The sequence below is a fragment of the Bacillus sp. JJ1532 genome (genome assembly GCF_036965085.1).
Lineage (GTDB): Bacteria > Bacillota > Bacilli > Bacillales > Cytobacillaceae > Cytobacillus.
In genome coordinates this window covers 1-57,671 of record NZ_JBALOW010000039.1, presented here as the reverse complement: position 1 = coordinate 57,671, position 57,671 = coordinate 1, and the positions used below count along the sequence as shown (strand labels likewise).

Genomic DNA, 57,671 nt, shown 5'->3' with positions numbered 1-57,671 from the left:
CCGGCAAAGCAGCCGATTAAAGAAGCTGTCATACAGCCTGTTCCTGTAATTCGGGTTAGCCAAACATCACCATTTTCTATGCTGACGGTCTTTTCTCCATTGGAAATTACGTCAATCTCGCCGCTAATGACTGTTATTGTATTAAGCTGCTTGGCAGTCTCAATAGCCAGAGCTTCCTTCGAGATAGAAATCTCTCCAGCGTCAACCCCTCTTGTTACGCCCTTACCGCCAATTAGGGCAAAAACCTCTGTTGCGTTTCCTCTTACAATGGATACATGAACTTTTTTCAGAAAATCAATTGCCTTTTTCGTTCTAAATGGAGTAGCGCCAACACCGACTGGGTCAAAAACGACTGGAATTCCTTTTTCATTTGCGGCTTGCCCTGCACGAATCATCGCACTATAGGTCAAATCATCAATCGTACCAAAATTAATGACAAGTGCATTTGCCAAGCTCACCATATCTGCAACCTCTTCGATACTTGTAGCCATAACGGGTGAACCGCCAATGGCAAGTGTTGCATTTGCACAATCGTTTATCGTGACGTTATTTGTAATATGGTGAATAAGTGGATTGCGCTCCTTTATTATCGTAAATAAATTTTTAATCGTATCCTTATTCATGATCATTTGTCCTCCAAGCTAAAATGTTTAGGAGTTTTGCTTGATTAGCAGATTTGCTTTTTCATATAGTTCATAAAAATGGTTCGTAGGACCATGGCCATGTCCAAGTTCAAGACTATGTTTAATGGCAGTTGTGATATAGTTTTTTGAAGATCGTATTGACTCTAATAAAGACTCTCCTTTTGCTAAATTGGCTGCAATAGCAGATGAAAGAGTACAGCCTGTACCGTGTGTATTTTTTGTATGAATTCTTTCTCCCTTTATCCATTGAAAGCTGTTTCCATCAAAGAATAAATCATTAGGCTCTCCGCTAAGATGTCCGCCTTTTAAGAGAACTGAACCCGCCCCTAGTGCTTTTATGACTAAGCAAGCATCCTTTATATCTTCTTCACAGTTAATCTTACTGCCAGTTAATACCTCTGCTTCAGGTATATTAGGCGTTACAATTGTTGATAACGGAATTAATATTTCCTTAAGGGCCGCAATTGCCTCTTTTTGTAATAAGTGATGTCCGCCTTTTGAAACCATGACTGGATCTAATACAATGTATTTTGGTTTATATTTTTGCAAAGAACCGGCAACTACCTCAACTGTTTCAGCAGTAGAAAGCATCCCTATCTTAACAGCATCAACCTGGATATCATCGAATACAGCTTCTATTTGATCCTGGATGATTGAAAGATCAATATTTTGTACTGATCTTACTTCCTGTGTATTTTGTGCGGTAACGGCCGTAATGACTGACATGCCAAATACTCCTTGCGCGGCGAATGCCTTTAAATCTGCTTGAATTCCTGCACCGCCGCCAGAATCAGAGCCTGCGATTGTAAGTGCTGTTTTCATGAAGCATCCCTCCGATCGCCTTATTTTTAATTAATATTTTTAGTAGTGCATATCCCATAATTGCACCAGTAAAGGAACTCATCGTAAAAGCAGGTATTAATCCGAATAAGGTTGCTTCCTTCCCTAATAGAAGTACTGCAATTGGGTAGGTTGCCATTGCACCAAGAATCCCTGTACCAATGACTTCCCCTGTAGCAGCAAACCCAATATTCTTTGTTTTTCGATATAGCATTGCAGCCAGAAATGCTCCTATCATACTGCCAGGATAGGCAAATAAACTCCCGGTTCCAAGCATATTTCTAAGCGAAGATGAGATAAATGCTTGAATCACTGCATACCAAGGTCCAAGTAAAACAGCTGAAAGGACGTTGGCAAAATGCTGAATCGGAAAAATTTTCGCAAAACCAACTGGAATGTAAATGAAACTGCTTGAAACTGTGGTGATCGCTGCGATGATGGCAGTTAAGGTAAGTTTTTTCGTTTTTTGCATGACTGTCACTCCTTTGTTTATTTTTTTGAGACGATATTTTCAAAGGCTTCTTTTGGGTCGACCGGCTCTTTTATAACCTTTGATTTGTAAAGCCAATCAGCAACATTCTGCCAAGATGCTTCTGCTTGATAGCCAAATGGCACATCCTTATCCTCCATTAATGGTAAGAGAACCTGCAAGCTTTCCTTTTCGACTTCTTTATCTAGTGGAAAGCTATCATTTTCATGATCAAGCAAAACTTGGAGACCAGCATCAGGGTCTGCTTTCACGTCTTCATGGCCTTTCGTGATTGCATGCCAAAACTTTTCAATCGACTCTTTCTTTTTGCTTAATGTTTTTTCACCTGTTACGATGATTAGCTCATAATTATCAGGGACACCATAATCCGGCAAATGAAGAACATCGATGTTGTATCCTTCTTTTTTCAATAGAACCTGCTCATGGTTAATATAAGCACCGACTAGCGCATCCACATTATCAGTTGCTAAGGAGGCCATTAAATCCCAGCCAACATCAGTCAATTTCACCTTACTCATATCACCGCCATCAATTTCGACCATTGATGAAACTACGGCCTCACTTACTGAAGCCGATGGGTAGCCAACATTTTTCCCTTCTAAATCCTTTGGAGATTGTATTCCGCTTTCTGTCTTATACATGATTGCATCAAGGGAATGTCTCACAAATGCTGCAATGGAGACGACAGGGATATTTTCCGCTCTTGAAACTAAAAGCTGACTTTGATAGCTGATTGCTAAGTCAACTTTTCCAGTGGCGGCAAGCTTCAAATGGTCGTTCGTATCGGCAGGCATTTCAATTTTTACATTTAGACCTACATCTTCAAAATATCCTTTTTCTTTAGCGACATAAATGGCTGAGTGAACTGCATTCGGATACCAATCAAGCATAATGCTTAAATCCTCTAGCTCTTCCATTTTATCTGCATTACTCGTTTCGTTTTGCCCTGCGTTACAGCCTGCTAACATGATGGCGATAACAATCAATAATAGTTGATATAACAGTGATTTTTTCATCTTCTGAGCAACTCCATATGTGAATTATTCTACATTTTTCCATTTCAATATATAATTCTCTGCTGCTTTAACAATGGCGAACAAAAGGATGCCAAGTAAAGTTAGGATCGTAATGGCTGCAAAAACTCCTTCTGCATTTAAATTTCCTGACATTCTGCGGCTATAGTATCCTAAGCCCTCACTTGCCCCTAGCCATTCTCCAATCGTCGCACCAACTAAAGCATAAACGATAGCAAGCTTTAGCCCAGAGAAAAAAGAAGGAAGTGCCATCGGAGTGTTTAATTTTAGGAAGATCTGCCAGCGGTTTGCTCCCATGGAACGCAATAATTCGCTATATTCCTGATCACTCGATTTAAGTCCGTCATATGTGCCTACAACAATAGGAAAAAATGAGATAAGAATCGTTACCGCGACCTTACTCCAAATCGTATAGCCGAACCAAAGGACGAAAATTGGCGACAAGGCAATGATTGGAATCATTTGCGAAATTAACACTGCAGGATAAAGCATTTTTTCTAGTGTTTTGAAAAAAAACATCCCTGCTGCCAACACAATTCCTCCCATAACAGCTAGGAGAAATCCAATTAGAAATTCAATCATCGTAGCTGGCAAGTGTTCTAATAATAGTGGCTTCCAATTTTCAAAAATTGATAAGATTACTCTTGTTGGTGCCGGAATGATAAAGGCAGGAATGAACTCACTTTGTACTAGCCATTCTAATAAGAGTAAGATTGTCATGAAGAATAGGAGAAATAAACTATAAGTCTGTATCCATAATTTAATTTTTTTCATAGGCAATCTTCTTCTCCAGGCTTTGTCTTAAAGTAATCAGCTCTTTTTCATGCAGCATATCAAGTTTTCTAGGACGTTTCAGATTGACCTGAATTTCTTCTAGCGTTTTATCAGGGTGCAACAAGAGTATTCGGTCACTTAGAAAGCATGCTTCCTCCAAATCATGGGTAATAAACAATACCGTTTTGTTTAATTCCTGCCATATCGACAGCAGCCATGCCTGCATGTCTTTTTTCGTTAAGGAATCAAGCGCTCCGAACGGTTCATCCAGCAATAATAATTCCTTGCCTGTTAATAAGGCCCGAAGAAAAGAAACTCTTTGTCTCATCCCTCCTGATAGCTGTTTTGGAAATGAATTCTCGTACTCTAGTAAACCTATTCGTTGAAGCCACTCTCTTGCTTTGTCTTTTGTAAGCCCATTTTTCTTCTGAATATCGGCTGAAATCATAATATTTTCTAGTATAGTTCGCCAAGGGAGGAGCAAATCACGCTGGGGCATATAGCCAATATCCCCCAGCGTGATTGCTTTTCCATTCAGAAAAACCTCCCCACTATCTTGTTTAAGCAGACCGGTAATTAATTTTAATATAGTAGTTTTACCTGTTCCGCTTCTTCCAATCAAAGAGACAAACTCGCCATTAGTTACTGTTAAGCTTAGATTTGATAGTATTTTGTTTTCTTGATTTCTATCTTTAAAGGCATAAGATACATTCTTTAATTCTAGTGTCATTATTCCACCGTCTTATACGTTAAATTGGCCAGTCCTGTTTGTAATAGTTCATATCCCAGAATAAATACTCGTATTTCGAAGTCATCTGGAAATGCTCCTCTAGAACAGCGAGCTCCCTCTCTGGTTTCCCTTCTGCCAGTTCATCCATTAGTTCAATCAGCCATTTAGCTCCATTGCCAAATGTTTCAGAATCATACGTTTCTACCCATTTAGCATATCGGTTAGTAGATAATTGATCCCCATACTGCTTTCTTAAAAGCTTCCCAATCTCCCAATAATCCCACGCACAAGGTAGCAAACAAGAAACCACTTCCGCTAAACTGCCATTTTGAGCGACATGCAGCATATACCTCGTATACGCCAAATTTACAGGTGTAGGTTTTGTTGCCTCCAATTCTTCTCGAGAAATCCCAAATTCCGCGGCAAACTTCCTATGTAATTCCATTTCAAAATGCAACGTTTCATGCAGAATTTTAGCAAACTTCCCCATTGTTTCTAGATCCTGCGCCTTCATAACACCTACTGCAAAAAGTTTCGAATAATCAATTAAATACACGTAGTCTTGTTTCATATAATGAATAAACTTCTCTTCATCTAATATTCCCTTCCCCAATTCTTGAACAAAAGGATGATTGTGATTCTTTTCCCAAATAGGCTGTACATTTTTAAATAATCTGTCAGTAAATCTTTTCGTTTTAACCGTTTCCATTACATTCTCCTCCTGAAAATTAATATTTATTTTGTGTTGCTATAACACACGAAAAAATAGAAAAACCGCTTCCCAATAGGAAAGCGGTTAAGTCAATACGTTGAAAAATACGTAATCGTTAACTACTTCCCTACGCTAGTATGACCTAGATCAGGTTCGAAGGGTTCATCTCAGCCTCAAAAGGCGCCCCTAGTAGAATGAAAATATTTATAATATTCATACATAGAATAGCATGAATATTATTTAATGCAAGTAAAATAATTCCATAAAAAAAAAGAACTGCATAAGAGCAATTCTTTATACTTCAATAGACCATCCAAACGGATCTTCAAGTGTTCCATTTTGGATTCCTGTTAAAGTATCATATAATTTTTTCGCTATTGGACCTGTTTCGCCATTATTTACAATCAGTTTTTCGTTTTTCCATGAAAATTCGCCTATCGGTGAAATAACAGCAGCTGTTCCAGTGCCAAACGCTTCCTCTAGCTTTCCGTCTAAGCTTGCTTGATAGACCTCATCCATAGAAATTTTTCGTTCAACAATAGGTAAATTCCAATGCTTTATAAGTTGAATAATAGAATCGCGAGTAACACCTTGTAAAATACTGCCATTTAGTTCAGGAGTAATAATTTCGCCATTAATCTTAAAGAAGACATTCATACTGCCAACTTCCTCAATGTACTTCTTTTCTTTTCCATCCAGCCATAATACTTGAGAATAGCCTGCTTTGCCTGACACCTCTTGTGCTTTCAGACTGCCAGCATAATTTCCTGCCGTTTTTGCATCACCAGTGCCGCCTTTTACCGCACGAACAAATTCTGTTTCAACTGCAATTTTTACTGGGTTAATTCCTTCTTTATAGTAAGCTCCTACTGGAGAAAGAATAATAATAAATTGATAGCTTAAAGAGGCTGATACCCCTAAATGGACTTCAGTTGAAATAATGAACGGACGAATATACAAAGAGGTTCCTTCAAGATTAGGGATCCAGTCTCTGTCTACCCTGATTAGCTCCTTCAATGCTTCTAATGCAAGCTCTTCATCCAGTTCAGGCATGCACAAGCGAGCGCTTGATCGATTTAACCGTTCAAAGTTTTTATTAGGCCTAAATAAAAAAACTTTTTCATCCTTCGTTAAATAGGCTTTTAACCCTTCAAATACAGTCTGTCCATAATGAAAAATTGTGGCTGCAGGGTCTAAAGTGATAGGTTGATACGGAACAATCCTCGGATCATGCCAGCCTTTTCCTTCCGTATAGTCCATAATAAACATATGATCAGTGAAGGTTCTTCCGAATTCAAGCTTGTCGAACGCCGGCTTTTCTTTTCTAGTTGTTGCTAAGTTAATTTCAATTTGATGGTCTTTCATTCTTCAATTCCCTGCCTTTTAATATGCTGTGTACTTTAAATGATTTATTCAATCACTAAAAAAGTTCCTTAGGATTAACACTAAAGAGAATTAAATATTATTTTTAAATAATTTCTAATTGTCGTGATTGTTATTTTAATTATCCGACAATTCATGGTCATTTGTCGAGAGGTTTTTACAAATTTTTTAAAAAATTATTTTTATCATTTAAACCAGCCTTTTTCCTTCGACTGAGTTATGGCCTCAATTCTGTTTTTTACCTCAAGCTTATCTAGAATTTGCGAGATATAATTTCGAACAGTCCCTGTTTTAATGCTCAATTCATCAGCAATTTCTTTCGTGTTTTTTCCATCTGCCACAAGCTCAAGAACCGCTTTTTCCCGATCTGTTAAAGGATTTTCTTCGTTATAAACATCATCCATTAATTCTGGGGCATAAATTCTTCTTCCGGCCATCACTGTTCTGATTGAGTCTGCCAGCTCTTCACTTGGACTATCCTTTAATAAATAGCCACGTACACCAGCCTTCAATGCTCTTTGGAAATAACCTGTTCTAGCAAATGTTGTTAGTATGATGACCTTGCAATCGAAGTCCTTTAATTCTTCCGCCGCTTCAAGTCCACTTTTTTCCGGCATTTCGATATCCATCATACAAACGTCTGGCTTATATTTTTTTACGAGTGAAATGGCTTCTTCTCCATTGCTCGCTTTTCCGACTACTTCCATATCATCTTCCAAATTGAGCAGTGAACCTAATGCCCCTAACATCATGCGCTGATCCTCTGCAATGACAATACGAATCATGAATGTTCCTCCTAATCTGCCTGCTTTATAACATTTGGTACTTTCATCGTAATGGCAGTCCCATCTTGTTCAATGATATCAAGCGTGCCATTGACAAATTCCAGCCGTTCTTTAATACCAAGTAATCCGCTGCCTTTTAACTCGTCATAATTGCTTCCGATACCAATCCCGTTATCTTTAATCTTTATACAGACCTCATTTGCTGTTTGCTCAATTGTTATTTTACATTTAGTAGCCTTGCTATGCTTAACAACATTTGTTACTGCTTCCTTCATACACATGCTGAGAATGTTCTCAAGAAAAATGGATACATTCGTAAGCTTTAGTTCATTTCTGCAAATGAATTCAATTTGTGCTGCATCAAGAAGCTGCTTTATGCTAACAAGTTCCTCTTTTATTCGTATACCCCTCATTTGAGAAACCATTTTTCGTACTTCATTTAATGCTGTTCTAGCCGTTTGCTGAACATCCTTCATTTCATTTCGTGCTTGTTCCTGGTCTTTGTACACTAATCTTCTTGCCAAATCACTCTTTAATCCAATGAGAGAGAGCTTTTGCCCTAATGTATCATGCAAATCCCGGGCGATTCTCTGGCGTTCTTCCTGTTTCACCAGGTCCGCAATTCTCTTGTTGGCATATTCAAGCTGTTCTTCAAGCTTCTCTTGTTTTTTCTTATTATACAAATTAAATGGAAGAAGAATGACACTAATCCAAATAATAATTATAAATGGCAATTGACTAAAAAAAAGCTCATCCCTCAGGATAAAGTTATAATTAATTGAAAAAGTTGTGGCTACTAAATGGATGATATATAGCGTTAAAAAAGCTATGCGATTTTTTATATTTCCATTATAGTAGGCAATGTAAAAAGCAAAATAGACAAATTGAAAGTGAATGGTCATGGTTATGGAAATACCGATAAGAATACAAGTCCATAAATAAACTGGCCACTTTTTTGAAATAAACGCAAGCCTGTATGTGACAAAAAAGAGAATGGTCAGGATGATTCCAATAATGATATCGATCGTTGATGAAAATTGAAAAATAAAATAAAAAGGCAGTATACTAAAAACACTCCAAATGTATGGAGCGATTCCTGAGCTTTTTAATGTTGTTAAATACTTTTTTACCATACTTGTACCTCATATAATTAATCATTACTTTCGTATATTGATTCTAACATAAATAAGGCAAGGTTCTCATCTATGGTGAGGCCCTGCCTTTTTATTTTGGATGTAAGAACGAAGATGGTTATTTAATGATATTAAGCTGTTTCTCTCTTTCACTCCGTTTCTTCATGTAATAAGCAGCCTCTTTATAAGTAACAAACTTATTATTTAGCTCATCCCAAAGTCTGAAGCGAAGTGATTGTATGCTTGTTTTTAATGAAACTGTTGGAACGTTTTTTAATGGTTCAGTATTATTATGTGCCTCTTCTAATTTATAGTTAGGCACTCTTGGACTTAAATGGTGGACATGGTGATAACCGATATTCCCTGTTAGCCATTGAAGCAGCTTCGGAAGCTTATAAAAGGAGCTTCCTTCTACAGCAGCTTTTACATATTCCCAATGCTCATCCGCTTCGAAATATGAATCCTCAAATGTATGCTGGACATAAAAAAGCCATATTCCGGCTGAACCGGAGATTAAGAAAATGGGACCCTGTACTAAAAGAAACGATTCCCATCCAATCGCCCAGCACATTAGACTGTACAATAAAACGATCGAAATATTTGTTAAATAAGTATTCAACCGCTCCTTCATCCTTGCTCCTTTTCTGTTAAAGCGATTCACGATTAAAAATTGATAAATCGGGCCGAGGCCGAACATGACAAATGGATTGCGGTATAATCGATAAGCTAAACGCTGCCAAAAAGTTGCAGAGATATATTCATCAACGGTGAGCATCCAAATATCTCCAACTCCGCGCTTATCTAAATTACTGCTTGTTGCATGATGGAAAGAGTGGTCATGCTGCCATTGGCTGAATGGAAAAATGGTGATGATCCCTGTTATCGTCCCAACAATTTTATTAGCCGTTCGATTTTTAAAGAAAGAATAGTGACAGCAATCATGAAAAATAATGAAAATCCGAACTAGGAAACCGGCAGCCACAACAGCAATCGAAAGCGTTAATAAGTAGGATACTGTTAAACTTTTATATGCTAGAAACCATAATAAGAAAAAAGGAATTAATGTATTTATCATTTGCCAAACACTGGCTTTCATATTTGCTTTTTCGTAAGGAGCCATTTGTTTTCTTAAATGAATTTGCTTTTGTTTGGTCATATTAAGTGTATCCTTTCCCTCAGTTTTTTCTTATTATATATAATTGAATAGAGAATTATAAGGCATACGTGTCATGTACAAACCATGATAAATGTCATGTTTGAAAAATAATTGACAGAGGAGATCAAGAAATGAACCGGATACTTAATAAGTTTTTACACAAAGCAAAAACAACTTTACACTCCACAACTGCTCTCGTTAAAGAAAGAATTTATGCGTTGACTGGCACTTCTTCTGCAACAGTCGTGCAGCTGGCTGATTTTATTCGAAAACACCCGGATACAAGAGTGATGAAAAAGGAGCTATTAGGGCAAACATTTTATTTTTACATTTTGGAAAAGGATGGGGTCCGGTATTCACTTGAATGCAGAAATTCGTATATCCTCCAATTGGACGTACATGCTGGAAATGAACCTATTGTAACATACCGTTCTTATAGGGATCACTATCAATTAAATACACCGATAAAGTTTCCTGAACTAACAGCAGAATAAAATAAAAATGGGCCTCCAAAAATAGAGGTCCATTTTTATTTTATGAAAATATACTTTTAATACTGTCGATTAGATTCTTAAAAAAGTCGGAAATAGCCTGCAGAAACCCTTTATCACCTACAGCATCTTCAATGCGCTGCTTAATATCCTTTGAAATATCCTCGAGCTGAGATTGAACATTGTCAAAATTAATATTTAAACTGCGCATTTTTTCGAATAAATCAATAAGCAGCTGACGATCTTGTTCACTCAGTTGGATTTCCAATGTCTTTAATTGATCATTAATGATTTGTTCAATTTCTTCCTTCGTTGCTGGATTTTGGTTGGCAATCTCTTTTTTGATTTCTGTCAAAAGCTCTGTAATCTTATCTTGATCCATGCCTTCCTTTTTTGCTAATTGAGTGGCAAGGTTCAGCTCTTCATTGGCAACCTCGGTGTGCTCTGTATTTAAACCTTCGCCATTTCCTTCATCATAGGCTTTATAAATACCGACTAATGCCGAGTGTCCTGAAACCTTCACTGGAGATGCCACTTCTACTATTGCATCCTGTATCCCCGCAGTTAATAGCGCATTCGCATACATTTCATCTGTTACTTCGGTTATATTTTCGGGGGTAACTTGTTTGATGACAAGCCCTTCACCCGCTTCTTTTCGGGTGATTTTTGCAGAAGAATACATATTGGCACGCTTGTCCCCTTTAATATAGGTGACTAAATCATCTCCAGTCACCGTTATTTCAGTTACTTTACTCGTGTCATTTACGCCCAGTAATTTTCGTACCTCATCCTTTTGGGCAGAGGATAATTTTTCCCCATATACAACGATAGGAAGTCCAAATTTTTCATTGATACTTTCTTCATTGCTACCATTAGCTGCGAGTGCAATTGTTCCGAGATTTGCTGCAAATAAAAAAACGAATCCCATCATCATCCATTTCGTTAAATTCTTTAACATGTATACACTCTCCATTTAATTTTGAATTACTATAGCAATCTATCAGCTATACGATTTAATGACAAATATAGCGATGCAGAAATTTTAACACACATGATGAAAAAATTCTTGTCCTAGATATAAAGATTCATTCATTTTGAATAGGATGACTTTTTAAAGCATGAAAGGAATAGGCAAGTTTCTTTGCAAAGCTCAGTGGTGGTTCAACGGATTGCAAATGTATATAGAGGATATTTGGTTTTGTAAAAATCCAATGATTGTGTAAGGCGCTGACGATAATTCCCTGTGAGACAACCGCATGCATAAAGGCTGGGATTTCCTCTTCTAAAATTGCCATTTCCGCCAGGTTTAAGGCATTTCCATTCTGATCTAATGCCTCAAATGAAAAGCCTGCTGGTACAACTGATGATGTTGGACGCCCTTGAACTGATGCTTTAAAATCGCGCTGCATTTCTACAGAACAAACACCTTTGTTAAACTTCCCTTTTCCGTTAAATATTTTTGCAAATTGATCGCATAACACCTTTATGTCATTCATATGAACCCTCCTCATTTAGAAGATTCATATGAATGAGAATAAAAATTTATGAAATATGTTTATTATTGAATTCTTCCTTATTGATTATGATCTTCAACCGCCTCTAAGAGCTTAAATAGAAAAAGATAAATCAGCTTGCATGCTTCGCCGATTGTCATTTCTTCTGTAAAGCCTTCCACACCATTAAGTGCAAAATTGAAATCCCATAATCCATCGGCTTGAGAAAACAGTAAACTAAATTTTGCCTCCCCTTTTAATTCATTTGTTAAAAAGGTTTTAATGGACTTTTCATGCTTCTTCTGCAGCTTTAAACCTAACATAGCTTCATATGTACTAAAGACATCATCTACTTCTATACATAACGAATCTGTACCCACTTTATTAAAACGGCTTGATTCAATGTAAATAAACTCATTTTTATGGGTATGCAAATAGTTAAGAGGCTGATCAAAAAAATCCAACGACTCTTCAGCAAGCAGTTCTTCTGTTTCCTTATTACTGCGTTCAATATAAGCATCGTTGAATAGTGAAGCATCATTTTTTTCTGTAACAATCATTTCTTCAGTAATCAGTTGCTGTTTCTTGGCATAGTCTATTTCTTCCTTAAATAAGACTATATTTGGCTGTTCTTTTAACATAAGTTCTTTAAATTTTGACTTTAGCATGTTCACGTTCTCCTTTGTTTCATAGTTGGACGTTTCTTTTTGGAAGGCTTCCCTTTGAATGGTTTTGGCTCCATTATTGCTTTTGAATTGTGTTTTTTTGATTTTGTGGACTGTTTTGATTCACGATCATTTTGTTTTTTTCTTGGCTTTCCCCAGTTATTTCTATCCTTATTTCTATCCTGATTAGTTTTCGAACGGTTTTTATCCTCATCCTTTTTATCCGTATTGCCTATATTTTGTTTTTTGATTGTAATGTTAAGCTCTTTTTCAATGAGATCAAGAGTTCCTCTATCTGCTGATGAGTATAGGGTAATAGCCAGGCCATTCATTCCTGCCCTGCCGGTTCTGCCAATCCGATGAACATAGCTCTCATGATCCTGAGGAATATCATAATTATATACATGGGTCACACCATCAACATCAAGACCTCGTGCTGCTACATCCGTTGCAATGAGGAATTGAGTTTCTGCATCCCTAAAGCGTTTCATGGCTTGCTCCCGTTTTGCTTGTGAAATATCGCCATGTAGTTCGTCACAGTTATACCCTTTTGATTTGAGCTCTTCAAATAGTTTGCTGACCCTTCTTTTCGTTCGGCAAAAAATAACGGCTAAGTATGGTCGATGAGTTTCAATTAGTTGAATAAGCGTTCCTTGTTTCGCGCGGTCAGTTGTGTGAATGGCCACTTGTTTTATATTTTTTGCTGGACCTTGTCTTTTCTCTATTTGGATGTATTTTGGATCCCTCATATACTTTTTAGCAAGCTTCCTAATTTCCGCTGGGACGGTCGCAGAGAATAACATTGTTTGACGTTCAGCAGGGGTTTCCTTAATAATGTCTTCAACTTCTTTTAGAAATCCGATATGAAGCATTTGATCAGCTTCATCGAGAACGAGATAAGAAACATTAGATAATTGCACGGTATCCCTTCTAATATGGTCTATTAATCGCCCTGGTGTACCAACAACAATTTGAACATTTTTCTTAAGCTTTTTCAGCTGTTTGTCCACATCTTGCCCGCCGTAAACCGCTAAAACCTCTACTCCATCTATTTTTGAAATTATTTTCTCAATTTCATCTGTAATTTGCAGTGCCAATTCCCTTGTGGGTGTAACAATTAATGCTTGAATAGTTGAGGAGTATGGTTCAATCTTTTCAATGATTGGCAATATAAAGGCAAGCGTTTTCCCCGATCCCGTTTCGGACTGAGCAATGATATCATTTCCTTCTAATGCAAAAGGAATCGCTTGTTCTTGTATAAGTGTTGGATTAGTGATACCGTATTGTTGTAATGTTTCGAATAAACCTTTCGAAATACCTAATGACATAAATTTAGGCAAAGTATTCCCTACTTTCTAAACTGCTCGTGGAATTATTATCTTTTTCATTTTGCTCGTTTTTCTTAGGAATAGCAAACAAAAAAACAGACATTCAAAATTATAGTCTGTTTTTCTTCTGGAATTTGTTATTTTACGCCTGAAAGTTCTTATTTTCAATTACAGTTACCTTGGAATGGGTGCTGCTTCCAATTTGTTTAGTAGTCTCTACTAGCTTATGGATATTTAGACACGATTTCTTTGCTCCAGCGACTAATAAGGGTACACCAATAAAATCGATTTTTAACCCTCTTGAAAAAAAACCTCCCATTGTCATAGCAAAAGGTACTGTTGGTGACGTGTTAGAAAAAATAATTTTTTCATCTATTTGAAACCGTTCCTCGAGTAATTGATATAGATTTTTTAATGCCGGAACAACAAGCTTAGACGATCTTCTTCCTAAAGTATAAACAGAATGTCCATCTTCATCTTTACCATGAAAAATAAACTTTCCAGCATCCGACTTATTAAGCTTATTAAAATACGGAACATTTAAAATTTCTTCCCTAGTTAGCACCCGATTTGTCGGAAGCTTTTGTAAATGGTAGGATGCAGCAAGTGATGTAGTATGTGTGCCGCCGAAATCATTATATACATAGATCATTTTGATCATCCTTCTAATAAGTCCTGCTGTTATTATTTCCATGTAATATGTAAATATTCCAAGTCTGCTCATTAACTAATTAATTATCCCCTTTTGGATGATTTTTACTTTCACATCTGTGTTAAAAGTTAAAGTTGGATACACAGAGTGCCAATCAAGCTTTTTCCATATTTTATGATGCAGAGCGATCATTCTTCTCCCAATACCTAACCCGTCACAATTTGCTTCTTGCAGCTGTTGTGTTACTTTTTGTGCTTGGTCAGTCAGCTTTTTTGAGAGAATGCTATTAAGCTTATGAATTTCCTTTTGTGAATCCAAAACATCTTGTGGATATTCTACTACTTTTGCTTTTAATTCAAGGCTTAAATGAACATGAATAGCAGAAGGGCTCTTCGCTTCAATCGATAAATTTCTATTTACGTCTGAAATATCAATCGTAATAAAATCTTTAATACTTTCCGTATCGTTGACCTTCATAGTTAGTCTCGCTAATTTAGAAAGATTGCCCTTTAACAGTTGAAATAGGATCGAGTCGTCCTTATTTAAATCCATTCCTGAGTAATTTTTGCCGTCAAACAATGCAGCCCCCATTACTTTGGCAGTCTTATGATCAATACGATGAATGACTGGAACAGTTATATCTTGGCCTGGATCTAAGATGATTGTGCCAATCGATTGGATATCATTATTTTTCAACATAGTCGCCTCCTCGGCACTTGTTAATAAATCTGAAAGATATTCACCTACTAATAAATCAGTTTCACTCCCTAATTTTATGACTTCTTTAGCTTTTCCTTTTACTACTGCTACCTTGGCATTTAAAGCACTTTTGGGATCTCGATAGAAAACGTCTAGAGTCGAGTAGAACTCTTTTCTTGCAAGCTTTTCTCCAACTAGAAGAACCTGTAATTTGGATGCATCGATTTTTTTTGACACTTCCAGATCAATTAAGTCACGTGCTCCACGAGGTGTACGATTAATTTCTGTAAATGTTTCGGTTTTGGCCTTCTGCACACCCGTCACTTCGGAGCCTTGTAAAGCTCGAATGGATACAGTAGTTGAAATTTTATCGGTATCTTCCATATCAAATGCAGAACTGTTAATCAAGCTTACATCCTTTAATAAATTTTGATCCCAGCAGCCTGTTAACAAAGGAATTGAAAGGAATAATACACTAATTATCTTTCGCATGCTGCTGCCCCTTTCGGCTAAATAGAACAAACGGTAAAAGGACCATTGGAATGGAAATAATCATATATCCTGCATATGAAGCATACTTACTAAATTGATTCATTGACTGTTCAGTATCTAATGGCAATAGTGCCGCGAAAAAAATGATCGCTAATATAATGAATGTATTTTTAGAAGATTTTTCGCTGTTAAAGATGCCTTTTATACATTCAGCACCCCAGAAGACATAGGAAACAAAAGACGTGAAAACCAAAACAATCCATAAAGATAAAAAGAGAAGATCCGTCCGCTCAATAATTTTAAATGAGAAGGCTTTTATTAAATAAAGTAATGGTTCTGGTATTAATAGGATGTCAGCCGGACTGAAAAACAAGAAGCAAGCGATAGTTGTTAATAAGTAGAATAATGTCACGACTATGTTTGAAGCCGTAATGAATTTAATTTTTAACTCTAAAGTTCCTGAAGTCATAGCAGTTAAAAACATGATAATTTCAAATCCAAGCAGAGCAATAATGACATCTTTCGTGCCAAATAAAATGTCCTTCCAGCCAGAGCTTCCAATTGGCAGTATATAATAAATATTTGCATCCTTAAGCGAATAAATGATTAATGCTATAAAGATAAATAGAAACAGAGATACGATTACATAAAATCTTGCAATAACCCGTATTTCTTCTTTCGCCAAAAAATAACAACTTACAACCATGATTAAGGAAAGGATCCAGTTAGGTGTTTCCGGTAAAACCCATCTATCAAGCATTCTTGTATATAAATTAAGAATCAGGACACTTACAATAATTGAATAAAGCAAAAGTCCAATTTCGAATATTATCTTCATTTTTTTCCCGAATATTAGCTCTACAATTTCTTTTACTTTTTTATTTGGGAATTTTTTCATAATAAAATAATAGAGCATAATAAAAATTTGAACAACGATGCCGCCGAGGAAAAGCGAGATCCAGCCATCAATTTTAGATGCCTTAGCCATCGTATTTGGTAAAGAAAAAATACCCACTCCTATTTGGGTTTGAATAATGATAAAGAAAAGCTGGGCAGGCGATATTTTCTTTGTTTTATTTTTCATCTTTGTCCCAGCCTCTGACCCAATTAATTTTTTTCTGTCTATTTGTCATAGTGTCTTGAGGGCGATTTTTCATTAACCATAAAGGCAACCGAACAAAGGAATCCTTTAGTCCATTAACTCTAAACGGGGCAACTGGATAAAAATATGGTACACCGAATGATTCTTGCTTACATAGTTTTATCAGAATTAATATAAAACCGAACACTAAGCCAATGAATCCAAATGTTGCTGAAATAAGCATAAGTGGAAACCTTAATAACCTCACAGCTGCACTTAGTTCATTCGATGGGACGACAAAAGATGAAATGGCAGTTATCGCAACAACAACGATCATTATGTTAGATACGATTCCTGCTTTTACTACAGCGTCACCGATGACTAATCCACCAACAATGCCAATGGTTTGGCTAATAGGAGTAGGCAGCCTAATTCCTGCCTCACGAATTAATTCAATTGTTAACTCCATAATAAAAGCTTCAATGATGGGTGGATATGGTATATCTTCAACTGCATTTTGCATGGGAATTATTAACTCATTCGGCAATACTTCCAAATGAAAGGAAACCACTCCAATATAAATAGATGGGAAAGTGATGGCAATTACAAAGCTGATCATTCTTAATAATCGAATAAAGGTAGCCGTAGTCCACCTGCTATTATAATCATCAGGTGATTGATAAAAAGAGAAAAAAGTTACGGGAACAATTAATGCAGCGGGACTTCCTTCAGTCATAATGGCAATTCGGCCATCCATGATGTTGTCCCCAACACGATCAGGTCTTTCTGTGTACAATATTTGCGGAAATACAGTGAACGGATCGTCCTCAATAAATTCCTCAATAAAGCCTGGGCTAATGATTACATCTGTCTCGATATTCATATAAGAAAGTCTTCTCTTTACTTCCGTTAATATCTCCTGATTGACAATGTCATTTCGATAAATAATTGCTGTTCTCGTCTTTGTTTTCGTTCCCAGTTCTATTAAATGTACGACTAAATCTCTATTATTTATAAGTGTTCTAATCATATGAAGATTAGTATTTAATCTTTCGACAAATCCTTCATGGGCACCTCGAACAATTAATTCGGACTTTGGCTCTTCTATCGATCTTTGTACAGGTTCCGTCATACTTACAAGGAATATTTCATCCTTCGTTGCAGTTAGGATCCCGATATGGCCTCTTAGAAGCATATCTACAGCTATTTGAAAGTCTTTTGTTTGAATCCTTTTAATATTATGCAGATATTCTTGAAAAAGATAACCCTCAAGTCTTGTCAATAAAGGGATGAATGTTTCTGTTAATTTCTCGTTTGAGACTAAACTTGAAAAAAACAAAATATCAATTGTCGAATCCTTGACATACAGAGTTTTAAATGAAAAATCACTTGATTCGATAAATGTTTCTTTTATCTGATCCATTAGATTGTTTCTGTGTCCACGCATTTATATCCCTGCCAATCAAATTCAAATTTTATTTTCATCAAATTATTCGTTATCATGGCTTGTCCTTTTAAAAAATGAAATCTATTTGTTTTTCCTAAAGGCTATTAATGAAGTTTTTAAGGAAGCGTAGCTTCCAATTGCAGCATATCCATAAAAATACCCCATAAATAGGCCAGCAAGAAGATTATTTTTATGGCTAATAAAAATGGAAATTCCGAAACCAAGTAAAATGGCAATCAAAGGAACAAACTTTTTCGGCGTTTTAAAAAAAATCTTGATTAGCTGCGTGATTATGATAATTGAAGGAATTGCTATGACCGCATCCCAAAAATTCGTGTGAATTGTAGGAAAATCGATTGATACCACCACCTTATCCATAAGTTCTCCTTTTATTTCCTATTTATACAGAAGGTGAAATTCACAGCATCATGATGAATTTATGCTAATACTTTTCATAATAATTAACATTTAGGTAAAGTTTGAATAAAATACTTGGGAGGGTGTGGGCACATTGCAAAATAAATCAAAACTTCAAAAAGATCTTCAACTCATCGCTTCCCTCCAACGGGATCTTAATTTAGTTACTGCTTTTTTATTATTGACTGGTCAAATTACACTTGTTGGTGTTTTCGTTAACCCAGGAGAATTTAGTCTTTCTTTAAGTGGTCCAATATTTGGAAGAGCTCGCTTGGAAAGTAAATTTCGTGATGAGCCATTTGTAAATACGATAATAGACGTTGTTGATGTCATTGTTGCAGTTCTTTTAATTATTGATGAGATTCGGATTGTTGGTGTGTTCATAGGTTCAAGCAGGTTCTCAATTGTCGTAAGTGGTCCGATTTTCGGATCGCCGAAACATGAACCTACACTGCCATGCTTAAAACGGGAATATAAATTTTATAAAAAAATAGTAACGAAGTATTTTTTTGTTGATCCAACAATTTTTAGAAACATTTGAAGGGAATGGTGGGTATGCCGTTAACTGATTTACCTGTAATCAGGCTTTCAGAGGGTGGAAGATTTCTCCTTGTCCTCTCTATCGTTATTTTCATCTTCTTTTTTACACAGCAAAAAGAATCAGACTTACAATAATGAAAGGCATGGCTATGAACATCTCTTCCATAGCCATGCCTTTTAATTTTAATTTCTTTATTCATTTCTATTATTATGTTCTATGACAGACAAAAGAGCTTTTTCAATTTCCTCATAGCTTGTGCACCGGCAAATATTAGAAGAAAGCCATTCCTTAATGGTTTCCTTTGAAGGATTCTGATCTTTTGAAATCAATGCTTGGCAATTCATTATGAAACCAGGAGTACAATACCCGCACTGAAAAGCAAATTGTTCAATAAATGCATGTTGGATGGGGGTATTTTTCAACCCTTCAATCGTTATTATTTTCTTTCCTGCTGCTTCGATAGCTAGGATGATACATGATTTATATGGAAGTCCATCTATCATAACTGTACATGCACCACAATCTCCATTTAGACAGCCTGGTTTTGCACCTGTCAGTCCTAATTGAAGTCGGAGAATACTTAATAAGGTGCTAAATGGTCTTATTTCTACTTGATAGATTTCATCATTTATATTAAGAGCAACATTAAATCGGTTAATTGGTGAGATATCCACTTATTTCTCCTCCAACTCTATTAGAACATCCATCATTGTATTTTTATAAACAAATAAACGATATTCTTTTGACCCTTCGATATCATGTAGTATTGGGCTTGGCAAATACTTAATAGAATTATCGATTCTCTCATTTATCGACACTTCCTGATTATTCAATTCTCTTTCAACTTCTAATGAACGAAATGGAAAAGGGCATAAACCGCTAAATGAAACTCTTACATGATCATCCTTTTTAAGTGCTGCAAAGGTTATTAATGGATATCCTGTCTCCCATTGCTGTCTTTTTTTAATTGAAAGATAAGGCATTTCCAAATAACTTTTCTCTGTTATCAATTGAACGAGAAGCTGGCCTTCCGAAAGATTAAGAGTTTGGTTATAAACCATATGAATAGGGAGACTTTTCACTCCTTCATGACCAGCTATAACACATAGGCTATCCGTTAATAGAAATGGTAAAACGGCTTCTCGATAAAAAATTTGCCCACAAATATTTCCGCCTAAAGTAATTTTATTTCGAGCTGTGTAATCCGCCACACCTTGAGAGGTCTTACTCAATAATGGAAAAAAGTTTTTTTCTTCTAGAAAAGTTAAGGGAAGTGCCGCCCCAGTAATTAAAAAATTTGCATCCAATTCGTGAGTCATGCATTCGGGTATTCCTTTTATATCAATGACTGCTCCCGTATGAATGAGATTTAATCTTCGGAACGTGATAATTTCTGTGCCTCCGGAATAATATATGGGCTGTTTATTTTCATGCTTTAATTGATAAAACAATTCAATGGCTTCCTTCAAGCTCTTTGGTTTATAGTATTCAATATCAGTTTGTACCACCGGCAGCACCCCCTTCTTTCATTCTCCAAAGTAATTCAGGTATTAAAGGTAAATAGTTTATCGGAGTTGAAAGTGCTGCAGATAGACTATTTCCAAGTGCGGCAGGCATTCCAATTAATCCATGCTCGCCAACTCCTCGTGCTCCAAATGGTGCATCAATTTGAGGAGTTTCAACAAAATCTACAATGTATTCAGGATGCTCTCCGAATCGGATGGGACGATACGTTCTGAATTGATGGTTAAGCACTCTCCCAATTGAATCAAAAACAAACGTTTCCCTGCCGCCAAAGGAAAGTCCCATGCTCATCGCACCCTTCACCTGTCCTAAAGCAGTTTCTCGATTTAATACCTTCCCAACATCAATGACAGATACGGCTTTCAAAATTTTGTAAGTATAATTGCTCATATCCATCTCAACTTCAACACCTTGTGCTCCAACGGTCCATTCTGGTCCAGGCTTCCCTGCAGTTGTTTCTTTGTCCAAATAGGAAATATGTCTTAATGTATAAGTGCCGCGTCCAATGATTTGTCCGCCAATCGTATTTCCATTTGGAAATTTGTAGCCGTATGCTATTTCTTTAATTGGAATCCTTATACTAGGATCATCACGCAGATAAACAAATCCGTAACCAACCTCCAAATCCTCCACGGGGGATCGCAACAGAAATACAGCAAGTCTTTTTAATTGGCTGATGACATCATCAGCTGCCTCTACTAGTGCTCTTCCAGCCATAAATGTTCCTCGGCTTGCAACCGTCTTCCAGTGCTCTGGCGTACTTTGGGTGTTGACAGTCATTTGGACATGAATGTCTTTCATTTCCATTTTCATTATTTCTGCCAGCATTTGCGCTAATACGGTTTTTGTCCCTGTTCCGATCTCGACTACCCCAGAAATTAAATTAATTGTTCCATCTTGATTAAAGGTTAAAATTACTCCTGAGCTTGCATCCGTATCTATGGTGGATGTTTTCCATATACAGCTAATTCCTTTTGCTCTTATTTTATTTTTCCCAGTTTCAATGATTTGCCCTTCATCCCAATGAATTAACTCTTTTAGTCTTGATATACATTTTGGAAGATTACCAACATTGCTGGAATTTAAGAGAACTTGTGTTGGGGTTGTATGACCTGGCAAGATCGCATTCCGGCTTCGTAATTCTAGTGGGTCCATATTAAGTTTTTTTGCTAACATATCCATCGTTCTTTCGAAAGCAAAATGGACTTCGGGATGTCCGAATCCTCGGAATGGAGAAGCATACGGATGATTCGTATACATGCATAAGGAATCGCACCAAATATGGTTAATATTGTAGGGGCCAGTACAGTCAACTGCCCCGGCTCTGCTAAGATCGGCAGATTTGTCTGCATATGCCCCGCCATCAAATAAGTAAAGGATCTCAGCCACTTTTAGAGTCCCATCCTCTGTACAGCCCAGTTTTACAGTTGCATCCAGACCGATATGGCAAGGGGATGTAAGAATATCCTGCTCCCTTGTATTTTGAATTTTCACTAGCCTGCCGCCTACTGCCCTTGAGGCAATATAGCATAGAATCTCTAGCTGAATGGAAGCCTTACCTCCGAATGCCCCCCCTACTAATGGCGTATTGACGATGATTTTGCCATTTTCTATTCCGAAGTATTCTCCTATCATTCTTTTAATCATAAAAGGGGCTTGAGATGAGGATGTAATTTCAATATCGCCATTCCCGTGAATTTGAGCGTATGAACATCTCGTTTCCATTGCGACATGATCTGATGGTCGGAAAGAAAATGTACCTTCGACTGATACTGTGCTTTCTGACCAGCCCTGTGAAATATTTCCTTTACGTACTTTTGTGCGGTTAGCGACATTCGTACCTGGTTCAGGATAAGCACTTGGAATCTTTTCGTATTGTCCTAGGTTTTCATGAAGGATGGGTGCATGAGGCTCTAGTGCTTCGGTTGGGGAATTTACGACTGGCATCGGCTCATATTGAACTGTTATGGCTTCTGCTGCATGGATAGCAATAAAGGGGGAATCAGCAACAACTAATGCAACTACTTCTCCATGATATCGAACTCGATCAACAGCAATTGGCGGTCTATCTCGAATTTCTTCACCGGTAAGCGGAAAGCCATCACCTAATATGACTGCTCGGACCCCTGGAATTTTCTTTGCTTCGGAAGTATTAATCGCTTTAATCTTTGCATGGGCGTAAGGACTGATTATCATTTTGGCGTGCAGCATATCATTCCTTTCCATATCATTTGTATATTTTGCTTTACCAGTTACTTTCTCATAGGAATCTTTCCGATAAAAACCTTTTCCGATTATTTCCATAATCTATTCATTCCCTTCACTATCCGAAAATTTACTGAAGAGTTTATTTTCCTAGTCACGGTATTAAATTTATGAAACGAGTGAAGAAAAGATGTTACTCCTCTGTAATAAAGCTTCATTTAATTAAAAAGACAGGCATAATAAAAGACCCCGATACATATCGGAGTCTCTGATAATTATTAACTTGATTTCTTACCAAGGTATGCTTCAACAACACGCGGGTCTGCCAAAAGATCAGAAGCTTTGCCGCTGATGATGATTTTCCCGGTTTCCATGACATACCCATAGTCAGCAATTTTCAATGCTTGCTTGGCATTTTGTTCAACAAGCAGAACAGTAGTTCCCTCGTCTTTAATTTCTTTAATAATTTTAAATATATCCGCTACAATTAATGGAGCAAGTCCCATCGAAGGCTCATCAAGAAGAAGCAGCTTTGGCCGTGAAAGTAAGGCGCGTGCGATCGCCAGCATCTGCTGCTGCCCGCCGGAAAGTGTTCCGCCTAGCTGGTCCTTTCTTTCTCGTAAAATCGGAAAATGATCCATAACATTTTCAATATCCTTTACGATTTCATGATCCTTTCGCTGGTAAGCTCCCATTTCAAGGTTTTCCATTACAGACATGCTGCCAAGAATGGCTCTGCCTTCAGGAACAAGGGATATTCCTTTCATTAAAAGTTGGTCAGGTCTTAAGCCAGTCACATCCTCACCCAGAAACTCAATTTTTCCAGATTGAGGCTTTAATAACCCGGCAATCGTTTTCATTGTCGTTGTTTTCCCTGCTCCGTTTGCTCCGAGCAATGTAACAATTTTCCCCTGCTCTACTTCTAAATTAATTCCCTTTAATGCTTGTATTTTTCCATAAAACGTTTCAATATTAGTAACTTTAAGCACTTTCTTCATCCTCCTCTGATCCGAGGTAGGCTTCGATTACCGCTTCATTATTTTGTATTTCTAACGGTGTCCCCTCTGCAAGCTTTTTCCCGAAATTCAAAACCATGATTCGATCGCAAAGCTTCATAACAAGCGGCATATCATGTTCGATAATTAGAACCGTTATTCCCATTGATTGAACCGTTTTAATTAAATCGAAAAGGCTCGCTGTTTCAGTTTCATTCATTCCAGCAGCTGGTTCGTCCAACAGCAGCAGCTTTGGATTACTGGCTAAGGCACGGGCAATTTCAAGTCTTCTTTGTTGACCATAAGCTAAATTTTCAGCGTCTGTTTCGATCTCATCTGTTAAACCAACCAAATCCAGCAATTCTTTAGCTTTTTCACGCAGTTGTCTTTCCTCGTTTTTCTGGGACTTTGTCCGCAGAACGCTGCTAAAAACTCCCGATTTGATTCGGCAATGCCCGCCGACCATCACATTTTCTAAAGCAGTCATTTGCGGAAAAAGACGGATATTTTGAAACGTTCGACAGATTCCTTTTTCAGTTATTAAATGCGGCTTTATTCCAGTGATCGTTTCCCCCGTAAAGGTTATTTCCCCAGAAGTTGGAGGAAAAAGGTTCGTAATCATATTAAACATAGTTGTTTTTCCAGCTCCGTTTGGACCGATTAAACCAAATATCTCGCCTTCCTTAACAGTGAAGGTAACATCAGTTAATGCTGAAATACCGCCAAAATTTTTAGAGATGTTTTTGATTTCCAGAACCATGTTCAATCCCCCTTTTTGGCCGTTTTAACTTTTGAAACCAATTTAATACGTTATTATCGATAATTCCTTGTGGACGGAACGCCATCATTAAAATTAGTATTAACCCGTAAATCATGTAGCGATATTCACTAATAAATCTCAAAACCTCAGGCATTAAGGTCATAAAGGTGGCTCCGAAAATGGCCCCGACAATTACCTCGCTGCCGCCAAACACGGCAAAAATAAGAATTTCAACCGCACGATGATATGAAAAATCAGCCGGACTAATATACGCCATAACGTGAGCAAATAATGCACCTGCAAAGCCTGATATAACGGCACCTTGGACAAATGCCAATACTTTATAGTAAGTAATATTAATACCCATTGATTCTGCTGCTTTTTCATCCATTTTAATAGAGGCAAATGCACGGCCAACTCTGGAATGATTCTGCCTAATTATAAACCAGACTACGAGAATATTTATAATTAATAGAATGACAAAAACAACTAAGAAAACAAATTGATTACTCTTCAAGCCTAAGATAGCGGGGTCAAATCCAGCATCCTTTAATACTCTAAAAACTTCACGGCCAATTTGAGGAATTCCAGAAATTCCAACGGCACCCTTTGTTACGGATTCCCAGTTAACAAAGAATACACGGATTACTTCCCCAAATCCTAAAGTAGCAATAGCTAAATATACTCCTTGAAGACGAAGTGATGGGATTCCAACTACAAGTCCAAATAATCCGGCAACAAGCGCCCCTGCAATAACACCGATGAAAATCGGAACATCAAAATTAAGTGTCAGCAAAGCAGAAGTATAAGCGCCAATCCCCATAAAGCCTGCATTCCCAAGAGATAACTGTCCTGATGAAAGAGTGACATAAATACTAAGCCCGAGAATAATATTAATTAGAATAAAGGAACCTACTTGTAAATAATATGGATTGATTAATTCTCCTAGCATCATGTCACCTCCCTGCTGCTGTTGTCTTTTGGCCGAACAAGCCTTGAGGCCGTAGTAATAGGATAAAGATGATCGTAATAAATGCGATTGCATCACGATAGCCAGAATCTCCATACGCGACAACTAATGTTTCAGATAGTCCGAGCAATAGCCCGCCAGCCATTGCACCTTTTACATTTCCCATACCACCTAAAATGATGATCGCGAGACCCTTTAAGCCCATTGATAACCCCATTTGCGGATTGACAGAGTTAAAGGCCATCCCAACAAGGATTCCAGCAATTCCACCCATGGCAGAAGCAATAACGACTGTCATAATGATAATTCTTTTCGTATTAACTCCAAGTATGCTGGCAGTCTCAATATTTTCTGCAGTTGCCCGAAGAGCTTTTCCAGCTTTTGTTTTTAATAGCCAATAAGATAGCACCATCATCAAAATAACAGAAATAACAAAAATCAAAATTTGAACTAAATAAATGGTGATGGAACCAATTTGAAAGTTAATTTCAGAAAAGGCATTTTTGAAAGGATGATTTCCAGCACCAAAAAGGTGATGTGATAAATTCTCTAGTAAAATAGATGCTCCGATTGTACTAATTAAAGGAGCAAGGTGAGAAACACCTTGCTTTCCCCTTAATGGACGCAGTGCAAATCGTTCAAGCATATAACCTAGTATAGCTGTTACAATAATTGCCGCTAAAAATGCCACCCATATTGGCAATCCTAATGTACTTGTAACAATTACTCCGATAAAGGCTCCAAACATAAATATTTCGCCATGTGCCATATTAATGATGCCTAAAACACCAAAAACAAGAGTAAAACCTAGGGCGACGATGGCATAGATGCTTCCCAATGTAATTCCGTTAATAAGCTGCTCTAGTAGCAAAACATCTCACCCTTTGCTTCAAAAATTATTCAAAGATTTTGAACTTTTTATCTTCAATGATTAATACAGTCGGTTCCATGACAACGTCACCGTCTTCGTCAAATGAGAACTTTCCTAAAATACCTTCTAAGTCTTTAATTTCAAGAAGGGCATCCTTTAGCTTATCGCGATCTGCTTCTCCAGCATTTTTTAATGCCTCTGCCATTATGTAAAGTGCGTCATATGCTTGTGCAGCAAATTGGTCAGGCTTCTTTTTGTATTCTGCTTCGAACTTTTCGTTAAAGCCTTGTACTTTAGGATCGTCTTTTTCCCCAAACCATGGAGTTGCAACGATAAGCCCGTTAGAAGCATCGCCAGCAATCTCAATAACCTGTGGAGAGTTAAACCCATTTCCGCCAACAAAAGGAACATCAATTCCCATTTTTCTAGCTTGGTCCATGATGACAGCACCTTCATTATAAAGTGCCGATGCCAAGATTAAGTCAGGATTTTGACCTTTAATTTTTGTTAATTGTGCATTGTAATCAGCTTGTCCTTTTTGGAACGTTTCAATGGTCGTAATTTCAAGACCCATGTCTTTTGCTACTTTTTCCATTGTGTCAAAACCGGACTTTGTGAACACATCGTCATTTCCGTAAAGGATTGCAACCTTTTTTGCACCGTATTTATCTACTGCTTTTTGAATTGAGGCAGGGATTGCTAGTGCTTCAGGGATGGAGTTTCTGAATACATATTCTCCAATTTGTGGAATTCCTTCAGCAGTAGTCGAAGTACCCATAATTGGAATACCATTCAAGTCAGCCTCAGGACCTACTACATTCATTTCTGTACTTAAAGTTGGTCCTAATAGTGCAACAATGCTATCATCGCTCATTAGCTTTTGTGCGGCAGATAAAGCTTGTTCCTGCTTGCCTGCAGAATCTTCAATAACTAAATCAATTTTAACTTCGCCTTTTTCGTTAATTTCTTTCTGGGCTAATTTGAATCCGCTTGTTATGGCTTCCCCATAAGCAGCACCAGGTCCTGTCATATAGGAAATAACGCCAATTTTTGCTTCTACTGGGCCTCCGCCTCCATCTTTAGAAGGTTCACTATCACCTGCTGTATCTGTGCTTTTGCCGCTGCATGCTGATAATAAAACTAGCATGAGTACGGCCATTGCTAGAAAAGGCTTTCTAATTGCTTTTCTCATTTTTTTCTTTTCCCCCTATTTTCTGAAAATATTAAAAACATATCTCTATTAAATACTACTTAATAGCCATTGTAAATAGATTTATTGGAATTGTTTGAAAATGAAAGCGTTTTTATTTTGGAATAACATTTTCACAGCAAAAAAGGTGATTCTATCTGTAAGAATCACCTTTTTAAAAAATATTTATTATTAGTGTGTAGTATTATTGTTCGGCATCCCATTCATTTGGGCGGGAGCATAAGCATTTAACAGCTGCTGCATATCTTGTGAAGCAAGCTGTGGAACTTGATAGTAATGATTTTTATTTTGATAAATCGAAAGCTCATAAGCCATTTCAATGCAATTAGGCACAGAGTCAGCTATGACGCGGCGGACAACTGGATTTGTCACTTCACATGCTGCCATTGCTTTTGATCCAGCCATCGCCTTATGAGCACCAAGCATTAGCCCAGAAATACATGCGTCTGTAACTTCTGATGCCGAATTTAACGGTTTTTTTGGCTGAGAAGGCTTCAGCCCATAAACAAAATCGTTCTCTTGTGTCATTTTATAGCTCTGTGTTGGCACTGCTGGATCTTGACCAGATTTAAAGCAGTCAACGGTTGTATTATATTCCTGAGTAATAAACTGATGTTGTCTATCAAGTATGCTTCCTAGTTCTTGATCTTTTACATGGGGACGTAAAAGGGTGTATTGGTCTAAAACACCAACAGTTCCGGATAATACCTCATGGACATCAAAAACCTCATGTCCCCCATGATTCATTTGTTGATTAACCATGCCGGTATGCATATTTTGATGCATTTGACCTTGTTGCTGATTTTGGTTTTGCATTTGCATTCAAATTCCTCCCTCATATTAAATCAAAATTATTTTGCAACCGAAATTTATTTTTATTCCTTTTTTACGAGTTAATTTTGTTTTGCTGGAAAAGAATGTACCGTATATTGGACGAAGCGAGCCATGGATATAGTATTTTTAATAATCATGAGGATGAATGTATTAAAGTAGTCCTTAAGCCTTGAGCTACTCACTACTTAACCCTATACGAGTTGTTTGAAGAGATAGTCATCATTCAGTAATTGATAAAATATGCTTAGCTCTCGGAATATCTTTTGCCGAAAGCTAAGCATTTTAATAATGTAAAGAGTGGCGCCGATATTTTCTTTCATGGCATTGATCACAAATTTGGTACTTATGATCCCATTCTAGTTTCCTGCCGCAGCTTCGGCATTTTTTTGCCATATTTTTCACATCGGTTCGTAATCTGTCATGTACTTTATCACTAATTTGCTCTCGGATCCGCTCCCAATAAATGGCTTCGGTTCTTCGATCTAACCGATATAAAAACAACAAATAGAGACCAATCGCTTTGTATGAAAGCTCTAATTCCTCTAAGTTGCGATTCTTTAAAAGCGGTTCTGGCAACTCAGCCCCATCAATAATGGCTAACATCGTTTGTTCCCACTGCCAGATTAATTGAGGCTCCTTTTTGGAAAAAGGCAAATGAAGAAAACCATATAGATCCATAATGGACAGTTTTGCTTCTATTTCTGAGCCGCGGATCTTTTCATACAACTCTCTTTCTTCTGATAAAGAAGCCTTCTTCGTCCCCTTTGGACTTTCAAATTTATCCCATAATTCAAAAAAGGTTCCGAGATCGCGATAGTAGGTTTGAAACCGTTCAAAAACAGTACTTGTTGGTGCTACAGAAAAAGTTTGAATGGGCTGATCCTCGCAAACGAGCAGATCCCACATCTTCTTAATATTGGTGACAAAAGCTACTTTACCTACATCGTAAATGCCTTTTCTTCCAGCTCTCCCGGCAATCTGCTTAACCTCCTGGGATGTAAGGAGCCGTCTTTTCTGTCCATCAAATTTTTCATTTTCCAAGAAAACGACTCTTTTAATTGGGAGGTTTAATCCCATTCCAATCGCATCAGTTGAAACAATAATTGAAGCTTTTCCATGATTAAACCGCTGAACTTGTTTTTTTCTTGTTTCAGGTGGCATACTTCCATAAATCATACTGACCGAGTGTCCCGAATTTTCCAGTCTTGATGCTGTTTCAAGAACTTTTTTCCTTGAAAAACAAATTAAAGCATCCCCTTTATCAACACGGCTAAATTTAAACTCCCTCTTTTCTACTTCTAATGGGACATCTCGGGTGTATTCGAAGATTTCAATGCTTGAATCACCAAGCAGCTCAAGTAATATTTCTTTTACATTTTTGCTGCCGATAATGTGCACTTCATTTGCGTTTGCCTTTGTTATGGCCTTGTACCACGAAAACCCTCGATCCTTATCAGTAATCATCTGTGCTTCGTCAATCACAATACAGTCGAAAAAATCCTTTTCATGAAACATTTCGACTGTACAAGATATATGGCTGGCACCAGCTACAATCTTTTCTTCTTCTCCTGTTTTTAAAGAGCAAAGTGTACCTTCCTCATTCAGTTTATCGAATACTTCTAAAGCAAGAAGGCGCAGCGGGGCCAAATATAGTCCACTTGAAGCTGCTTTCATTTTTTCTAGTGCATGGTGTGTTTTTCCGGTATTTGTTTCCCCGATATGCAGAACAAAACGAATATTTCTTCTAATAGAAGGCTGATATTCTTGTCCGAATATTTCATTGATGATGCGCTTTTCCTCTTCTTTTTTTCTCTCGATTTCTGCTTTTTCTTCTTCTAATCTTCGCTGTAGGTTCGCTAGATCGTCTTGATATATTTCTTTATGCTTAGTTAAATCAAATGGAATTTTTGCGAGCTTCATAAGATCATTAATATATTCCTGCTGGGCAAACTCGATAAAGTGTAAGGCCAATTCTTCACTAGTTTCAGCAAGTATTTCATCTGCAATGGACTGAATAAATGATTTTGAGAGATTAAACTCTTTATACTGCATTTTACTTATTCCCATATCCATTATTAAATCTTTTAAATAGCTTGCTGTTTTCTGTAAATATCGATCAAAATAAGTTTCGTATTCAAAATACTGGCGACCCCAATGAGAGGTTTTGTGAATATCCCCTGTTAATTCTTCAAAAAAATCGCTGACATAAGTATAATCAGCAGGATCGAAAACACCGATCATTTTAAGTTTTTCTTCGAGTGCAATTGTGTCAATCTTTTTATACTTTACTTCGCTTTGCAGATCTTTTATAAGGTTTAAGGAAATGAAGTGTCTTACATATAAATNNATGCATTCTATTTCCTGAATGAATTTTTCCTGGAAATTCTGAATTGATTCATGCAGTAGCCTTTCTTCTTCTTTTTGTAAAAAGTCTTCCCTAGCTTCTCTATATTTCACTTCCCAATTTATTTCCTCTGCTTCCCATTTCTTGTTTAACCATTCAAGCGCATGAAATGGCTTATATGTACGCATTTGAGTTCGGAAGAGATGGTTTATTAATTTCTTGTCTACATTCTCAGTTTCGTAACCTTTCCCTTTTAAATAATCCTTTTTTGTCTGTCTAGACACGCTCCCGGTAGATTTATTTAACCAGACATTTAACCATAATTGATTAATATAGCTACTTCTTTCTAAAACATAGTCTTCATAAGCTGGCATCTTATCTTTACTGCCCAAATATAATGCTATATCATTTAAAATTTTGGCTTTTGTATTTTCAACAGCATTCCGGTAGGTTAGTTCCAATTGGTTCAATGTTATCCCTCATTCAGTTAGACTTTCCAATTCATTATTGTTATTGTAACACTTCCCATAATAAATCATGAAAAAGGCCAATATTTTAAATTTTTTTATTGACAAATAGAGGAAGTGTTCATATAATTTATTTAGAATTAAGTTATCTCGAATTCAAATAAAATAAATTCAAGCGAAAATTAGGAGGAAACTAAAATGACAAATTCAAAATGGGCCCTTGATCCAGCACACAGCAGCGTTGATTTTTCTATCAAGCATATGATGATTGCGAATGTGAAAGGAACTTTTAATCAATTCGATGCAGTGATTGAAGCAGATCCTACGGACTTAACGTCAGCAAACATTCAATTTACAGTTGATCTTGCAAGCATTGATACACGTAATGCTGATCGTGATAACCATCTTCGTTCAGGTGACTTCTTTGATGTGGAAAATAACCCATCTATGACCTTCCAATCTACTAAGATTGTAAATAATGGTGATGGCGAATATGATGTAACTGGCGATTTAACAATTCGCGGAGTAACGAAAACGGAAACGTTTGAGGTTAGTTATGAAGGTACAGGTAAAGATCCATGGGGCAACGATAAGGTTGGCTTCACTGTTGAAGGAGCTATTAAGCGCAGTGATTATGGTTTAACTTGGAACTCTGCTCTGGAAACAGGCGGTGTCCTTGTAGGGGATAAGGTGAAAATTTCATTAGACGTTCAAGCTGCTAAAGCTTAATATAAAAAAGCGGGTCCAATTGGATCCGCTTTTTTAAATCTATTGTTCTGCTAAAATAACTGCAATTTTATCCTCGATTACTTTCCCCTTTGAACCGTTAACTAAATTATTTAAAACAATTGAAAATATAAGTCTTTCGCCGCTCTTCGTATCCACATAACCAGATAATGAGCTGACAGTAGAAATGGAGCCAGTCTTCGCCATTACTTTGTTTTGTGCAACAGAATTAATCATTCGATTTCGAAGTGTTCCTCCTACCATTCGATCAGTCGCCCCTGCAATAGGCAATGATGTCAAATAGCTTTCATACCATTCCTTGTCTTGAACAGCAAACAAGAGCTTGGAAATTTCATTTGCAGGTATTAAATTCACATGGGAAATACCAGAGCCATCTCTAAGAACGAGTGTGTTAGTGTTAATCCCTAATTTGATAAGCTCCTCTTTCAGCACTTCAATGCCTTTATCCCAGCTGCCTTCTCCTTTAACAACTTTGCCCATTTCTTTTATTATTGCTTCTGCATGTCCATTATTGCTTAATTTCATAAAAGGAATAAGTAATTCAGATAATGGCATTGATTGGTGACTGACTAATACATTTGCTCCCTCAGGTGCAGCTGCTGTTCGCACTTTCCCATTTAATTTTATTCCTTGCTCTAATAATGATTGTTTGAATAAATCAAGTGCATAACCAGAAGGCTCCCAAACAGCCATCCATTCTCTCGCTCTGCTCGCTTCTAATGGAATAGTGCCTTCAATAATAATATTATTTGTCCCGTGCTGACGTTCTATTGAAATGCTTTTCTTCCCGTCTTTTGCAACTGTTTTGGCGTTATTAATAATGTTTACATAATCCGTTTTTGGTTCTAATGTAACAATAGGTTCTACACCTGTATTTTTCCCTGGATTTACATCAACAATAACGGTTCCAGCGTCATAATCTTCATTTGGTGAAGCCGTTAGAGCTGAAACTTGAGCTCCATAATAATAAGTTTCATCATTCCAAGTTAAGTCCATAGAATAGCGGATATCATCATACCACGTATCATCAGCAACTAAATCACCATGAATAATACCGATTCCCAAATCTTTAATCTTCCTTGCAAATTGATCGAAATCCGCTTTTAATAATGTCGGATCTCCTTTTCCTTTTAGATAGAGATTTCCTTGCAATGTTACCCCTTTTACAGAACCGTCAGTAAGCAGTTCAGTTGAGAATTTGTAATTTTCCCCTAATGTTGATAGAGCAGCTGCAGCGGTTAGCAGTTTCATATTAGAGGCAGGCTTTAAGCGAATATCTCCAATATGATCATACAGCAACTCCCCTGTCTCGGCTGATCGAACACTTACACCAGCTAGTGCTCCCTTTAAATCAGGATCATTATTGAGGAGCTGATTTAGTTCCTGAACCAGCGCTCCTCCTTCTTCAGTTGCCTGAACGACCGGTTTCTCTGGGTTTATTTGAGGAACGAAAGCAAGCATGAAAATCAATAAAAGACTAAGACTAAATTTCATTGGATTTTTCAATGATTTCAACACCTTTCTTCTATTTATGTTTAATACAATTCTTCTTTGAAAGGTGAATCCCTCTATTTCCAGTATGAGGAAAAAGTAGTGTTTTTCATTCAATATTTTATTGTATTCTGCTAAATTGATCAGTATGAAATCAAACAGAATTTCAATAAATCTTAATAAAAATGAATTCTTGTAAAAGAGTAATTTTTCTCTTAACGCAACTAGCAAAGCTGTTATGGTATATGGAATAAGGAGAGTGATAGCACGAGTGTGCATAAAGAGATAACGAAGCATGTCAATAAACAAAACAAGCAGATTATTGAATTTATGGCTTTAAATCAGCAAAGGGAATATTATATTGAACAAGCTCTTCAACATTGCAGAGAAGGTAAACCCTTCACAGCAGATAAAATAAATGAAGTGACAGCGAGGATTAACGACCTAGCTAAACAGGGAATTATACCTGCAAGGAAGCATGTGACGATTGAAATAATTGAAGAATATGCAGGAAGAACGAAATAGTCTATTTGATGTAGAGAAAAAGGAAGGTTCTATNNGTTAAGGTTTGGTTCATACAAATAAAGATTTAGATCAATCGTTCCATTCAGTTTAAATTCTACCCCTTCACTCTCTAAAGAAAGTCTTTGAACTGAATAATGCTCATCATCTTTTAAACCAATTTCCCCTTTTGAATTGATCACACGATGCCAAGGAAGTTGATGTTTTTTGCTCATGGAGTGCAGAATTCTTACTACTTGCCTTGCCCCTCTCGGACTGCCTGCAAGCTTCGCAATTTGCCCATAAGTCATCACTTTTCCAGCTGGGATATTTTTAATGATAAGTATGGCTTTTTCCGTAAACGTTTCCACTTGTTGATCTCCCTTTGATTCATTTCATAATTAAGATAGCAGCTTAGGCAACTCAGAATAAATTTGAATAATCTCCTCTATTTTCATTCGAACTAACCCACTAGATGACGGTGCAACAAAATCAATTGTGCCGGGAATTACTGATTCCTCTTGCTTCCCCCAAGGAATGGACTTTTTCTTGCTAAATTCCTGATAAACTCCCTTTCCGACAAAACAGACAATCTTCGGTTTATAATCATTTATTTTTCTTAAAAGCTCGATTCTACCTGCTTCATATTCTTCTTTCGTAATTTCATCTGCAGCCTTCGTTGGTCTGGGCACAATGTTTGTCATTCCATAACCTAAATCTAGCACTTTATAATCCTCGGTTGCAGCAAATTTCCTTGGGGTCAAACCTGATTCATGAAGAATTTTCCAAAAACGATTATTCGGATTGGCAAAATGATGGCCGGTTTCTGATGAACGGATACTTGGATTAAAGCCAACAAATACTAGATGTAGATTTTCTTTTAGATGATCATTTATTGGTTTCATTTCATACACCTTCTATCATCAATGAATTGTATTAATCATTAAATGATAGCATAATTCAGGTTTTATAAGAAATTGATGAGATAAAAAAAAGCCTGAAATCAGGCTTTTCTATTAGATATTATATTGAGTTTACTATGAATGTTTTAAATTCCTGTTCAACAATAGTTGCCAAATGCTCGGGAACTGTCAAATATACAAGACCATTTCCTTCCAGTTTCGGTGAATATCCTAAAGGAATCGTTCTTCTAATTAATTGTGCAAAAAGCTCTGGCTCAGAAAGCTGCCGTTCAAAATACTGAAAGGATAAATTTTTTATTAAAGCAAGCGCACCTGAGACATGGGGTGCAGCCATAGACGTGCCGCTTAAAGTGGCATATTTTCCATTCAAAAAGGTTGAAAGGATTTCTTCACCCGGTGCTACTAAATCGATTTCATTGTGGGAATTACTAAATTCAGATGATCGGCGCTTTAGATCTATCGCTCCTACGCTAATAACTTCATTATAAGATCCAGGGAAAGCAAATTCGTCTGTAGCGTCATCCCCATCTCCCTCATTCCCAGCGGCACAAACAACGAGAATATTATTGTTTACCGCATTTTTGATGGCTTCGTGAAGCTCTGGCACATCATTTGGGCCCCCGAGTGACATCGAAATAATATCAGCTTTTTGTTCAATAGCGTAATGAATGCCCTTAATAATCCAGTCATATTGACCAGATCCATTTTTATTTAGTACCTTTACGATCAGCAAGCTTGCATCTGGTGCTACACCGATCACTCCATTATTATTCTCGACTGCTGCAATCGTTCCAGCTACATGGGTTCCATGCCCATTGTAGTCCATGAATAAATCTGGATTTCCTTTATCATCATTTGTAAAGTTTCTTCCGCCAATAATACGGTCTTTAAGATCAGGATGAGTTATTTCACAGCCTGTATCTAAAACCGCAACAGTTACACCTTTTCCCTTCGTATCTTTCCAAATCTTTGGTGCTTGAATTAATTCAACCCCTTTCGGAATTTCATTTGCCCCATCTGCTAGATTCATCAGCTTAAAAGGAATAACACGAACTAAATGCTCCATTTCTTTCCCTCCTTAAGCGTTACCGCTTTTATTAGAGATAAATTTGAAGCCGGTTCTAGGTGTTAATAACATTTTAATAATTCTGAATTCAATTTAATAGATTCGTTTGGACTGTTTTTGCATAGTTTTATTGCCATTAGTAGGAGTATTTACTTAGTTTTAACTTTTAGATTTAAAAAAATTAATTAATCTAACAGGCAGTATGCCTAAACAAGCTAAATTACTCTTCTATTTCGTTTAGAGGAGAATTTCCAATCGTTCCGGTTTGGCGAATCTTAACGTCAATTTCTACGGTTACTGGCATCTCCGAAAATTTTTGGCCCCATTCTTTTTTTACCTTTTTCCAATAGGCAGGATCAGAGCGATGGAGTGCTTCTCCAAACCCAAAAACATCAGATTGAAACTCCTTTTGGGTAACTTCAATGGCAGATTGAATGCTTTCCTTAACGTCTTTTTCACTTATCTTTTCTAGATCATAAATAGTTTTGGTTTTTTTTAAGTCAAGGCCACGACATTCAACGTCAGCTACATTCCCTTCTATCTGAACTTTTATACTGCCTTTTGGTTCTCCGTTTTTAACCTTCGCTTTTATATCAGCCTTTGTCCTCATTACCTCTATCCCTATTTTTCCTGTTTTTGGACAAGGAATCACGCCAAGGGTGCTTTTCACTTTTCCTGTTGCATAGTGAACGGCCCTACTATCTTGATCATTTAACCAGCCAATTAGTTTATCATTATTAAATAATGCCATTTCATTGTATTTCAGTATAGTAGGAGCGCTGGTAACCTCTATATTCTGTTTCGTTTCTCCCGTTTTCACATCTCCTTTAAGGGTGATTCCAGTTAACACCGGGTCAATCCCATCACTCACTAAGTCTGTTATAAGCTTATCTAATGTTACTGTAACAGTAGGTGCCCATGCTTTCTCTGCAGACTCAAGGGACGAGAATAATTGATTTGCAGGTATATCTTCTAATTGGGTTAAAACTTTTAAAACATCTCCAGCTTTAGAATCTTTTGCTACAACGATATAAAAATCAGTTCGCAGCTCTGGATCCCTTGATAGAAAGTCTAACGCTTTACCTATCCCTTCTTTTGCAAATTCTTCCCCTAACACTAAAATCCGCTGGTGTGCAAAATATAACTTTCGAGGTGATTCTGTTGTAATTTTCCTGATTGCCTGAAATATTGTCTCGCCTTTCTCTTGATAAACGACTACTGGAGTTTTCCCTCCGCCTCCTCCCTTTTTTGCGATTTCTCCTGGAATTACGACTTGTGCTGTCACCACAAATTGATCTTCTGATTTATCAATTCCCATCCCCATCACGATTGCGAGCTCATTTAATTCTCTTCGATTCCAGCAGCCAGAAAGAATGATGAGGAAACTAATCAATATGATCATAATTAGAATATTTCGTTTCATCAGTAAACTCCTAAATCTTTCATAATAGTTATATACTCTGCGAATCATGGATTTTTTAAGCAAAATAAGTACAAAATATTTATAGAGGAGTTTCCTGCCATTTCAACAATAAATTAGAAATAAGGATGGGAGTCTCATTATGGGATTTTTCAAACAATCAGCAAAAAAGCAAAGACCAAACCGTATCTCAGCTGCACAAAATAAGAAACAACAAAAAGAGGTTCAAAATAATAAATTAAACGAGAGTGTAGCTGGAAATATTCAAAAAATTAAAGAAACGCTTGGTAACAGTGATGATATTATCACCCGTGAGATTCGCCTCGGCAAAGAACAAAAAATAAAAGCAGGAATCATTTATACGGATGGATTAATCGATAGTACAGCAAATCAAAACTTTATAATGGAATCTTTAATGCTGGATTTGCCGCAACTCAATATTGATACTACAGAATTTGAAGATCTCCTTATTTATTTTAAAGAGACAGTGCTTACAGTTGGAGAAATCTCAGATGTATCAGACTATAACAGCCTGTTTGATTCTCTATTATCAGGGCATGTCATTCTCTTATTCGAAGGATTTTCAAAAGGTTTTGCGGTAGGAATGAAGGGAGGAAAAGAACGCAGCGTTTCAGAACCAACGAATGAAAACGCAATACGCGGACCAAGGGAGGCCCTGACGGAAAATATACGGACGAATACCGCATTAATTCGCCGAAAAATTAATAATCAGAACCTATGGCTAGAGACGAAAAAAATTGGAAAACAAACAAAGACGACGGTTTCGTTCATGTATATAAACGGAATTGCAAATGATAAAGTAGTGGCAGAAGTAAGGAGTCGCCTTGACAAAGTAAATATTGACAGCATGTTAGATAGCGCATATATAGAAGAATTAATTCAAGATGAAACGTATACACCTTTTCCCACCATTTATCATACAGAACGTCCAGATGTTGTTGCAGCAAGCCTTTTAGAGGGCCGTGTTGCCCTTCTTGTTGACGGGACTCCCTTTGTGCTATTAGTCCCTGCCTTGTTCGTTCAATTTCTCCATGCTCCTGACGATTATTATAACCGGGCTGATATTGTGACTCTTATTCGGATGCTTCGGTTTGTTGGGTTTTTTATCGCTTTGTTAGGCCCTTCCCTTTATATTGCGATTACAACTTTTCATCAAGAGATGCTGCCGACACAATTATTAATCGGATTAGCAGCACAACGAGAAGGTGTTCCCTTTCCAGCTTTCGTTGAAGCGTTAATGATGGAGGTTACCTTTGAAATATTACGGGAATCTGGATTGCGATTGCCAAAGGCGATTGGGCAAGCCGTATCGATTGTCGGAACTTTAGTGATTGGGACAGCAGCTGTAGAAGCTGGGATTGTTTCTGCTGCCATGGTTATTGTCGTCTCAATTACAGCCATTTCAAGCTTTATTGTTAGCTCGTATAATTTGTCCATTTCCATTAGAATGCTGAGATTTCCTTTCATGGCATTAGCAGCTTCGTTCGGTTTATTCGGATTGATCATCGGATTGATCGCTCTTACACTTCACTTATGCAGTTTAAGATCTTTTGGGATTCCTTTTATGTCCCCATTTGGTCCATATATTCAAGAAGATCAAAAGGATGCAATCTTGCGCTTACCAAGATGGGGTTTATTTTCGCGCCCCCGTTTAATCAGTCAGAAAAATATAAAAAGAGATGAGTCTCAAGCTCCGAAGCCCCCAGAACAAAATGAATAAATTGCCTTTGGTGTTGAAAGGACTTTTTGAAGCTATGATTTTCTAAAAAAAAACAATGAATGGGTATCTTTTACAACTGAGGGGAGCCTGCCTATGTTAATGGTTATTGGGATTTTTGTTATAGCCATTATTATTATTGCTATTGAAGTACCTTATCTTAAAAAAAATAAGTTAAAGAAAGAAAGCTGGGTATTTTCGATTTTGCTGATAATTGGTGTTGGATTAAGCATTGCATATAATTTACATCTCTATATTCCAAACCCTTTGCAAGGGCTTGCTGTTATTTTTAAGCCATTTAGCGATTTTGTTAATGAACTGCTGATATGAATCTAGGTGATAATGATGCTTGAAAAGGGAAAAATATCGGTTCGGCAATTTAGAGTGTTAGTGATCTTTTTTACGATAGGGACGAGTATTTTAGTAACCCCATCATTCTTAGCTTCTTATGCACGGCAAGACGCATGGATTGCAGTCATAATTAGTATAGGGGTTGGGCTATTATTTGTATGGTTATTTACTGCGATTGCCGGCTTTTATCCTAATCTGAACTTTGTACAAGTCAATGAAAAAGTTCTCGGTAAATGGCTTGGGAAAATAATTTCTCTTTTGTTCCTTACAATGCCATTCGTCTATACGGTAGAACTTTTATTTTATTCGGGAACTTTTATTACAGTAAACCTCATGCCAGAAACACCAATAGAAGTGTTGCATATTATGTTAGCTGTTATTTTAGTAATGGCAGTACGTCTTGGACTGGAAACATTTTCACGCACTGCGGAAATCAACATTATTGCCTTTATTTTGCTTTTTTTAATGTTACTATTTGTTGCACCACAAATAAAGTTAGAATACATTCAACCTGTAATGGAAAACGGTATAAAACCTTTATTTCTGCCAGTTTTACATTTACTTGATGTTAACTATTTTAATGCGGTTGTGTTATTAATGATATACCCTGCCTATGTAAATGAGCCGAAAAAAGCGCAAAAATCATTTTTTATTGGTACATTAATAGGAGGTTTTGTCGTTCTTGTTATTACATTGTTATCTACAATGGTTCTTGGTGTTGACACGACTATTAGAAATTTATATCCGGGGTATGCATTAGCCAAAAAAATTAACATAGGCGGTTTTTTGCAGAGAATTGAAGCCGTCATAGCATTTATGTGGATTATGACGACCTATTTTAAGATGCTGATTTATTTTTATGCGACTTGTTTAGGGCTTGCTCAAGTATTAAATTTAAAGGATTACCGGCCAATCACTCTCCCTTTAGCTATGATCGCCGTTGCTTTTGCTTCAATAATGATTCCAAATGTTGTAGAACAGCAAAATTGGGATAATGGAATTAATCTAGTTTTCTCATTAACAATTGGAGGATTTTTACCTCTATTCATATTAGGAGGAGCATTGATTCGAAAAAAATTTACGAAGGAAAGTTCAAAAAATGTAATGTGAGTGAAACTTAATCATTCGCTTACAAGGTATTTAAGGGACTATGGACCGCCCCCTGTCCCTTAAATACCATGTTCAAAGCAATAGTGGTTGACTAGCTCTTCAATGAAGTTATGTTCAGGGAATTTTCCAGAAAACTCAAATAGAATTTCCTCAACGAATTTTCCATTTTTATAAACATGGATGGCTCCATCTTGATTAACGACACTATATTCAGCTTGAAATTGATATCCATTTTTTTCAATAGCACCCATCTATGTCATCTCCTTATTGCAATTTTCCTTTAGTATGAACTCAATTCTAAAAATAAATCGGTTTTAAGTTTTGCAGGCAATTTATTTTATAAATTTGCAAATTAAGAATGCCAAGTTCACAAAAAAAGAGCCATTTAGGCTCTTTCTCAATCGAATTTTATGCTTCTGTAACTTCAACTTTCTCCATAACATCGCCATTTTTCATTTTTAATACCGTGTCCAAACCTGAAGTCACTTTTCCAAAAACAGTATGAACTCCATTTAAATGTGGCTGAGGCTCATGAACGATAAAGAATTGACTTCCCCCTGTATTACGTCCAGCATGTGCCATTGAAAATGACCCCGCTTCATGCTTATAAGGGTTGCCTTCTGTTTCACAATTAATGGTGTAGCCTGGGCCACCTGTTCCTGTTCCATGCGGGCATCCGCCTTGACTTACAAATCCAGGGATTACACGGTGGAAGTTTAGTCCATTATAATAGCCTTCATTTGCAAGCTTTTCAAAGTTTGCAACTGTTCCAGGTGCTGCATCTGGATATAATTCAAACTCCACTTTTTCCCCATTTTGCATTAATATGTATCCTTTTTTCGACATAAAATCATCTCCTTCTGTAAAAATCAATTCCTATCATACCATTATTGATAACCTAAATAAAAGTAATTGATGCTTTTTGTTTTAACTAAATAGTTCAATAAATAATACTAAAATAAAAATGATTAATCCATAAAATGATACATGCAGAAAAATGGTTGTTAGACCAAATTTAAAATCTTCAAGATTTATCCCTCTTCTACGGATTCTAGGCCGCATAATATCACCATCCTTAATTAAATATTATCCATTTCTAACTATTTTGACAATATTCTACCAAGAATAAAATAAGAATTGTAAAGCAGAAGTCTCCTAGACGCCTTTAAAACTTTTTATTCATCTGTTTTTGCTTGTTCATGATCTCATAGGATTTTTCTATTATATCCGACAAAACATCTCCTTTATAGATCCTGCCAACCTTCATGTTTTCTTGATAATATTGGACAATTTCATCCAATTTTCGAGAGGTTTCTTTAGCAATACGAACATTGAGTTGAATTCTTTTATCAGCAGTCATAGTGCGAATGTGCCTCCTGTTTGAAAGTGTTATAGCGAATGCTATTTGTTTGCTAGCAGTTTGATATCGACTATTATCAAATTGCTAGCAAAGCTATTTTGATTATACCATTAATAAAATGAGAGTATTCTTTCCTGTCGAAAAAAACCGGGTTTCCCCGGTTTTTGAATTCTATTTATTCATCATGCTTTTCCATTTCTCTTTAAGGAACTCCCCAAATTGTTCTAGCTCATGCACACCATCCATAAGCTTCTCTTTCCATATTGGAAGCTCTTCTTTAATTTTTTCTGCGGAATCCTTAATCGTCTTTTCAACTTCTTCCTGAAACTCTTTTTCGGTCATCTTTTCATTTACAGATTTCGTGGAGAATTCTGCTTGTTCAACATAGGGGATAGAGTTTTCCATAATAGATTTAAATAATGGGACAACAGTTTTGGAGCTGCTGCTTGATAGATAATGTTCCCGATCTGTTTGATCATAGCCAAGCCATACTGCCCCAACTAAATTTGGAGTATATCCAACAAACCATTGATCCTTTGTTCCGTTTATATCTTTATAAGGCAGCTGAGTGGATCCCGTTTTTCCCGCCAGCTGGACGCCATTTATTTTTGTTCCTTTTCCTGTTCCGGATTCAACGACATTTAGAAGCATCGATGTCATTTGATTGGCTACGGTTTTTGAAGTTACTTTCACTGTTTTCTTCTTTCTTTCAGCAATCACGTTACCTGTCGGGCCAACAATTTTTGTAATTAAATGTGCATCTTTTCGTTTTCCCCCGTTTGGAAATGTAGAATAAGCCTCAGCGAGCTTTAATGGGGAAATTCCTTTGTGCATGCCGCCCAATGCAATACCTAAATACTCATCTTCCTTTTCTAAAGGAATTCCGAAACGATTCAGCGAATCAATTCCTTTTTCAAGACCAATTTGATCGAGTAGCCAAACGGCAGGAACGTTTAGAGACTCCTCTATTGCTTTATACATTGGAACTTCACCGGAATATTTCTTTGACGCATTTTCTGGTTTATATTTTTCAAAGGACATTGGTTCATCCTTAAGCATGGATGTAGCCTGATAGCCTTCTTCAAGTGCAGGAGTATAAACAGCTAAAGGCTTTAAGGTTGATCCAGGCTGTGCTTTAATATGTGTGGCTCTGTTAAAGCCTCGGAATACATAGCTGCCTCTTCCGCCTACAAGTCCTCTTACACCGCCAGAAGCCGGGTCTAAAAGAACTGCTCCACTTTGAACAAGCACTCCATTTCGTCCACGTGGAAATAAATAGTCACTTTCATATACCTTTTCGAGCCCTGACTGTAAATTTTGGTCCATTTCGGTATATATTCGGTATCCTCTAGTAAAAATTTCTTCCTGTGTTAAGCCATATTTATGAATGGCTTCATCTAAGACTGCATCAACGTAATATGGATATTTTCTTTCGATAAAGCTGCCTTTTCCTTCATTTAATTGGATCGTTTCTGTGATGGCTTTTTCATATTCGTCTCCGCTTATCATGTCATGTTCTTTCATTTTTCCAAGGACAACATTTCTCCGCTCTATTGCTCGGTCATAATTTCTGAACGGATCTAGTGCAGAAGGCGCCTGTAACAATCCAGCTAAAAGGGCAGACTCACTAATAGTTAAGTCCTTTGCCCCTTTATTGAAATATTTATTGGATGCCTGATCAATTCCCCAAGCGCCGCTGCCAAAATAAACTTGATTTAAGTACATTTGCAGAATTTCGTCCTTTTTGTATTTCTTTTCAATTTCAACAGCAAGGAATAATTCTTCAATTTTTCGCTTATACGTTTTTTCAGATGAAAGCAAAGCATTTTTCGTAAGCTGCTGGGTAATCGTACTGCCTCCACCTGTTATTCTGCCGGCAAAAATATTCTTAAAGAAGGCTCGGGCTATTCCCTTCACATCAAACCCATTATGCTTGTAAAATCGTTCATCCTCAATTGCAACAACAGCATTTTTGACATAGTCAGGCATTTCTTCAATGGCAATCCCTTCCGAACGATTCGTTGCCAAGCTGCTTGCGACTTCCTCATTTTTATCGTATATGACAGTTGATTGCTTTAAACCTTCCTTTAAAGTTTCAACATTTGCGGTTGCCGCTATAAAGGCAAAGAAAAGGATCGTTCCTAATATAACCGTTAGTATAACTAACATCGCTATTTTTGTTATATGCTTATTACGCCAGAATCGTCTAATTGCTTCCCAAAATGGTTGTAATTTTTCCATTATATCTCCCTACTTACTAGTTGAATGCTTTTTTATAAGCTTCAAATATTATACAAATTTAACGATTATTTCGCAAAGATTCTTCCTTATCATGGGGATTGCCAATGTCAGTGAATTATGTTATAGTCTATATTGCGATGAGCTAATTGCGTAAGACGGATTGACACTCCAATTTTGGAATGCACGATGTGGCGTGCAGTCAACCGCCGCAATACGTAAAAGGATGCCTATATGGCATCCTTTTTTAATTAATAATAATATTCTTTTCCAAATAGACCCAGTTTTGCGGAAATAGAAGGCTTAATTGCCAAAAAGTTAAACCTAATAAATGATATTGATCAATCAATTTATACTTTTCAGCAAAGCTGCGAATATCATCAAACCATACAATATGCCTTTCTGAACCCTTCCAATAGTTAAAGCTTGGAGTAGATGAGTTGAGATCATAATTTATAAGAGCACCTGATGAGATCGCTAAATTTTGTGCATTTAATTGAGAATGTGCCTTTGTTAAGTTGTCAATTACCCTCCAATCATAACCATATAAAGGCAAAGCCATTTGCAGTTTTTTGGGGTTGATTAAGCTGATGGAATATTGAATGACGTCCTCTATCCACCATATAGGTGAAACAGGATTTGGCGGTCCTGTTGGATACCCATAATCTATCGTCATGACCGCAACAATATCTGCCGCTTTCCCAATGGCTGAATAATCATAAGCGCCGACTATCCGATTTTGCGGGAGGTCTGCTGTTTTCGCATGAACGTTTACATGAAGAATTAAGGGGCCAAGTGCTGTTTTTAATTCATTAAGAAAGGTATTAAAATCCTGCCTCCTTGGCGGCGGAATAAACTCAAAATCAATGCTTACTCCTCCATATCCCTTGTCCGTAATAAAATTCATCAAACTATTAATTAAGTTCTTCCGATAGACAGAATTTTCTAGTACTTGACCAATTAACTCTGGACTAAATTTCTGATTTGCAAAATTTCTGATCATCAATAAAGGAGTAATTTCTAATCTTTTACTCTCTTTAATCACTTGTGTATCATCTACAGCTAAATATGTGTATCCCTCATTTGTGAGTGAATAAGAGACGATGGCTAAATAAGAAATCTCTTTAGCTACTTGTTTTAAAATGGGGATAAATGATTGAGGAGAAAAGGGAATAATGAACCCGAGTGTCTGCATCGATAATTTCAAAGGAGAGGGTATATTTATTTTTTGTCCAACAACTAGGTTATTTGACTGAATACCGGGATTAGCTGAGAGGATAGCATTTATATTAGTTCTGTATTTCTGTGCCAATCCCCACAATGAATCGCCTTTAGCGATAATCTTTGATCTAATAGGTAATGCTTGATCAGGGATATAAAGGGCTAATCCGGGAATAATGATTCCATTAGCAGACAACCCGTTTACATTGAGTATTGATTGAATTGGTACATTATATCGCTTTGAAATTGCCCATAGGGAGTCTCCTCTTTGGACGATGTGAATAGACATTATTTACACACCTCCTAAATTTTCACCTGTACTATCATATGGTGTTCTTGCAAATAAATAGTACAAATTATATAGATAAAATTAAGCCAATTCCTACTGAAATTCACTTGTATGTTAAGCTTATTTTTCAAAAACGTATAAAATACCGTTTTTAGGGTGACTTATTTTTGGCCCTTTAAATCCTCTTTTAAGTAATTCCTTCCGCATAAATATCATTAAGGCTCCATGGCTAACTATCAGTACATGTTCATTTCCAGCAGAAAAGACCTCATCTAAGAATAAATTAATTCTTTCTTTAACAGCCTTAACTGAATCCTTTTGCGAAGGATGGTTGAATAGCCAGGCAAGCCGGACGAGAACTGCCCATAGCTGATAGGGAAGTTTAATATTGGCTTGAATAATTGGATATGCTTTAACCTCTCTTAATTTCTCGGTTTTTATTATCTTACCTACAAAGATTGCATGAGCTGTTTTCTCCGCTCTAGATAAATCACTTGAATAACACGTTTCCCATTCCAAGTTTTGAAGATCGGTTTCACCCTTTTCAATGTCGGATAAATCATAGTCCTCAAACCATTTTGATAGTTCTGCGGGAGTCATCCAAGTTTTTTCCGGTATAGCATTTTTTACTTTGAAATGCCTAACGAGACCTATTTTCAATTTTTCCTTCTCCCTAAAATTTTTAAAAAATGCTAAGCTGTCTTTCTTTAAAGGGTATCTTAACATGGAAAAACACTCCGTGAAGGAGTGTTTTTCAGATGCATAATTTGGCAGACCTACACTTGGAGACCATAATTCCGGCATAACGCTGCTAATCCACCAGAAAAACCGCTGCCGATGGCATTAAATTTCCAGTCGTTTCCGTGACGGTATAATTCACATATAACTACCGCCGTTTCAATTGAGAAATCTTCACCTAAATCGAAACGCAATAATTCTTGATTATTAGAATCATCAACTAATCTTACAAAAGCGTTTGAAACTTGACCAAAGTTTTGCTGTCTAGTCTCAGCATCATGGATCGTCACTGTAATGCCAATTCGATGAACATGGGAAGGGATTTTAGTGAAATCAACAACCAGTTGCTCATCGTCCCCATCCCCTTCTCCTGTACGGTTATCTCCCGTATGAACGACAGACCCGCTTGGATGTTGAAGGTTATTATAAAAAACAAAGTCGAGATCATTTTGGCAACGATTATTTGCATCTACTAAAAAGGCAGAAGCGTCTAAATCAAAATCATGTCCACCCTGATATTTATTCGTATCCCATCCAAGTCCAATGATCGCTTTTGTTAAACCAGGATTTGTTTTTGTTAGGTCAATTCTTTGTCCTTTTGCCAATTGAATTCCCATCATAAACCCTCCCTGAAATAAATGTTTATTCAATTGGGAGTTAGAAAATAATTTCCATTCCCTCTTGTTTTATTGAAGATTAATGGGCTTTAGGACCCCTTATTCTTTAGCCAACCTGTAATCCGAAGTCAGTCGCAATTCGTGCTAGACCGCCTTGGTAACCTGAACCAACAGCAGAGAATTTCCATTCACCATTATGACGGTATAATTCCCCAACTACAATCGCTGTTTCAATTGAAAAATCTTCTCCTAAGTCATAGCGAATAACCTCTTCATTAGTTGCTTCATTGACAATTCTGGCAAACGCATTGGAAACTTGTCCAAAATTCTGCCCACGGCTTTCAGCATCATGAATCGTAATAACGAAAGAAATTTTTTCAATGCTTGCTGGAACAGCACTTAAGTCCACCTTTACTTGCTCATCATCACCGTCACCTTCCCCTGTGCGGTTATCTCCAGTATGTACAACAGACCCATTGCCGCCTTCTAGTTGATTATAAAAAATAAAGTCTTTATCAGATGCACATTTACCAGATGCATCAAGTAAAAACACACTTGCATCTAAATCAAACGCTTGTCCCCCGTCATATTTATTTGTGTCCCAGCCAAGGCCAACAACAACCTTTGACAGACCAGGATTTGTTTTCGTTAAATCTACTTTTTGTCCTTTTGATAAAGAAATAGCCATTTAACCATCATCCCTTCACTCTAAAAATTATTAGAACTTCCTGCTAGAGGAAGATTCATCCAAGAAACAAAACTTCATTTAAAAAAATTATTACCCTTTCTATCCAAGTGTATCTTCTTGGCCTTAAAACGTAAACCAATTTAACTTATAGATGTTCAATTTTATTGTACTAGATACAACGGGCACTGACTACTTTAATATAATTAAATTTACCAATATTGTAAATTTAGAGGAGCATAAACTCAAGGGATTTTAATGGAGACCATTCCTATCCAATAGATTATCGCCTATTCTTGCCACCCTTTTCCTATATAGTACATAGCATGTAAATAATGCTGTTTGTATAAATAGCAGGAAAATAAAGGAGTGTTTTTCTTGGGTTTATACACAAATAGTCAGATTGTACCCAATCTGTTTAATAAGAAGCATCAACTAGAAACTCAGTCTAATCAAGATTCCTTTCGCCTGAATTATCTTCAAGAAATTCTTCATGAGCAGAAATTGGTTAATCATCAGTTGACAGATACGTATGAGAAAATGGATTTTCAAATATCCGAATCTTTAAAGGGCATTAATCATAATATCCAGCGTACAGCATCTAAACATAATTACGACCTTGTCAGATTGATGGATAGATTGGATGAGCAGGATAACGTGATACTTCAGTTTTTAGAAGTTATGAATTCTCAGGAAACCGCAAACCAGATTATTATAGAACGATTAAATGAGCTTGAAGGAAGGAATGCTATCATATTGGAAAGCCTAGAAAAAGAAAGCTTAATTAATCAAGCTGTTCTTGATCAAGTATCATTTCAGCACGCCTCAACTGAAGCATTGACTGGGAAAATTGGCCAATTCGAATCATTTTCACGTGATTTAACAAACCAATTAAACAAACAGGAAAACGTGTATGAAGAATTATCACAAAAGCTTGAGGTGCATGAGGTATTTCATAAGACCGTTATGGAACGGCTAGACGAACAGGAAGCAATCGTTCAAAAAATATCGAGGCAGCTTGAAAATCTGCGTTCCTCCTTTTATGAAAGAACATCCTTTATAAGTGAGAAGATAGAATCAGGCTTCAAGCAATTGCTGAAACCGGTCCAAGGCTATTTCATCAAATCGGGAGAAAAGGATAAAACAAAAAATTAGCTTATATAAAATAAAAAAAGGAAGGTGCTAAACCTTCCTTTCCCATCCATTTACAAATTGACCACTGGTAATTCTATTGTAAATGTTGTCCCTTTATTTAGTTCACTTTCAATATTGACTTTCCCCCCATGACTTTCAATGATGTGAAAGCTTACCATTAGTCCAAGTCCATTCCCTTTTTTCTTTGTTGTGTAAAACGGCTCACCAATTTTCTTTAGTTGTTCCGGTGGAATACCAGTTCCTGAATCAGTGATAGAGATACGTACATATTCATTATTTTTATATGTATTCAAGATTAGTTTTCCGCCATTTGGCATAGCCTCAATTGCGTTTTTAATAAAATTTATAAAAACCTGTTTTAAACGGTACTCATCACAATGAATAAGTATTGTATTGTCACAGCATTCAAAATGAAGATGAATTTGTTTATTTCTTATTTCTAGCTCAAATAAAGATAAGACATTCTTCATAATCGGAATAAGGTTTTTTTCTTTGAGTTCAACAGATTTAGGCTTTGCAAGAAGCATAAAGTCCTCAACTATATGATTCACACGTTCAATTTCATCAAGGATAATATCAAAATACTCCAGCCGCTCTTTATTCGTTTCATCCATTTGAAGAAATTCAGTATACCCTTTCATAGAAGTGAGAGGATTACGAATTTCATGTGCCACACCCGCAGCAAGCTGTCCAACGGCAGCTAGTTTATCTTGTCGATGAAGGATCTCTTTCGTTTTTTTCGTTTCAGTAATGTCATTTCGAATGGCCAAATATTGATACGGGTTACCTTCTTCATCTACGAACGGAATAATCGTTGTATCCACCCAATATAAGGTTCCATCCTTTGCCACATTTCTAATTTCACCTTTCCAGACTTCTCCTCGTCTTATAGTTGTCCAAAGTTGTCTAAAAAACTCTTTAGGATGATGTCCGGAGTTTAATATTGAATGGCTGCGACCAATAAGCTCGTCCCTATCGTATTTGGAAATCTCACAAAACTTTTCATTAACTTTCGTAATAATACCTTTTTCATCAGTGAGAGCAACGATGGAAGATTGATCAAGGGCAAATTTAATATCGCCAACTTCCTTTATTTTATCATTCAAGTGTGCCTCTGTTTCTTTAAGGGCTGTAATATCGTTTCGAATTGAAACATATTGATAGGGCTTTCCATCATTGTATAGGAATGGAACAATTGTCGTCTTTACCCAATAGTGTTTTCCATCCTTAGCCTGATTGCGTATTTCCCCTCTCCAAATATTACCTGAAGAGATGGTTTCCCAAAGATTTTGAAAAAATTCAGGAGGATGAAAATTAGAGTTTAATACACGATGAGTTTTCCCTAATATATCTTCCTTCCCATACTTCGATATTTCAATGAATTTATCATTTACATACGTAATGATCCCATTAGCATTTGTAATGGTTACAATCGTTGATTCATCCAATGCAGCTTCAATATCACGTAAATAATGATCACTATCAGCTAATCTTTTGCCAACTACAGTTCTTGAACCAATTAGCCCGCTTAAAATAAGTAAAGTAATAAAAAAAACAAAATAAATAATATACGATTTAGGATTAGATTCAGCTTGGGAAGCATTTTCACCAAAAACGCTTGAGAATGTCCGTAAAAGCAGTAAATATCCTTCAATAATAGCAGCCGTTATAATGACAGCACTAACTGGTTTAATCCAGATTTCATTAAAAGGCGACAAACCCTTTGAGAAAAACAACATCCATAGAGAAAGGGCAAATGAACTATAAATAAGGATGATCGAAATAATAAATAAAACTGGATTAAATTGAATGTTCATGCTCATTGCATATAACCCAGTGCTATGAATGGATAAAACAGCGACAGTCATAAAGAAACTGCTGATCCATAATTGCTTTGCTTTAATCTCCTTATCAATAATTCCGTAAAACGCGATACCCGTAAAAATGATCCCTGAAAGTAAAGATAAAATGGTAATAAGCACATGATAATTACTTGACCCATTTATATTTACGGCAAGCATGCCGATAAAATTCATTATCCATAAACCTACACCAAGCGAAAACGTTCCTCCTAAAAATAAAAACTTCCGATTACGTTCTGCATTTTGAACGAGTGAAAATAAATCTAAACCAGTATAGGAGCAAATAAATGTTAGGATTATGGCCACAAAAATTAACATTGGATTCATTATATTAAAAATCTGCAGCATGAACATCTCCCTCTTATTTTTCAGGGTTTACCTATTTGGAAAACACATTTTTAACCATACTTTTTGATTGTAATCTAATTTAATATTGGTTGAAAGTGAAATCTTAATTTAACTTATACAAAATTAAAAAGTGGAAAAATTTAAATTTTCAAAAAAAGGGCTACACATTTAAAATAAATTCGAGTATACTGTTATATAACAAGGAAGTAAATTATATTCTGTATTATAAAAAGGAGTGGAATCATGTTACATTATAAAGTGGAATCTTTAGAGATTGCGTCAAGAAAGATTTGTCAAGAATGCGGTCAAAAAATAAATGAATATACTGATTCATATTTAATGGAATGTGATCGCTGTTTATCAAAAAAGGCTGAATAGCAGGCAAATGAAAAGCTATGGGAAATCGCAGCTCCATAGCTTTTTCTATTGAATTTTCATCCCAATAGTAAATATATCCGTTTCAGTTGACAGTGAATAAGAAGCCGTTAACTATCAAAACTTATGATTAAAGAAATGTTACAGCATATCTTATAAAGGGGTGTTATAAATGAAGAAAAATGACGCAAAAGGAAGACAAGCCCTAGATAACGCTCTTAACGCGGAGAATTCCCTTAAACATAATAATTATCCGAGTGGTTCAATTGATGAACATCGGGCAGTTGAAACAGGCAATATTTTATTAGCCGCTAAAGAATTAGGTCAACAAAACGAGAATTCGTAATAAAATAAGACTGCCCGAATTTATTCAGCAGTCTTATGCTCGTAATTTATTCAATTTGCGGTAATTCCCTCATTTCAGGGGATGTATCATTTCCACATAAAGGACATTTAAGATCAGCTGATGCAAATTCCTTTCGCATCCAGCCATTACAGCTTGTACAAGCATAAACTTCTGTGTCCAGCATGACAACCTCTGGTTTATCATCTTGACCTCTTCTATTGAAAAATATAACAAACGCCCCCTTTTTTTCTAGTATGGACAAAAAGAGGGAAAATATCCCGCGAAAAAATTTATGACAATTTCTTTAAGTCAGGAGGATTTCAAAATTGGATAACCAAAAATCTATAAAAAAATATACAGCAGCTGGGACCGATATTGAAGAAGTCAAACGGCTGAATAGTCAATCAGGTCTTTCCTATAACGAAGTGAAAAGATTGCTTGCCAGAAAGTTTATGAATAAATATATTGAATAATTGATAAAAAAAGAAGTTGCAGCTTAAAGCAACTTCTTTTTAATAAATATCACTAATTTTTAGCAACGGAAAGGGTTGAATGGCCCTTTTCCTCTTTCAATAGCCATAGATTAAGGATAATCCCCAATAAGCTCAAAACACTGAAAAATAAGTATAAACTGTAAATATTAAATTCCTCATAAATGATACCGCCGACAAATGTGCAAAACCAGTTTCCTAAGCCATTTCCAATTGCCGAGTATAATGTAATAGCAGTAGCGGTAATATGAACAGGCGTAATATCTCTTATATACTGAAGACTTGCAGGAATGAATAAACCAATTGAGAAACCTTGTATGACAGCTGTTGCGTAAATGACCCACAGACTTGGCTCCATAAAATATAGCAGCCATCTAATTAAGGAAACAGCACCAGCAAGTGCAGCAATCTGCAATAATCCAAAACGGTGGATCCAGCTGCCTGCTGCCTTCATAAAGGGAATTTCGGACAATACAGCAATTAAAAAAGCAATCCCTATTCCTGTATAGGTCCCCCCGCGATTTTCAATAAAAAGGCCAAAGTAATTATTATTAGCGAGATTAGGACCAAAAATCAGAAAAGTAATTACGAGGAAAATGAGAAACCTTTTATGGACAAGAATTTCCTTAACACCAGAAAGCAAGTTCTGATTATTGGAAACATTTTCTGAAGGCATTTTCCTTGCTAGAATACTGGCGATAAATAATGAAGCAAAAAAGGAAATAAAAATGATTTTTGGATTCCATTCAGATAGCCTCCCCATAATAAAAACCGCTACCCCAAATCCAAGAGACCCAAACAATCGGATATTCCCATAATTGACTTTGACTTTACTTGAATATTTGATTGATAAACTATCTGATATCGGAATAATCGCACTCTGGAAAATGGCTACACAAGTAAAAGTAATAAAGATCCAGTAGTAGCCGCTGAACGTGATAAACCCAAGGGAAAATATCCCAGCAATTAAAGTTGTGACTGTAAGAATTTTAATAGGAGCGTTAAGCTTATCCGAAACCATTCCCCATAATGGCTGAAAGAAAATCATAATTATTGGGCTAATAGACATGATGGTCCCAATTTGATAGCCATTTAAATGTTCAACTTCACTTAAATACACACTGAGCAAAGGATACAAGCTCCCCACGCCAAAAAAAGTTAACAAGTAAAACCCTTGCATGGATAAAATATTTCTTTTTATTTGTTTATTCATTTTGGAAACCTCTTAATATTTTAATAAGCAAGACTTATTGTATCATTTTTTATTCTCACTTCGATACTTTAAAATGATTATCTTCGCAAAATATCAAAAGCTCCCAATTATTTAGGAGCTTGTAATCATTATTTTTTATTTGTCACGAAGTTGATCGTAAGCCCTTTTTCAATTTTCCTTGCACTTAATTGCAAAGTTAGTAAAGTAACTCCTACCGATATGATAAGTGTAAAGATGCTGCAAATAATGGTTAAGAAAGTCTTGTTATCATTTTTCCATTCGAGAAGTGATACAAGCATTCCAAATATACCTGTAGGACGCCCTTCATGCTGAAAAATGGGAAGAGCATCCGTTGGTATGAGGACAAGAACAGAAGGTAATGCAGCAATAAGTAGATATCCGAAAGAAAGAAACATTAATAAAAAGGAAACCCCTGTTTCCAGCCTGTTTTGCGGGTTATTTGGATTATATTTTGCACCAATAGCCCCAAGCCAAAGTCCAATTCCTGTTATTCCTAAGGACATGATCGCCACAACGGCAATCCCGAAAAAGATATTTAAGAGGCTCCATTTCAAAAATATGCCCCCAGCAAATTCTAAAATAATTAAGAATACAACAGGAATCAACCAATTGATCCAAAACTTCCCAAGTGCGATTTTCCAGCCTGATAATGGCAAGACATGTAAAAAGTGAATAGAGTATGCTTCCCTCGCAATTGAGCCGGAAGCAAAGCCGCCAGTTAGAAATGTAAACATAAAAAGGAAAGTAGCTTGTGCAACCATCCACGAGATTTCTGGATTATGAATGATTATATTTATCATATTTTTATCATTTATGATTGATATGAAAGGAAAAAACATAAAAAATATAAATGGGAGAAAGGCTACCCATTCTCTCAAATCTCTTTGGATGGACCTCCACTCTTTAATTCCTATCATCATAATTGGATGATAAATCTTAGCACTTGCTTTTTTGCCTTTGCGTTTTTTCTTTGGGCGATTTCCTTCGTTCATTTTTATCCAGCCAGTTCTAAACCCTTTTTCAACTAGTAATGAAGTAATGAAGAGCATAAGTGCAGCAAAAATGAAAGTCATCATAAACGGGAGAAAAAAGCTAAAAGACCCAGATGATGCTTCAGTAAGAACCGTTCCTCCCCATTCCATTGGCAGCCATTTCGGCATCTGTGGGATTTGTGTCATTTCTTGTCCATTTGGATTATTTTTCATCAATATATTAGGAAGCTGAAACAGAACATATACAATAATACCGGCTAAGGCACTCATTACTGTCATTAATTCCTTTGCTCTATGAACAGGAATCACTTGAATTAAAACTAAATTCATCATATAAGCAATGCTCATCCCAATCAATGTGAAAAGAAGTGAGGTTATGTAAGCCATTGGAAAAAATACAATACTAGACTTACTGGCAATGCCAAAAACAGTTAAGAGAATAATCGAAAATAACCAAAGAAATCCAGGAACACCAATAAAGCTTTGCAAAAACTTGACCCAATAGATGCTTCGTGTTTTGATCGGCAAAGTAAATAATAATGATAAATCATTTGTTCCATATAAATTTTTAAAAACCTGTGGAACTCCAAACAAAATGTTAAAAGCAATGAGACCAGAAAAGGCATATGCAAATGTAGGATCAAAAAAATCTTTAGGCAGCGTCAAGGCCATTGCACCTATCGCGATACTTAATAGGACAGTGACAAAAATTGCGCCGATTGCAGCAAAGACAGCAGCAATTTTCGTACTGTCTGGAGCCGTTCGAAATTGATTTTTCCCCATTTGCCAGAATAATAGGATGAGTCTTTTTGTCATTTCTCCACCTTCTCTTCATCATCCGAAAGCTCAGTTATCAATTGTCTTACATCTGAATCCCCAGTTAATTCTAAGAATAAATCCTCTAATGAAGTATCGGTCTTGCCTTCCCTTTGCCTTAATTCTTCCATCGTCCCAATAGCAATGATTTCTCCATTTTTGATGATTCCGACTCTGTCACACATTTGTTCAGCGATTTCTAAAATATGTGTTGACATAAACACAGTCATTCCCTGCCGGCATAATGACTGCAAGAGATTCTTTAATGTTTTTGCCCCTTTTGGGTCAAGACCTACAGTTGGTTCATCCAGGAATAAGACTTCAGGCTGGTGAATCAAAGCCCCACATAAATTGATTTTTTGTTTCATTCCATGTGAATACGATTCTATTAGCTCATCTGCTCTTCCAGATAATTCGAACAATGAAAGGTATTTTTCCATTCTTTCTTCAAATTCATCCTGCTTTATTTCAAACACACTACCTATAAATCTTAAAAACTCTCTGCCGGATAATTTCGGATATAGAATGGGTTGATCGGGAATATACGCCATTTTCCTTTTTGCTTCAAGCGGAGATTTCCATATATCTGTCCCCGTTATTTCAACCTGTCCGCTTCCAGGCTCAAGTAAACCCGTCATCATTTTAATCGTTGTTGTCTTACCCGCTCCGTTAGGACCTAAAAAGCAAAATAACTCGCCATTTTTTATTTCAAAATTAACGTCCTTTACTGCATGATAAGAACCATATCTTTTCGATAGATTTTTCACAACGATTGCATTTCCATTATTCATTTTCAACCACCTCGAAACTTTTATATGTAATTCCAACAGTTTATACGTTCTGATTGGAGAAAAGTTCCATAAAAGCAACAATACCTTCTAGTGTCTATCCATTTAATTACTAGTTAAATAGTAGATCATCTTCAGTAATTTTTATTTTCGGAAGTGTAAAGTATATAGAGGTGCCTTTATTTATTTCACTTACTGCCCAAATTTCTCCTTTATGATTTCTAATAATTTCCTTACAGATGGCGAGTCCCAAACCATCGCCATCTTCCTTAGCCTGCCCTTTTTTAGTATACGATCTTGTGAAAATCGTATGAAGATCTTCAGGTTCGATTCCAGATCCTGAATCATGGATTGAAATGCATACAAAATCAGATGACTCCTCAATAATTAGTTCAAGTTGAATTTTTCCGTTTTTCGTATACTTGATTGAATTATTGATTAAATTTGAAATCAGCTGATCCATTCTTCTAATATCAACAGAAACTAATGGATAGTCTGAGTCATTTAATGCTGGAATCGTAATGATAAAATCTAAGTTGTTCTTTTTAACATCCCATTCATACTGACCACAAAGATATAAGAAGAGTTTATTTATAGCGACATTTTCCATTGAAAAATGGAAGCTCCCAGCTGTTAGCTGTGATAAATCAAATAAGTCTTGAATTAGACGATTCAAAGAAAGGATACGTTCTCTGCTTCTTTTTAAATAGCTTAATTGTTTATCAGGAGAATCAATAATTCCATCAATAATCGCTTCAATATACCCTTGTATTGAGGTTATTGGAGTTCTTAAGTCATGAGAAATATTCGCTAAAAAGTCACGTCTCAACGTTTCTTCCTGTTCAAGTTTATTATTCGCCTCAGCAAGACTCGTTATGGCACCCTGAAGATCATTTGTACGCTCCTTTACTTTTTCTTCAAGCATCGTGTACACTCTTGCGTTTACGAGTGAAATAGCAGCCTGTGATGAAAGAATAGTTAACATTTGTATGCTTTCTTTCGTAAATGCATGAGTCATGATGTTATTTTCTAAATATAAAATTCCTATTAATAGATTTTGATACATAATCGGCAATGTTAGTACGGATTTCGGCTTCTTTAATTTGACATATGGATCATCAATAAACAGTCCAATTGCACCCGCATTTTCTAGGACAATTGCCTCTTCCGTTTTGAGAACATAATGAATAAGTTGAAGAGGAATTTCTTGTGCAAACTCGGAAATATCAACTTGATTATCCAATAAATAAGTTTTGTCTAAGTTCCCTTGAATGGCGGGATGTAATCTGCCTTCCTCATGAAGAAGTAAATATCCTTTTTCAGCTCCAGCATTTTCAATCATGATTTTCATCATTTTGATCATTAATTCTTCATAATTGATTTCCATTGATATTGCTTGCGTAGCTTTAATAATTGTTTCCGTATCGATATTTACAGTTCTAGCGACCTGATCATTTAACAAAGGAAACATATCTAAATTCTGTTTTTTTAAATTCTCTGCTTTTATAACTGCACCCCAGCTTACATATTGTTGATAAGCCAATTTGAAAAAATATTGTGCTAATTGCTTATAGCCAATTCTTATATAATAATCACCCATAC

Annotated in this window: 61 protein-coding genes and 1 riboswitch (1 of these 62 running past the window's edge); of the genes, 11 read left to right on the top strand and 50 right to left on the bottom strand. The window is 36.5% G+C overall.

The window, feature by feature from the left end; all coding sequences use genetic code 11:
* The 11 genes from thiM to V7122_RS13960 form a co-directional block, all read right to left on the bottom strand.
* On the bottom strand, positions 1 to 629 hold the 5' portion of the coding sequence (thiM, locus tag V7122_RS14010) for a hydroxyethylthiazole kinase (protein ID WP_335347882.1). 181 nt of this gene lie to the left of the window's left edge; the window shows 629 of its 810 coding nt (coding positions 1-629); its start codon is at positions 627 to 629; its stop codon lies beyond the left edge, outside the window.
* A 21-nt stretch (positions 630 to 650) separates the two neighbouring features.
* Complete coding sequence (gene thiD / locus V7122_RS14005) at positions 651 to 1,466, bottom strand: bifunctional hydroxymethylpyrimidine kinase/phosphomethylpyrimidine kinase (protein WP_335527240.1); 816 nt, start codon at positions 1,464 to 1,466, stop codon at positions 651 to 653.
* Positions 1,435 to 1,956 (bottom strand): energy coupling factor transporter S component ThiW, encoded by a 522-nt coding sequence (gene thiW, locus V7122_RS14000; RefSeq protein WP_335527237.1) that lies wholly within the window; start codon positions 1,954 to 1,956, stop codon positions 1,435 to 1,437. The genes thiD and thiW overlap by 32 nt, the downstream gene beginning before the upstream one ends.
* Before the next feature lie 17 nt (positions 1,957 to 1,973).
* A complete protein-coding gene (locus V7122_RS13995; protein WP_335527235.1) occupies positions 1,974 to 2,990 on the bottom strand; it encodes an ABC transporter substrate-binding protein in 1,017 nt (338 codons plus the stop codon).
* A gap of 24 nt (positions 2,991 to 3,014) precedes the next feature.
* On the bottom strand, positions 3,015 to 3,782 hold the full coding sequence (locus tag V7122_RS13990) for an ABC transporter permease (protein WP_335527233.1): 768 nt from the start codon (positions 3,780 to 3,782) through the stop codon (positions 3,015 to 3,017).
* Positions 3,769 to 4,512, bottom strand: a complete 744-nt coding sequence (locus V7122_RS13985; protein ID WP_335347887.1) for an ABC transporter ATP-binding protein — start codon at positions 4,510 to 4,512, stop codon at positions 3,769 to 3,771. The genes V7122_RS13990 and V7122_RS13985 overlap by 14 nt, the downstream gene beginning before the upstream one ends.
* Before the next feature lie 19 nt (positions 4,513 to 4,531).
* On the bottom strand, positions 4,532 to 5,221 hold the full coding sequence (gene tenA / locus V7122_RS13980) for a thiaminase II (RefSeq protein WP_335527231.1): 690 nt from the start codon (positions 5,219 to 5,221) through the stop codon (positions 4,532 to 4,534).
* Positions 5,222 to 5,331: 110 nt separating this feature from the next.
* A riboswitch (TPP riboswitch) is annotated at positions 5,332 to 5,422 on the bottom strand.
* 96 nt (positions 5,423 to 5,518) lie between these two features.
* The gene (locus V7122_RS13975) at positions 5,519 to 6,589 is read right to left on the bottom strand and encodes a branched-chain amino acid aminotransferase (protein WP_335527228.1); all 1,071 of its coding nucleotides are present in this window, start codon (positions 6,587 to 6,589) and stop codon (positions 5,519 to 5,521) included.
* Between the two features lie 203 nt (positions 6,590 to 6,792).
* Positions 6,793 to 7,392 carry a response regulator transcription factor gene (locus V7122_RS13970; protein ID WP_335484734.1) on the bottom strand — a complete coding sequence of 200 codons (600 nt, stop codon included), beginning with the start codon at positions 7,390 to 7,392 and terminating at the stop codon, positions 6,793 to 6,795.
* Between the two features lie 11 nt (positions 7,393 to 7,403).
* Positions 7,404 to 8,525: a sensor histidine kinase gene (locus V7122_RS13965; protein ID WP_335484736.1), complete on the bottom strand. Its 1,122-nt coding sequence runs from the start codon at positions 8,523 to 8,525 to the stop codon at positions 7,404 to 7,406.
* Positions 8,526 to 8,643: 118 nt separating this feature from the next.
* Complete coding sequence (locus V7122_RS13960; protein ID WP_335527226.1) at positions 8,644 to 9,681, bottom strand: fatty acid desaturase; 1,038 nt, start codon at positions 9,679 to 9,681, stop codon at positions 8,644 to 8,646.
* 131 nt (positions 9,682 to 9,812) lie between these two features.
* Between V7122_RS13960 and V7122_RS13955 the strand changes: the two genes are divergently transcribed.
* Complete coding sequence (locus V7122_RS13955) at positions 9,813 to 10,175, top strand: hypothetical protein (RefSeq protein WP_335348294.1); 363 nt, start codon at positions 9,813 to 9,815, stop codon at positions 10,173 to 10,175.
* Positions 10,176 to 10,215: 40 nt separating this feature from the next.
* Here V7122_RS13955 and V7122_RS13950 read toward each other — a convergent pair whose 3' ends face one another.
* The 9 genes from V7122_RS13950 to V7122_RS13910 form a co-directional block, all read right to left on the bottom strand.
* On the bottom strand, positions 10,216 to 11,130 hold the full coding sequence (locus V7122_RS13950; protein WP_438824785.1) for a DUF1002 domain-containing protein: 915 nt from the start codon (positions 11,128 to 11,130) through the stop codon (positions 10,216 to 10,218).
* A gap of 127 nt (positions 11,131 to 11,257) precedes the next feature.
* Positions 11,258 to 11,668 carry a DUF1259 domain-containing protein gene (locus tag V7122_RS13945; protein WP_335527224.1) on the bottom strand — a complete coding sequence of 137 codons (411 nt, stop codon included), beginning with the start codon at positions 11,666 to 11,668 and terminating at the stop codon, positions 11,258 to 11,260.
* A 77-nt stretch (positions 11,669 to 11,745) separates the two neighbouring features.
* Positions 11,746 to 12,333, bottom strand: coding sequence for a branched-chain amino acid aminotransferase (locus tag V7122_RS13940; protein ID WP_335527222.1), 588 nt, complete (start codon positions 12,331 to 12,333; stop codon positions 11,746 to 11,748).
* Between the two features lie 2 nt (positions 12,334 to 12,335).
* Positions 12,336 to 13,658 carry a DEAD/DEAH box helicase gene (locus V7122_RS13935; RefSeq protein WP_335527245.1) on the bottom strand — a complete coding sequence of 441 codons (1,323 nt, stop codon included), beginning with the start codon at positions 13,656 to 13,658 and terminating at the stop codon, positions 12,336 to 12,338.
* A gap of 142 nt (positions 13,659 to 13,800) precedes the next feature.
* The gene (locus V7122_RS13930) at positions 13,801 to 14,310 is read right to left on the bottom strand and encodes a DUF3189 family protein (RefSeq protein WP_335484769.1); all 510 of its coding nucleotides are present in this window, start codon (positions 14,308 to 14,310) and stop codon (positions 13,801 to 13,803) included.
* Between the two features lie 75 nt (positions 14,311 to 14,385).
* Positions 14,386 to 15,501 (bottom strand): Ger(x)C family spore germination protein, encoded by a 1,116-nt coding sequence (locus V7122_RS13925; RefSeq protein ID WP_335527221.1) that lies wholly within the window; start codon positions 15,499 to 15,501, stop codon positions 14,386 to 14,388.
* Entirely contained in the window at positions 15,485 to 16,585 is a 1,101-nt protein-coding gene (locus tag V7122_RS13920) for a GerAB/ArcD/ProY family transporter (protein ID WP_335484748.1), read from the bottom strand. Before V7122_RS13920 ends, V7122_RS13925 begins: the two co-directional genes overlap by 17 nt.
* Positions 16,575 to 18,029 (bottom strand): spore germination protein, encoded by a 1,455-nt coding sequence (locus tag V7122_RS13915; RefSeq protein ID WP_335527219.1) that lies wholly within the window; start codon positions 18,027 to 18,029, stop codon positions 16,575 to 16,577. The genes V7122_RS13920 and V7122_RS13915 overlap by 11 nt, the downstream gene beginning before the upstream one ends.
* An 81-nt stretch (positions 18,030 to 18,110) precedes the next feature.
* Positions 18,111 to 18,386 (bottom strand): hypothetical protein, encoded by a 276-nt coding sequence (locus V7122_RS13910; protein ID WP_335345448.1) that lies wholly within the window; start codon positions 18,384 to 18,386, stop codon positions 18,111 to 18,113.
* A gap of 145 nt (positions 18,387 to 18,531) precedes the next feature.
* Between V7122_RS13910 and V7122_RS13905 the strand changes: the two genes are divergently transcribed.
* Positions 18,532 to 18,987: a hypothetical protein gene (locus V7122_RS13905; RefSeq protein WP_335527217.1), complete on the top strand. Its 456-nt coding sequence runs from the start codon at positions 18,532 to 18,534 to the stop codon at positions 18,985 to 18,987.
* A 191-nt stretch (positions 18,988 to 19,178) separates the two neighbouring features.
* On the opposite strand, the gene V7122_RS13900 is transcribed toward V7122_RS13905, so the two are convergent.
* From V7122_RS13900 to V7122_RS25770, 10 genes are all read right to left on the bottom strand, one after another.
* The gene (locus V7122_RS13900; RefSeq protein ID WP_438824787.1) at positions 19,179 to 19,646 is read right to left on the bottom strand and encodes a (2Fe-2S)-binding protein; all 468 of its coding nucleotides are present in this window, start codon (positions 19,644 to 19,646) and stop codon (positions 19,179 to 19,181) included.
* Between the two features lie 15 nt (positions 19,647 to 19,661).
* The gene (locus tag V7122_RS13895; RefSeq protein WP_335527213.1) at positions 19,662 to 20,495 is read right to left on the bottom strand and encodes an FAD binding domain-containing protein; all 834 of its coding nucleotides are present in this window, start codon (positions 20,493 to 20,495) and stop codon (positions 19,662 to 19,664) included.
* Positions 20,482 to 22,815: a xanthine dehydrogenase family protein molybdopterin-binding subunit gene (locus tag V7122_RS13890; RefSeq protein WP_335527211.1), complete on the bottom strand. Its 2,334-nt coding sequence runs from the start codon at positions 22,813 to 22,815 to the stop codon at positions 20,482 to 20,484. The genes V7122_RS13895 and V7122_RS13890 overlap by 14 nt, the downstream gene beginning before the upstream one ends.
* 179 nt (positions 22,816 to 22,994) lie before the next feature.
* Entirely contained in the window at positions 22,995 to 23,705 is a 711-nt protein-coding gene (locus V7122_RS13885; RefSeq protein ID WP_335527209.1) for an ABC transporter ATP-binding protein, read from the bottom strand.
* Positions 23,698 to 24,471 (bottom strand): ABC transporter ATP-binding protein, encoded by a 774-nt coding sequence (locus V7122_RS13880; RefSeq protein WP_335345438.1) that lies wholly within the window; start codon positions 24,469 to 24,471, stop codon positions 23,698 to 23,700. The genes V7122_RS13885 and V7122_RS13880 overlap by 8 nt, the downstream gene beginning before the upstream one ends.
* Positions 24,443 to 25,423 carry a branched-chain amino acid ABC transporter permease gene (locus V7122_RS13875; RefSeq protein WP_335345449.1) on the bottom strand — a complete coding sequence of 327 codons (981 nt, stop codon included), beginning with the start codon at positions 25,421 to 25,423 and terminating at the stop codon, positions 24,443 to 24,445. The genes V7122_RS13880 and V7122_RS13875 overlap by 29 nt, the downstream gene beginning before the upstream one ends.
* A gap of 4 nt (positions 25,424 to 25,427) precedes the next feature.
* A complete protein-coding gene (locus tag V7122_RS13870; protein WP_335345439.1) occupies positions 25,428 to 26,312 on the bottom strand; it encodes a branched-chain amino acid ABC transporter permease in 885 nt (294 codons plus the stop codon).
* 25 nt (positions 26,313 to 26,337) lie between these two features.
* Positions 26,338 to 27,504 carry an ABC transporter substrate-binding protein gene (locus V7122_RS13865; RefSeq protein WP_335484757.1) on the bottom strand — a complete coding sequence of 389 codons (1,167 nt, stop codon included), beginning with the start codon at positions 27,502 to 27,504 and terminating at the stop codon, positions 26,338 to 26,340.
* Between the two features lie 189 nt (positions 27,505 to 27,693).
* Complete coding sequence (locus V7122_RS13860; protein ID WP_438823983.1) at positions 27,694 to 28,344, bottom strand: spore coat protein; 651 nt, start codon at positions 28,342 to 28,344, stop codon at positions 27,694 to 27,696.
* 294 nt (positions 28,345 to 28,638) lie between these two features.
* Positions 28,639 to 30,276, bottom strand: a complete 1,638-nt coding sequence (locus V7122_RS25770; protein WP_438824786.1) for a helicase-related protein — start codon at positions 30,274 to 30,276, stop codon at positions 28,639 to 28,641.
* 1,089 nt (positions 30,277 to 31,365) lie between these two features.
* Here V7122_RS25770 and V7122_RS13850 point away from each other — a divergent pair.
* A complete protein-coding gene (locus V7122_RS13850) occupies positions 31,366 to 31,896 on the top strand; it encodes a YceI family protein (protein WP_335345442.1) in 531 nt (176 codons plus the stop codon).
* A gap of 39 nt (positions 31,897 to 31,935) precedes the next feature.
* On the opposite strand, the gene dacB is transcribed toward V7122_RS13850, so the two are convergent.
* Entirely contained in the window at positions 31,936 to 33,420 is a 1,485-nt protein-coding gene (gene dacB / locus V7122_RS13845) for a D-alanyl-D-alanine carboxypeptidase/D-alanyl-D-alanine endopeptidase (RefSeq protein ID WP_335345443.1), read from the bottom strand.
* Between the two features lie 258 nt (positions 33,421 to 33,678).
* Here dacB and V7122_RS13840 point away from each other — a divergent pair, with 258 nt between their 5' ends.
* Positions 33,679 to 33,930 (top strand): DUF2533 family protein, encoded by a 252-nt coding sequence (locus tag V7122_RS13840; protein ID WP_335527205.1) that lies wholly within the window; start codon positions 33,679 to 33,681, stop codon positions 33,928 to 33,930.
* A gap of 29 nt (positions 33,931 to 33,959) precedes the next feature.
* Here V7122_RS13840 and V7122_RS13835 read toward each other — a convergent pair whose 3' ends face one another.
* The 4 genes from V7122_RS13835 to V7122_RS13820 all read right to left on the bottom strand — a co-directional run bounded on the left by V7122_RS13835 (position 33,960) and on the right by V7122_RS13820 (position 37,318).
* Positions 33,960 to 34,277 (bottom strand): MGMT family protein, encoded by a 318-nt coding sequence (locus tag V7122_RS13835; protein ID WP_335527204.1) that lies wholly within the window; start codon positions 34,275 to 34,277, stop codon positions 33,960 to 33,962.
* 30 nt (positions 34,278 to 34,307) lie between these two features.
* Entirely contained in the window at positions 34,308 to 34,811 is a 504-nt protein-coding gene (gene mug, locus V7122_RS13830) for a G/U mismatch-specific DNA glycosylase (RefSeq protein WP_335345446.1), read from the bottom strand.
* A gap of 118 nt (positions 34,812 to 34,929) precedes the next feature.
* The gene (locus tag V7122_RS13825; protein WP_335345447.1) at positions 34,930 to 35,895 is read right to left on the bottom strand and encodes a S8 family peptidase; all 966 of its coding nucleotides are present in this window, start codon (positions 35,893 to 35,895) and stop codon (positions 34,930 to 34,932) included.
* A 220-nt stretch (positions 35,896 to 36,115) separates the two neighbouring features.
* Complete coding sequence (locus V7122_RS13820; RefSeq protein WP_335527202.1) at positions 36,116 to 37,318, bottom strand: Ger(x)C family spore germination protein; 1,203 nt, start codon at positions 37,316 to 37,318, stop codon at positions 36,116 to 36,118.
* A gap of 139 nt (positions 37,319 to 37,457) precedes the next feature.
* On the opposite strand from V7122_RS13820, the gene V7122_RS13815 reads away from it, so the two are divergent.
* The 3 genes from V7122_RS13815 (at position 37,458) to V7122_RS13805 (ending at position 40,514) form a co-directional block, all read left to right on the top strand.
* Positions 37,458 to 39,056 (top strand): spore germination protein, encoded by a 1,599-nt coding sequence (locus tag V7122_RS13815; protein ID WP_335348208.1) that lies wholly within the window; start codon positions 37,458 to 37,460, stop codon positions 39,054 to 39,056.
* A gap of 93 nt (positions 39,057 to 39,149) precedes the next feature.
* On the top strand, positions 39,150 to 39,383 hold the full coding sequence (locus V7122_RS13810) for a hypothetical protein (protein ID WP_335348209.1): 234 nt from the start codon (positions 39,150 to 39,152) through the stop codon (positions 39,381 to 39,383).
* A 15-nt stretch (positions 39,384 to 39,398) separates the two neighbouring features.
* Positions 39,399 to 40,514: a GerAB/ArcD/ProY family transporter gene (locus tag V7122_RS13805; RefSeq protein WP_335527200.1), complete on the top strand. Its 1,116-nt coding sequence runs from the start codon at positions 39,399 to 39,401 to the stop codon at positions 40,512 to 40,514.
* 59 nt (positions 40,515 to 40,573) lie between these two features.
* Here the strand turns inward: V7122_RS13805 and V7122_RS13800 are convergent, their stop codons facing one another.
* The 9 genes from V7122_RS13800 to V7122_RS13760 form a co-directional block, all read right to left on the bottom strand.
* Positions 40,574 to 40,765 (bottom strand): YbxH family protein, encoded by a 192-nt coding sequence (locus V7122_RS13800; protein WP_335490823.1) that lies wholly within the window; start codon positions 40,763 to 40,765, stop codon positions 40,574 to 40,576.
* A 157-nt stretch (positions 40,766 to 40,922) separates the two neighbouring features.
* Complete coding sequence (locus V7122_RS13795; protein ID WP_335354101.1) at positions 40,923 to 41,360, bottom strand: peptidylprolyl isomerase; 438 nt, start codon at positions 41,358 to 41,360, stop codon at positions 40,923 to 40,925.
* Between the two features lie 81 nt (positions 41,361 to 41,441).
* Positions 41,442 to 41,576, bottom strand: a complete 135-nt coding sequence (locus V7122_RS13790) for a hypothetical protein (protein ID WP_335344210.1) — start codon at positions 41,574 to 41,576, stop codon at positions 41,442 to 41,444.
* A 103-nt stretch (positions 41,577 to 41,679) separates the two neighbouring features.
* Positions 41,680 to 41,874 carry a hypothetical protein gene (locus V7122_RS13785; protein ID WP_335344211.1) on the bottom strand — a complete coding sequence of 65 codons (195 nt, stop codon included), beginning with the start codon at positions 41,872 to 41,874 and terminating at the stop codon, positions 41,680 to 41,682.
* A 171-nt stretch (positions 41,875 to 42,045) separates the two neighbouring features.
* Complete coding sequence (locus V7122_RS13780; RefSeq protein WP_335354102.1) at positions 42,046 to 44,115, bottom strand: transglycosylase domain-containing protein; 2,070 nt, start codon at positions 44,113 to 44,115, stop codon at positions 42,046 to 42,048.
* Between the two features lie 244 nt (positions 44,116 to 44,359).
* Complete coding sequence (locus tag V7122_RS13775) at positions 44,360 to 45,622, bottom strand: glycosyl hydrolase family 18 protein (RefSeq protein ID WP_335347916.1); 1,263 nt, start codon at positions 45,620 to 45,622, stop codon at positions 44,360 to 44,362.
* Positions 45,623 to 45,742: 120 nt separating this feature from the next.
* Complete coding sequence (locus tag V7122_RS13770; RefSeq protein WP_335527198.1) at positions 45,743 to 46,282, bottom strand: histidine phosphatase family protein; 540 nt, start codon at positions 46,280 to 46,282, stop codon at positions 45,743 to 45,745.
* A 116-nt stretch (positions 46,283 to 46,398) separates the two neighbouring features.
* Positions 46,399 to 46,977: a TerD family protein gene (locus V7122_RS13765; protein WP_335347923.1), complete on the bottom strand. Its 579-nt coding sequence runs from the start codon at positions 46,975 to 46,977 to the stop codon at positions 46,399 to 46,401.
* A 106-nt stretch (positions 46,978 to 47,083) separates the two neighbouring features.
* The gene (locus V7122_RS13760; protein WP_335347918.1) at positions 47,084 to 47,665 is read right to left on the bottom strand and encodes a TerD family protein; all 582 of its coding nucleotides are present in this window, start codon (positions 47,663 to 47,665) and stop codon (positions 47,084 to 47,086) included.
* A 375-nt stretch (positions 47,666 to 48,040) separates the two neighbouring features.
* Here V7122_RS13760 and V7122_RS13755 point away from each other — a divergent pair, with 375 nt between their 5' ends.
* Positions 48,041 to 48,817: a hypothetical protein gene (locus tag V7122_RS13755; protein ID WP_335527196.1), complete on the top strand. Its 777-nt coding sequence runs from the start codon at positions 48,041 to 48,043 to the stop codon at positions 48,815 to 48,817.
* Between the two features lie 50 nt (positions 48,818 to 48,867).
* Here the strand turns inward: V7122_RS13755 and V7122_RS13750 are convergent, their stop codons facing one another.
* Positions 48,868 to 51,027, bottom strand: a complete 2,160-nt coding sequence (locus V7122_RS13750; protein WP_335527194.1) for a PAS domain-containing protein — start codon at positions 51,025 to 51,027, stop codon at positions 48,868 to 48,870.
* Between the two features lie 243 nt (positions 51,028 to 51,270).
* On the opposite strand from V7122_RS13750, the gene yhfH reads away from it, so the two are divergent.
* Both yhfH and V7122_RS13740 read left to right on the top strand, forming a co-directional pair.
* Complete coding sequence (gene yhfH, locus V7122_RS13745; RefSeq protein WP_438824063.1) at positions 51,271 to 51,405, top strand: protein YhfH; 135 nt, start codon at positions 51,271 to 51,273, stop codon at positions 51,403 to 51,405.
* A 169-nt stretch (positions 51,406 to 51,574) separates the two neighbouring features.
* Complete coding sequence (locus V7122_RS13740) at positions 51,575 to 51,748, top strand: hypothetical protein (protein ID WP_335347921.1); 174 nt, start codon at positions 51,575 to 51,577, stop codon at positions 51,746 to 51,748.
* Positions 51,749 to 51,794: 46 nt separating this feature from the next.
* On the opposite strand, the gene V7122_RS13735 is transcribed toward V7122_RS13740, so the two are convergent.
* Positions 51,795 to 52,010, bottom strand: coding sequence for a cold-inducible protein YdjO-related protein (locus V7122_RS13735; protein ID WP_335347922.1), 216 nt, complete (start codon positions 52,008 to 52,010; stop codon positions 51,795 to 51,797).
* Between the two features lie 64 nt (positions 52,011 to 52,074).
* Between V7122_RS13735 and V7122_RS13730 the strand changes: the two genes are divergently transcribed.
* A complete protein-coding gene (locus V7122_RS13730; protein ID WP_335354104.1) occupies positions 52,075 to 52,221 on the top strand; it encodes a hypothetical protein in 147 nt (48 codons plus the stop codon).
* A gap of 52 nt (positions 52,222 to 52,273) precedes the next feature.
* On the opposite strand, the gene V7122_RS13725 is transcribed toward V7122_RS13730, so the two are convergent.
* The 4 genes from V7122_RS13725 to V7122_RS13710 form a co-directional block, all read right to left on the bottom strand.
* Complete coding sequence (locus V7122_RS13725; protein WP_335354105.1) at positions 52,274 to 53,452, bottom strand: MFS transporter; 1,179 nt, start codon at positions 53,450 to 53,452, stop codon at positions 52,274 to 52,276.
* A gap of 128 nt (positions 53,453 to 53,580) precedes the next feature.
* Positions 53,581 to 55,281, bottom strand: coding sequence for a putative ABC transporter permease subunit (locus V7122_RS13720; protein WP_335527192.1), 1,701 nt, complete (start codon positions 55,279 to 55,281; stop codon positions 53,581 to 53,583).
* Positions 55,278 to 56,072, bottom strand: a complete 795-nt coding sequence (locus tag V7122_RS13715; RefSeq protein WP_335527190.1) for an ABC transporter ATP-binding protein — start codon at positions 56,070 to 56,072, stop codon at positions 55,278 to 55,280. Before V7122_RS13715 ends, V7122_RS13720 begins: the two co-directional genes overlap by 4 nt.
* 109 nt (positions 56,073 to 56,181) lie before the next feature.
* A partial coding sequence (locus V7122_RS13710) for a GAF domain-containing sensor histidine kinase (RefSeq protein ID WP_335527188.1) occupies positions 56,182 to 57,671 on the bottom strand: 1,490 nt, incomplete at its 5' end.

Coding starts and splice junctions, on each gene's coding strand:
- V7122_RS13985 (WP_335347887.1), bottom strand. CDS start 4,512: ATGACACTAGAATTAAAGAATGTATCTTATGCCTTTAAAGATAGAAAT.
- V7122_RS13795 (WP_335354101.1), bottom strand. CDS start 41,360: ATGTCGAAAAAAGGATACATATTAATGCAAAATGGGGAAAAAGTGGAG.
- mug (WP_335345446.1), bottom strand. CDS start 34,811: ATGAAACCAATAAATGATCATCTAAAAGAAAATCTACATCTAGTATTT.
- V7122_RS13780 (WP_335354102.1), bottom strand. CDS start 44,115: ATGGAAAAATTACAACCATTTTGGGAAGCAATTAGACGATTCTGGCGT.
- V7122_RS13915 (WP_335527219.1), bottom strand. CDS start 18,029: ATGCGTGGACACAGAAACAATCTAATGGATCAGATAAAAGAAACATTT.
- V7122_RS13990 (WP_335527233.1), bottom strand. CDS start 3,782: ATGAAAAAAATTAAATTATGGATACAGACTTATAGTTTATTTCTCCTA.
- V7122_RS13740 (WP_335347921.1), top strand. CDS start 51,575: ATGAAGAAAAATGACGCAAAAGGAAGACAAGCCCTAGATAACGCTCTT.
- V7122_RS13890 (WP_335527211.1), bottom strand. CDS start 22,815: ATGGAAATAATCGGAAAAGGTTTTTATCGGAAAGATTCCTATGAGAAA.
- V7122_RS13940 (WP_335527222.1), bottom strand. CDS start 12,333: ATGCTAAAGTCAAAATTTAAAGAACTTATGTTAAAAGAACAGCCAAAT.
- thiW (WP_335527237.1), bottom strand. CDS start 1,956: ATGCAAAAAACGAAAAAACTTACCTTAACTGCCATCATCGCAGCGATC.
- V7122_RS13920 (WP_335484748.1), bottom strand. CDS start 16,585: ATGAAAAATAAAACAAAGAAAATATCGCCTGCCCAGCTTTTCTTTATC.
- V7122_RS13725 (WP_335354105.1), bottom strand. CDS start 53,452: ATGAATAAACAAATAAAAAGAAATATTTTATCCATGCAAGGGTTTTAC.
- V7122_RS13945 (WP_335527224.1), bottom strand. CDS start 11,668: ATGAATGACATAAAGGTGTTATGCGATCAATTTGCAAAAATATTTAAC.
- V7122_RS13860 (WP_438823983.1), bottom strand. CDS start 28,344: ATGCAAATGCAAAACCAAAATCAGCAACAAGGTCAAATGCATCAAAAT.
- V7122_RS13800 (WP_335490823.1), bottom strand. CDS start 40,765: ATGGGTGCTATTGAAAAAAATGGATATCAATTTCAAGCTGAATATAGT.
- V7122_RS13955 (WP_335348294.1), top strand. CDS start 9,813: ATGAACCGGATACTTAATAAGTTTTTACACAAAGCAAAAACAACTTTA.
- V7122_RS13975 (WP_335527228.1), bottom strand. CDS start 6,589: ATGAAAGACCATCAAATTGAAATTAACTTAGCAACAACTAGAAAAGAA.
- V7122_RS13715 (WP_335527190.1), bottom strand. CDS start 56,072: ATGAATAATGGAAATGCAATCGTTGTGAAAAATCTATCGAAAAGATAT.
- V7122_RS13760 (WP_335347918.1), bottom strand. CDS start 47,665: ATGGCTATTTCTTTATCAAAAGGACAAAAAGTAGATTTAACGAAAACA.
- V7122_RS13865 (WP_335484757.1), bottom strand. CDS start 27,504: ATGAGAAAAGCAATTAGAAAGCCTTTTCTAGCAATGGCCGTACTCATG.
- tenA (WP_335527231.1), bottom strand. CDS start 5,221: ATGGAAACGGTTAAAACGAAAAGATTTACTGACAGATTATTTAAAAAT.
- V7122_RS13970 (WP_335484734.1), bottom strand. CDS start 7,392: ATGATTCGTATTGTCATTGCAGAGGATCAGCGCATGATGTTAGGGGCA.
- V7122_RS13935 (WP_335527245.1), bottom strand. CDS start 13,658: ATGTCATTAGGTATTTCGAAAGGTTTATTCGAAACATTACAACAATAC.
- V7122_RS13965 (WP_335484736.1), bottom strand. CDS start 8,525: ATGGTAAAAAAGTATTTAACAACATTAAAAAGCTCAGGAATCGCTCCA.
- V7122_RS13820 (WP_335527202.1), bottom strand. CDS start 37,318: ATGAAACGAAATATTCTAATTATGATCATATTGATTAGTTTCCTCATC.
- V7122_RS13930 (WP_335484769.1), bottom strand. CDS start 14,310: ATGATCTATGTATATAATGATTTCGGCGGCACACATACTACATCACTT.
- V7122_RS13825 (WP_335345447.1), bottom strand. CDS start 35,895: ATGGAGCATTTAGTTCGTGTTATTCCTTTTAAGCTGATGAATCTAGCA.
- V7122_RS13805 (WP_335527200.1), top strand. CDS start 39,399: ATGCTTGAAAAGGGAAAAATATCGGTTCGGCAATTTAGAGTGTTAGTG.
- V7122_RS13880 (WP_335345438.1), bottom strand. CDS start 24,471: ATGGTTCTGGAAATCAAAAACATCTCTAAAAATTTTGGCGGTATTTCA.
- V7122_RS13815 (WP_335348208.1), top strand. CDS start 37,458: ATGGGATTTTTCAAACAATCAGCAAAAAAGCAAAGACCAAACCGTATC.
- V7122_RS13765 (WP_335347923.1), bottom strand. CDS start 46,977: ATGGGAATTCAATTGGCAAAAGGACAAAGAATTGACCTAACAAAAACA.
- V7122_RS13875 (WP_335345449.1), bottom strand. CDS start 25,423: ATGCTAGGAGAATTAATCAATCCATATTATTTACAAGTAGGTTCCTTT.
- thiD (WP_335527240.1), bottom strand. CDS start 1,466: ATGAAAACAGCACTTACAATCGCAGGCTCTGATTCTGGCGGCGGTGCA.
- V7122_RS13810 (WP_335348209.1), top strand. CDS start 39,150: ATGTTAATGGTTATTGGGATTTTTGTTATAGCCATTATTATTATTGCT.
- V7122_RS13960 (WP_335527226.1), bottom strand. CDS start 9,681: ATGACCAAACAAAAGCAAATTCATTTAAGAAAACAAATGGCTCCTTAC.
- V7122_RS25770 (WP_438824786.1), bottom strand. CDS start 30,276: ATGAAGCTCGCAAAAATTCCATTTGATTTAACTAAGCATAAAGAAATA.
- V7122_RS13995 (WP_335527235.1), bottom strand. CDS start 2,990: ATGAAAAAATCACTGTTATATCAACTATTATTGATTGTTATCGCCATC.
- V7122_RS13925 (WP_335527221.1), bottom strand. CDS start 15,501: ATGCGAAAGATAATTAGTGTATTATTCCTTTCAATTCCTTTGTTAACA.
- V7122_RS13785 (WP_335344211.1), bottom strand. CDS start 41,874: ATGACTGCTGATAAAAGAATTCAACTCAATGTTCGTATTGCTAAAGAA.
- V7122_RS13850 (WP_335345442.1), top strand. CDS start 31,366: ATGACAAATTCAAAATGGGCCCTTGATCCAGCACACAGCAGCGTTGAT.
- V7122_RS13720 (WP_335527192.1), bottom strand. CDS start 55,281: ATGACAAAAAGACTCATCCTATTATTCTGGCAAATGGGGAAAAATCAA.
- V7122_RS13750 (WP_335527194.1), bottom strand. CDS start 51,027: ATGCTGCAGATTTTTAATATAATGAATCCAATGTTAATTTTTGTGGCC.
- V7122_RS13950 (WP_438824785.1), bottom strand. CDS start 11,130: ATGTTAAAGAATTTAACGAAATGGATGATGATGGGATTCGTTTTTTTA.
- yhfH (WP_438824063.1), top strand. CDS start 51,271: ATGTTACATTATAAAGTGGAATCTTTAGAGATTGCGTCAAGAAAGATT.
- V7122_RS13775 (WP_335347916.1), bottom strand. CDS start 45,622: ATGTCTATTCACATCGTCCAAAGAGGAGACTCCCTATGGGCAATTTCA.
- V7122_RS13790 (WP_335344210.1), bottom strand. CDS start 41,576: ATGCGGCCTAGAATCCGTAGAAGAGGGATAAATCTTGAAGATTTTAAA.